The organism is Isoptericola sp. GX10416, assembly GCF_056590155.1.
The window spans coordinates 55,429-112,198 of sequence record NZ_JBWPVO010000009.1 but is presented as its reverse complement, the minus strand read 5'-3'; the positions used below and the strand labels follow the sequence as shown (position 1 = coordinate 112,198).

Below are 56,770 nucleotides of genomic sequence, written 5' to 3'. Positions count from 1 at the left end.
CGCGGCCGTGATCCTCGCCGAGGCGCGGGCCTGCCACGACGAGGGTGTCGCCGTGGCGGTCTTCCCGGAGCTGTCGGTGTCGGGCTACGCGCTGGACGACCTCCACCTGGCCGACACGCTGCTGGAGGCCGTGGCCGACGCGCTGGCACTGATCGTCGCCGCGAGCGCCGACCTGCGCCCGCTGCTCGTGGTGGGCGCGCCGGTGGAGGTCGACGGGCGCGTGCTGAACTGCGCCGTCGTCGTCCAGGGCGGCCGGGTGCTCGGCGTCGCGCCCAAGTCGTACCTGCCCACCTACCGCGAGTTCTACGAGTCGCGGTGGTTCGCGGCCGGGGCGGACCACCGCGGCGGCACCGTGCGGCTGCCGTTCGCCGACGACGACGTCCCGTTCGGCCCGGACCTGCTGTTCCGCGCCGCGGACGTCGCCGGCCTGACGGTGCACGTCGAGGTGTGCGAGGACATGTGGGTGCCCGTGCCGCCGTCCGCCGAGGCGGCCCTGGCCGGCGCCACGGTCCTGCTCAACCTGTCCGCCAGCCCCATCACGATCGCCCGCGCCGAGGACCGGCGGCTCATGGTCCGCTCGGCGTCGTCGCGGTGCCTGGCCGCGTACGTGTACGCCGCCGCGGCGCAGGGCGAGTCCACCACGGACCTGTCGTGGGACGGGCAGACGATGGTCTACGAGGCCGGCGACCTGCTGGCCGAGACCGAACGGTTCCCGGACGGGCCGCGGCGCGCCGTCGCGGACGTCGACCTCGACCGGCTGCGCCAGGACCGCCTGCGGCAGGGGACGTTCGACGACAACCGGCGAGGCCTGGGCGAGCGCGTCCAGGGCTTCCGCACCGTCGAGTGGGAGGTGGGTCCGCCGTCGGGCGACCTGGGCCTGCGGCGCAAGGTGGACCGTTTCCCGTTCGTGCCCGACGACGCCGCGCGCCTCGCGCTCGACTGCTACGAGGCGTACAATATCCAGGTCACGGGACTGGAGAAGCGGTTGCAGGCCATCGGGCGGCCGAAGATGATCGTCGGCGTCTCCGGCGGCCTGGACTCCACGCACGCCCTCGTCGTCGCCGCCAGGGCGATGGACCGGCTGGGCCGGCCCCGCACCGACGTGCACGCGATCACGATGCCGGGGTTCGCGACGTCGTCCGCGACGAAGGACCGCGCGACCCGGCTGGCACGCTCCCTCGGCGTGGGGTTCGAGGAGCTGGACATCCGGCCCGCGGCGACGCAGATGCTGCGCGACCTCGGCCACCCGGCGGGCGACGGCGAGCCGGTGTACGACGTGACGTTCGAGAACGTCCAGGCCGGGCTGCGCACCGACTACCTGTTCCGGATCGCGAACCACCGCGGCGGGATCGTGCTGGGCACGGGTGACCTGTCCGAGCTGGCGCTCGGCTGGTGCACGTACGGCGTGGGCGACCAGATGTCGCACTACGCGGTGAACACCGGGGTGCCGAAGACGCTGATCCAGCACCTCATCCGCTGGGTGGCCGACTCCGGCGACTTCCCCGCCGAGGTGGGTGACGTGCTGCGCGAGGTCGTGGTGCAGGAGATCAGCCCCGAGCTGGTCCCGGTCGGTGAGGGCGAGACGCCGCAGTCCACCGAGGCGATGGTGGGACCGTACGCGCTGCAGGACCTCACGCTGTACTGGACGCTGCGGCACGGCCTGCGACCGTCCAAGATCGCGTTCCTGGCCTGGCACGCGTGGCGCGACGCGTCCGTCGGCGACTGGCCGCCGAACTACCCGCACGACGAGCGCTCCGCCTACGACCTCGCGGACGTCCGGAGGTGGATGCTCGTGTTCTTCCGGCGGTTCTTCGCCTCGCAGTTCAAGCGCACCGCCCTGCCGAACGGACCGAAGGTCTCCCCGGGCGGCACGATGTCACCGCGCGGGGACTGGCGGATGCCCTCGGACGCGTCGCCCGCGGCATGGCTGCGCGAGATCGAGGAGAACGTCCCCGAGGCGTGACCTCGGAGCGGGCAGGATGGGGCGATGACCTCCACCACACGGCCCGGCTCCCTTGGCACCACCCGCAGCTCCGTCGCCCTCACCAACGCCTACGTGGTCCCGGTGGTCGGCGACCCGGTCGACGGCGGCACCGTGCTCGTCACCGACGGCACCATCACCGCCGTCGGCGCGGACGTCACCGTGCCCGACGGCGTGCGCACCCTCGACGTGGGCGGCCGCTGGGTGCTGCCCGGGTTCGTCGAGTCGCACGGCCACCTCGGCGTGCACGAGGAGTCCGAGGGCTGGGCCGGCGACGACACCAACGAGATGACCCACCCCGACGGTGCCGCGCTGCGTGCCCTCGACGCGATCAACATCGAGGACGAGGGATTCCGTGACGCGCTCGGGGGCGGGGTGACGTCCGTGGTCGTCAAGCCCGGCTCCGGCAACCCCATCGGTGGGCAGACCGTCGCGATCAAGACGTGGGGCGGGCGCACCGTCGACGAGCAGCTCCTCGCCGAGGCCGTCTCGGTGAAGTCCGCCCTCGGCGAGAACCCCAAGCGCGTGTACGGCGACCAGAAGAAGCTCCCGTCCACCCGGCTCGGGGTCGCCGCCGTCATCCGCCAGGCCTTCGTCGCGGCGCAGCACTATGCCGCCGCCCGCACCGCCGCCGAGACCAAGGGGGAACCGTTCGCCCGCGACCTCGCGAAGGAGGCGCTGGCCCGCGTGCTCGACGGCGAGCTCGTCTGGGACCAGCACGTGCACCGTGCCGACGACATCGCGACCGCCCTGCGGCTCGCCGACGAGTTCGGCTACCGCCTGGTCATCAATCACGGCACGGACGGCGCCGCGGTCGCCGACGTCCTGGCCGAGCGGGACGTCCCCGTCATCTTCGGCCCGATGTTCACCACGCGCACCAAGGTCGAGCTGCGCAACCGGGCGATCGCCGGCCTCGCCCGGCTGGCGGAGGCCGGCGTGCGGGTCGCCATCACCACGGACCACCCGGTGGTTCCGATCAACTTCCTGGTGCACCAGGCCTCGCTGGCCGTCAAGGAGGGGCTCGACCGGCAGGTGGCGCTCGAGGCGCTCACCGTCAACCCGGCGGCGTTCCTCGGCCTGGACGAGCGCGTCGGGTCGCTGCGCCCCGGCCTGGATGGCGACGTCGTCGTCTGGTCCGGCGATCCCCTGGACGTGACGTCCCGCGCCGAGCACGTCTTCGTGACCGGCACGGAGGTCTACACCTGGGACGCGGCGGCCGACGGCGGGAGGGGCGCGGGGCAGGTCGTCGAACGTGGCGCGCGGTTCGCCACGACGTGACCCTCGGCACAGTCGGGCACCGATTGTTGCCTGCCGGGGGTCCCGCGTAGTCGAATCCCTCCATGCGCTCACTCGCCGCCGCCGCCGCGGCCGTCACTGCCGCCCTGCTGCTCTCCTCGTGCGCCGGGCTGGCCGCCGACGGACCGGTCGCCGAGAACTCCCCCAGCGCGGAGGTCGCCGCGGAAGCCGCCGCGGGGCCCGAGAGCGTCGACCCTCTGACCACGTGCCGCAGCTTCTACGTCGGCGGCAAGCTGTCGATCAGCAAGCGCATCAAGCGGTGGGGCTCGGAGGTCGCCTACCCGGCGACCGCCGAGAACACCGTGGAGCTCACCACCATCCACGACCGCCTGGGCGGCCAGATCAGCGATGCCGAGCCCGGGCCGGCCATGCTCCTGAAGAGCGTCCAGAAGCCGTTCGGCGTCTCGCTCGACGGTGGGTCGGCGGACCCGGCGGACGTGGTCGAGGCCACCGAGGTCGTCGAGCGGATGTGCGTCGACGCCGGCTACCGGCCGTGAGCCCCTCGGGCGTCTGACCCGCGGGTCCGGGTGCGTGCGGGTGCGGGTCAGCGACCCTCGAGGAACTCCACCATCAGCGGCCCCGCCGTCGTCGACCCGTACTCGCCGTCCTCCACGAACACCGCCACCGCGAGGTCGTCCGCGACCGCCAGCATCCACACGTGCTGGCGCGACCCGTCGCCGTACTGCGCCGTACCGGTCTTGGCCCCCACGACGTCCTCGATGTCGGCCAGCACCGACGCGCTGCCGTCCGTGACCACGCCACCCATGAGCTCGAGCAGGTCGGCCGCCTCCGCCTCGGTCAGCCCGTCGCCCGCCGGCGCCTCCTCCTCGGACGTCTCCTCGGCGGCCTCCTCCGACGCCGTCGGCTCCCCGGCGGTGTCCACCTCGGTGCCGTCGGCGCCCGTCACCGACCGGACGATCCTCGGCTCGACCCGCTCCCCCGCGGCGACGCTCGCCGCCACGGTCGCCATGCCCAGCGGCGAGGCCAGCACCTCCCCCTGGCCGATGGCGGACTCCGCGTGCCCCGTCTGCGACGCCTCGTCCGGCACCGCACCGGTGAACACCGGCGCCTGGTCGAACCTCGTCGACGTGCCGAGACCCAGGTCCGCGCCCGCGGTCGCGAGATCGGCCTGCGTGACCTCCTCGGCCGACCCGATGAAGGCCGTGTTGCAGGAGTGCGCGAACGCCGTCGCGAACGGGACCTTGCCCGAGGCCGACGACGGGTAGCCCGGCACGTTCGAGTAGGTGCGGCCGTCCACGGTGATCTCCTCCGGGCACCGCACGGAGTCCGCCGGGGAGGTGCCGTTGCGCAGCAGCGCGAGCGCCGTGGCCACCTTGAACGTGGAGCCCGGCGGGTACTGGCCCAGCGTCGCCGTCGACCACCCCTCGCTGCCCGGGCCGCTCGCCGCGGCGAGCACGTCACCGGTGGAGGGCCGGATCGCGACGATCGCGCTGGCCGGCTCGACGCCGTTCAGGGTGCTCTCCGCGAGCATCTGCAGGTCGGGGTCGAGCGTGGTTGCGACGTCGGCGCCCGCCGTGGGCTCGACCCGGAAGAGCTCGCGGGCCTCCTCGCCGTCCTCGGCGTCACCCTCCGACGGCACGACGCTCACCACCAGACCCTCGGCCCCGCGGAGCTCCTCGTCGTAGTCCCGCTGCAGCCCGGACAGCCCGACGACGTCGCCCGCGGCGATCGCGCCGTCGGACTCCTCGACGATCTCGGCCGTCGCCTCGCCCGACCGTCCGAGGATCGGCAGCGCGAACGACGACGTGGGCGCGAGCTCCATCGTGTCCTCGACGACGTTGACGCCCTCGATGTCCCGGGCGTCCTGCACCGAGAAGTCGATGCCGGGGTCCTCCTGGCGGACCGTGATCGCCTCCACGAACGCCTTGTCGCCCGCGGCCTCCACCCGCGCCACGTAGTCGTCGGGCTCGCGCCAGATCAGCTCGCCCAGGCGGCGGGCCTGCGAGCTCCACTGCCCCGCACCGATGCGCGTCTTGTCGATGCCGACGCGCCAGACGTCCCGCTCGGTCACGAGCGGCTCACCGTCGATGTCCAGGATGTCGCCGCGCTCGGCCGGCACCTCCTCGACCGCGATCCGCTCACCCGCGCCCAGTCCCGGCACCACGAGGTCGGTGTCCCACTGCGCCTCCCAGGCGCCCGGTCCCTCGGATCCCTCGGGCGGCTCGACCCAGGCCAGCTCGGTCGTGGTCGTGTACTCCCAGGTCCGGTCGCCGTCGAGCGGCCAGGACCACGCCAGGGTGACCTCGGCAGCGGGCGGGGCGTCGTCGGACTCCTCCACCTCGGTGACCTCCGCGACCGTCACGGCGGGTTCGCCGCCGGCCGCCTCGGCGACCTCGACGAGCGGCTCCGTCACCTCGAGCAGGTGCGCCTGCGGGTCTGCCGACGTGTCCGTCGCGAGCGGCACGTCCGTCAGGTCGAGCCCGGCGAGCGCCGCGGCGAGCGTGCCGGCCGCGTCGGACGCCGGAGGTCGGTCCGCGCCGGTGCAGGCCACCAGCGCGATCACGACGGCAGGAGTCAGGAGGGCGGTCACGGTGATCGATGTCCGACGGCGCACGCACGGAGAGTAGCGCGGCACGGCGGTGCGGGGGGGGATCGTGCCGACGGGCGGGTCGTGACGTCCCGGGTGAAATGTCCCGGATTCCGGCGCGTCCGAACACCGGGCGACCGAGGGACGATACGGTCGTCGGTGGCCAGTGCCGGAGCACGACAGCGGAACGACATCGAGGACACGCATGGGATTCATCAAGGCCTTCGCCGGCGCTCTCGGCGGCACGTTCGCCGACCAGTGGAAGGACTTCCTGGTCCCGCCGCGCGGCCTGGCGCCGACAGCGGCCATCTTCCCCGCCGTCGCCCAGGGCCGTAACGCCGGGCGCGGATCCAACACCCAGGCCTCCGAGCACATCATCACCAACGGTTCGCGCATCGTCGTGCCCGAGGGCTACGCGCTCGTGACGTTCCAGGACGGCGGCCTCACCGGGTTCGTCGGTGAGCCGGGCGGGTACGTCTACACGTCCGAGGACCAGAACTCCGCCTCGGTGTTCGCCGGGGACGGCCTGCTCTCCTCGACGGTGAAGACCTCGTGGGAGCGTTTCAAGTTCGGCGGGCAGCCCGGGTCGCAGCAGCTCGCGTTCTACGTGAACCTCAAGGAGATCCCGAACAACCGGTTCGGCACCCAGTCCGAGATCTACTGGGACGACGCCTACCTGCGGGCCCAGGTCGGAGCGATCACCCGTGGCAGCTACACGCTGCGGATCGTGGACCCGATCCTGCTCATCAAGAACTTCGTGCCGCTGACCTACCTGGGCCACGACGCCAAGGTCTTCGACTTCAGCGACCTGGACAACGACGCCGCCAGCCAGCTCTTCAACGAGCTCGTCGGATCGTTGGCCGCGGCGTTCTCGCACTACACGAACGACCCCGGCAAGGGGAACCGCATCGCGCGCATCCAGGGCGACGCGGTCGGCTTCGCGCAGTCGCTGAGCCACGCCGTCGAGGAGGGCTACAGCTGGACCTCCGACCGCGGGCTGAGCATCGTCAAGGTCGCGCTGCAGGCGATCGAGTACGACGAGGACACGCGCAAGCTGCTCTCCGACGTCAAGAAGGCCGACGCCCTGGGCGGCGCACGGGGCAACTCGTTCATGCAGCAGGCCGCCGCCCGCGGGTTCCAGGCCGCCGGGGAAAACCCGGACGGCGGGGCGGCCGGCATGGCCTTCCTCGGCATGGGCATGAACGCCGCGGGAGGCGCCATGGGCGGTCTCCAGCAGCCGACCGAACCGGGCTTCCAGCAGCCGAGCGCGCAGCAGGCTCCGCCGGCGCCCCCCGCGCCGCCCACGGAGGACCCGATGGCGCAGCTCACCAAGTTCAAGGAGATGCTCGACGCAGGCCTCATCACCCAGGAGGACTACGACGCGGCCAAGAAGAAGGCGCTCGGTCTCTGACGGATGGCGGACATGACCGAACCCGCGACGGAGCGGCGGGACGAGAGCGACGACCGGCAGGCGGACGGTACCCCGCAGGTCCTGCGGACCGACGCTGACGCGGCCTCCGGGCTCAGCAAGTGCCCACGGTGCGGGGCGACCCAGATCGCCCTCAACATCGGCTCGGGGATGCTGCGCTGCAGCTTCTGCCGGGACGAGTGGTCGACGCCCAACGCGAACGAGGCGTTCGCCCTCGACCAGGGCGTCGACCAGCTCACGGGCGTCACCATGGGCTCCGGCTCGGCGGACATCGTGCCGTCCGCCGAGGTGGTGCTGACGTTCAAGTGCGGCGCGTGCGGTGCGGAGATCGTCATCGACACAGCGAGCAGCACCCAGGCGCGCTGCCACTGGTGCCGCAACAAGCTGTCGATGAACGAGCAGGTGCCCAACGGCGCCGTGCCGGACATGGTGCTGCCCTTCAGCCTGCCGAAGGAGCGCGCCGTCGAGCAGATCGCACAGTTCGTGCGCAAGCGGCGGTTCTTCGCGCACCCGCGGTTCCGTGAGGAGTTCAACCCGGAGAACGTGCTGGGCGCCTACCTGCCGTACATGGTCGTGGACGTCAACGCCCACGCGTCGTTCACCGGCCAGGGCGAGCACCAGACCCGTCGCTACTCCGTGAAGGTGAGCGACGACCGCTCCGAGACGCGCTACGACGCCGACCTGTACGACGTCGGCCGGGACTTCGACGTCGAGATCCACGACCTCGCCGTCGTCTCGTCGCGGGAGCGCCTCGACCAGCGGTCCAGCACCTCGAACAACGTCATCAACGCGATCCGGCCGTTCGACCTCGAGAACGCGGTGACCTACGACTCGAACTACCTCGCGGGGTTCACCTCGGAGCGTCGCGACACCAACGTCGCCGACCTGGCGCCGATCGTGGACGCGCAGTCGACGGACGTCGCCCGGCACGCCGCCCACAGCACCCTCGGCTTCTACGACCGCGGCGTGCGGTGGGACCACGAGCAGCTCACCGTGAAAGGTCAGCGCTGGGTGTCGGCCTACCTGCCGGTCTGGCTCTACAGCTATCACCAGGAGAAGAAGGACGGCCGGTCGATGGTGCACTACGTCGCGGTCAACGGCCGCACCGGCTCCGTGATGGGCAGCGTGCCGATCAACTATCCGCGCCTGCTCCTGACGTCCGCGGCGGTCGAGGTCGCCGGGATCGTGGTCGGCACGATCATCCTCGCGCTGGGGGCGATCCTGTGACCCGCCTCGCCGAGGTGACGGTCCTCGCCTCCACCGACTCCGGCGACTGGTCGAGCGTCGGCCTGCTGTTCTTCGCCGCCGGCTTCGTGTTCTACGCCGTCATGTACCTGCGGTACCGCAACACCGACAAGCGCTACCAGCACGAGTCGCGCACGCGGACCGTCACGAACGACATGCGGGCCCGCGACGAGAAGGTCCGGTCGCTCAAGGGCTTGAAGAACTCGCGGATGCGGGGGGCGAACCACCGGTCGGTGAAGGGCGCGCTGAACTCCGGGGGCGGCGCGGCGAAGCTGATGTCCGCGCTCGGCCGGCACGGCACGGGCAGGTAGATCGCTCGGGTCCGGTACTACCTCGCCGTACTACCTCGGGGTGAGGGCGGGGGCGAGGCGGCTCACGGCCTCGGTGAGCGTCTCAGCCGACGCCGCCAGGTTCAGCCGCAGCATGCCCTCGCCCCCGGAACCGAAGTGCCGGCCGTCCCCGAGAGCCACCCGCGCGGTGCGCAGCACGTGGTGGTGCGGGTCGGCGCCCTCGGGCACCGCGTCCCGCACGTCCAGCCACATCAGGTAGGTGCCGTCCGCCGGCCGGACCTGCACCGCCGGCGCCTGCTCGGCCAGCAGCCCCGTCACCAGCTCCCGGTTGCGCACGATCCCCGCCCGCAGCGCGTCGAGCCATTCGTCACCGTCGGTGTACGCCGCGGCGTGCGCGATCACCGCGAGGTGGTTGACGGCGTGCCCGGCGATCTCGGGGATGCGCCGCAGGTCGTCCGCCGCCGCGGTGCCGCCCACCGCTGTCGCGGCCCGCAGCCCCGCGAGGTTGAAAGCCTTCGACGCCGAGTGCACGGCGATCGCCCTCTCGCTCCCCGCGACGGAGAGCAGCGGCGTGAAGGGTGCGGCGCCGTCGACCAGGTCGGCGAAGGTGAAGGGTGCGTGGATCTCGTCGGCCACGACCCGGACGCCGTACCGGTCTGCGAGCGTCAGCACCGCCTCGAGCTCGGCGCGCGTGTGCACGGTGCCGGTCGGGTTGTGCGGGTTGCACAGCAGCAGCACCGCCCGGCGGCCCGAACCGGGTCGACCGTTCGACGGGTCGTGCCCCGAGTATCCGGTGGCCGCCTTGAACGCGGCCTCCAGCGTGCCGAGGTCGAGCCGACCGGCGGCGTCGAGCGGCGCCTCCACGACCTGGCGTCCCTCGTGGCGGCTGTACGCGTAGAACGGCTGGTAGACGGGCGGGGTCACCACGACGGCGTCACCCGGTGCGGTGAGCACGCGCAGGATCTCGACGACGGCGACCATGACGTCGGGCAGCGTGCGGCTGGTGTGCTCGTCGGGCGTCCAGCCCCAGCGCCGGTCGGCGAACGGCGCGAGCGCTTTGGCGTAGCCGGTGCCGACGTCGTAGCCGGTGTCACCGAGCTCGAGGGCGCGCCGCACCGCCTCGACGAGGAACGGCGGCTGCGGCACGTCCATCTCCGCGACGAAGAGCGGCAGCACGTCGTCGGGATAGGCGCGCCACTTGACCGAGGTGCGACGGCGCAGGTCCGTCAGGGAGAGCTGGTCCAGGGGGTTCGCGGTCACCCCCTCGGTCTACCAGACGTCCCGAGGTCGCGTGGCCCTCAGACCTCGGCGGGCCGCACGACGTCGACCCACTGCTCCGCCCGCAGCTCCTCCGAACGCTCGTCGAGACCCGACCAGCGCCGGGCGTCCTCGATGGTCGCCTGGAGGAGGTCACGCAGCCGCGCGTCGGAGTCGGGCACGTACGCCTCGCTGATGCCCTGGACCGCCGTCGACACGACCGACGGTGCGGCGTCGCGCACGAACCGCTTCGGCTTGACGTGGGTCCCCGCGCAGAAGCGGCGAGCCCACTCGGCCGTCTTCGGCGCGCTGGCCAGCGCGGCCAGGCTCTCGGGCGACAGCGTCCCCTCCAGCCGGCCGTCCAGCGTGTCGAGCATGCGCTCGGCACCGAAGATCGCCACGGCCAGGGTCTGCTGACGGTCGGCGGGAGCCACTGGCAGCGCCGTCCGAGCGGATCGCAGCGCGATGCGCACGTCCCAGTGCGGGTCGTCGCTCGTCAGGCCGATGACCGACGGGATCATGGCCGACAGCCGCGGCCGTGCCTGGTCCGAGGTCAGGTCGTTCACCGCTCGTGCCAGCATCGCCAGGAGCGGATGCGTGCACTGCGGATGGTCGCTCCAGCGCTCCCCGGCGAGGAACGACGCGAGCTCCATGAAGCACGCGCCCTTCTTCGGGTTGCGGTGCTTGCCACGGCCCAGCATGGGCAAGGCGTCGAACGTTCCAGCGGTTCCCACCACGAGTCCACCCCCGTATCGGTTCCTGCTCCCAGTGTGCGCGCGGTGTGACGTAGGTCGCAACGGGTAGCCGGGACGACTTGGGCGGCCACGACCCGGCGAGGTCCCGCGATAGCACGAGAAAGCGCCGACACACGCCATACTGGGTCCGTGCCCGAGGCCAAGGTCCTGGGTTCGCTGCTCCGTGGCGCACCGGACGAGTCCATCGCCGACGAGGTGTTCGACCGCATCGTGCGGCTCGTCCACCGGAACCTCGGCGTGCCCGCAGCCGTCTTCGTCGTCCTCTCGGACGGCATGCAGGTGCTGCCGGGTGCGGTCGGGATGCCGCCGGCGCTGCAGCGCGACCGGACCATCAACGTCGCCGACCCCGCGACCGCCCTCGTCGTCGCCGCCAGGGCACCGCTCGTCGTGGACGACATCCGGGCCGACGACCGCTTCGCCCACCGGTACATCTCGCGGGAGATGGGCACGCGCGCGGTCGCCGGCTTCCCCGTCGAGGACGGCCGCGGCAGGATCGTCGGCGCCCTCTGGGCCCTGGACACCGAGGTGCGGCACTGGACCTCCGACGACCTCGCCACCCTCGGTGACCTGGCGGCGTCGTGCTCGGGCGAGCTGCGGCTCCGGGCGGAGCGCGAACGTGCCCGGCGCGCCGAGCAGGTCGCGTTCCGTGCCCACCAGCGTGCACAGTTCCTGCTCGGCCTCTCGGAGCAGTTCGCCGGCGTGACCACGCTGGAGGAGGTCGAGGAGACCATCGCCCAGGTGGTGGGGACGGGCATGGGTGCGCGCTGGTGCTCGCTCGCCCTCGTCGACGCCGACCGCCGGCACCTGCGCTACGTGACGGTCGGCCACCAGGAGCCCGGGTTCCCCGACACCATGCGCTCGACCCGCCTCGACGCGGCCCGGCCGGACACCGCCGTCGTGCGCGAGCGCCGGACCCTCTTCTACCGCGACCAGCAGGAGATGGGCGAGGCCTACCCCGCCATGGTCGACGTCGGCCTGATGACCACCGGTGCCCGGTCGTTCCTGCCGGTCGTCGCGGACGACGACGTCATCGGCGTCGTCGTCTGCGTGTGGGAGGAGGCGCGCGAGCACGACGCCGGGACCGCCGCGCTGGAGACCACGCTCAGCCGGTACGTCGCGATGTCCCTCGAGCGCGTCGCGCTGCTGGAGGCCCGACGGCGGGTCGCGACGACGCTGCAGGAGTCGCTGCTCTCCGACGCGCCCGAGGTCGCCCACCTGGACATCGCCACGACGTACGCGCCCGCCGCCCGCACCGACCAGGTGGGCGGCGACTGGTACGACGCCGTCGTGCGGGACGACCGCACCGCGGTGCTGACCATCGGCGACGTCACCGGGCACGACGTGAGCGCCGCCGCCCAGATGGGCCAGCTCCGGTCGATGCTGCGCGCGCTCGCCTGGAGCCACGACGAGTCCCCGGCGGCGCTGCTCACCCGCCTCGACCAGGCGAACGCCATCCTGGGGCCGCACGCGCTGGCGACCGCCATCGTCGTGCGGCTCGACCACGACGAGCACCCGCAGGGCGACACGGGGCCGGACGGCACCCCCGAACGCGGGTACACCCTCACCTGGTCCGACGCCGGCCACCCGCACCCGCTGGTGCTGCGCCGTGACGGGACGGTCGAGCAGCTCGACGCCCGCACCGACATGCTGCTCGGCGTCGACCCGAGCACGGAGCGGCTCGACCACGTCACACGGCTCCTGCCCGGGGACACGCTCCTGCTGTACACCGACGGGCTCGTCGAACGCCGCGGCGTCATGATCACCGACCGCATGCACGACCTGCGCGAGGCGCTCGCCGACGTGCACGGCGAGGCGACGGCGGCGCTCCCGCGGGCGTTGGTCCGGCGGCTCGTGGGCCGCGCCCAGCGTGACGACGTCGCGGTGCTGGCGGCCCGCGCCCGCGTCCCCGCACCGTCCGGACCGCCCGGCGAGGACGGACCCGCCACCGCCGAGCGCAAGGTCGCCGAGATCCTCAGCGACCTCGGCCCCGCCCGGCGGTGGGTCGACGACGTGCTCGAGTCGTGCGACGTGGACGCCGAGCAGCGGCGCACGGCGATGCTGCTGGCCAGCGAGATCCTCACCAACGCGCTGGAGCACGGACGGGGCCCGATCGTGGCGACCGTCGAGGTCGACGACCGCCGGCTGCGGGTGGGTGTGCGCGACGGCTGCACGCGCCCGCCCGTCCTGCGCGCGCCGGAGCCGCAGGACCTCTCCGGGCGAGGGGTGCAGTTCCTGGAGCGGCTCGCGTCCCGGTGGGGCGTCCAGCAGCACCAGGAGGGCGACGTCGTCGGGCGGCACGCCGCCGTCGGCGCCGGCAAGACCGTGTGGTTCGAGATCGACCGCACGGCCCGCCCGCTGAGCGGCAACGTGCCGGTGGTGCGGCGGTCCTCGCCGGCCACCAGCTCGGTGCCGCTCGTGGAGCGGGTGCTGCCCTGGACGCGGGACGAGGCGCGCCGTCGTCGGACCTAGCCGTTCGGTGCGCGCCCCTCGCGGGTGTCGGAGCCTCGATCTACCGTGTGAAACATGACACAGACGGTGACGGACGTCGGCGGCACGCCCGACGTCGGAGCGCGCCTCGAGGAGCACCGGCGGGAGCTCACGGGCTACTGCTACCGGATGCTCGGCGGGGCCGGCGACGCGGACGACGCCGTCCAGGAGACGATGCTGCGCGCCTGGCGCGCCTACGACCGCTTCGAGGGGCGGTCGTCGTTGCGGTCCTGGCTCTACCGGATCGCGACCAACGTGTGCTTCGACGCCCTCGGCGCGACCAAGCGGCGTGAACGGCCGATGGGGCTCGGCGGCCCGCAGCCGGCCGAGATCGAGAACTTCGGCGACACGCTCCCCGAGGAGCGGTGGGTCGAGCCCGTGCCCGACGACGCCGTCCTGCCGCGTGAGGGCGACCCGGCGCAGATGGCCGTCGGGCGCGAGTCGGTCCGGCTCGCGTTCGTCGCCGCCCTGCAGCACCTCCCGCCCCGCCAGCGGGCGGTGCTGGTGCTGCGCGAGGTGCTGCGCTGGTCGGCGGCGGAGACGGCGACCCTGCTCGACACCACCGTGGCCTCGGTGAACTCCGCGCTGCAGCGGGCACGCGCCACGCTGGGCACGAAGGCGCTGGAACGCGACCAGGCCCGCTGGGGCACGGTCGACGACGAGCTGCTGGAGCGCTACCTCGACGCGTTCGAGCGCTACGACATGGACGCCCTCGTCGCCCTGCTGCGCGAGGACGCCGTGCTCAACATGCCGCCGTACACGTTGTGGGTGTCCGGTCCGCGGGAGATCGCCCGTTGGATGCTGGGACCGGGCCGCGAGTGCCGCGGCTCCCGCTGCCTGCGGGTACGGGCGAACGGCTCGATGGCGTTCGGGCAGTACCGCGCGTCCCCCGACGGCGGGTGGGAGCCGTGGGGTCTCGTGGTCCTGGAGGACGACGGCGTCGGCCACATCACCGGCATCACCACGTTCCTCGACACGTCGACGTGGTTCCCCCGGTTCGGGCTCCCCGACCACCTCCCCACCGAGCCCGCGAGGTAGTACCGCTCCCGCCCGTGACGGTGCCGCCTGAGAGGCTGACCCCATGCGCCTGCTGCTCCTCGACACCGCGAGCCTCTACTTCCGCGCCTACTTCGGCCTGCCCGGCTCCCTGCGCTCACCCGACGGCCGACCGGTCAACGCGGTGCGCGGCCTGCTCGACATGATCGCGTTCCTCGTCACCGAGCACCGCCCCGACCGCCTCGTCGCCTGCTGGGACGACGACTGGCGGCCCGCGTTCCGCGTCGACGCGATCGGTTCCTACAAGGAGCACCGGGTGGCCGAGCGACGCGACGACGGACCGGACGTCGAGGAGGTGCCGGACGACCTCGTGCCGCAGGTGCCCGTCATCGTCGACGTCCTGGCCGCGCTCGGCATCGCCCGCGTCGGGGCGCCGGGCTTCGAGGCGGACGACGTCATCGGGACGCTGGTGGCCCGCGAGCTCGCCGCGACAGGTACGGCACCACGTGGCGACGACGGCGGTCCTGGACCGCGGTCGGCCGGCCCGCGGATCGCTGTCGTCACCGGCGATCGCGACCTGTTCCAGCTCGTGGACGACGCCGCCGGGGTGGCGATCCTCTACCCGGCCCGCGGCGTGCGGGACCCGGACGTCGTGGACCAGGCGCTGCTCGCCGAGAAGTACGGGGTGCCGACGGGAGCCGCCTACGCCGAGATGGCGGTGCTGCGGGGCGACCCGTCGGACGGGCTTGCGGGGGTGCGCGGCATCGGGGAGAAGACGGCGGCCAAGCTGCTCCAGAGGTACGGCTCGCTGGAGCGCCTGCTCGAGGCCGCGACGGCCGGGGACAAGGGCGTCACACCGACCCAGCGGGCGAAGCTCGCCGAGGCCGCCGACTACCTCGCGGTGGCTCCCGCCGTCGTGCAGGTCGCGGCCGACGCTCCGGTGGGGACGTTCGACGACACCCTGCCGCGCGAGCCGTACGACCCCGAGACTCTCGACGCCCTGGCCGACCGCTGGGGCATCCGCTCCAGCGTCGAACGCGTGCTCAAGGCGCTCGACGCGCCGAGGTAGCCGACCGGTCAGCGTTGTGGGCGCGATTTCTGGGTCGAATACCAGCACTAAAGGGGCATATCAGGCCAGAAATCGCGCCCACAACACTCAGGGGGTGCGGAGGGCGGCGGCCGCTGCGGCCGCCACGTGCGGGTCGGTCACCTCGTAGCCGGAGCCGCCCCCGCCGCCGGGCCCGCCGTCGTCGGCCACCGTGCGCTTGGCGGACAGGTGGACAGCGTCGACACCGACGTCTCGCAGCGCGGGGACGTCCTCGACACGGACCCCGCCGCCGGCCATGATCTGGACGCCGCCGCCGAGCCGACCGCGGGCGTGCGTGACACAGGCGCGCAGCTGCTCGACACCGTCTGCGCAGCGTGCGGCCCCACCCGAGGTGAGCACGCGCGCGACGCCGACCGCCGCGAGCGCGTCCAGGCCGGCGACCGGGTCCGCGAGCTGGTCGAACGCGCGGTGGAACGTCACCTCGGCGCCGTCGGCGGCAGCCACGAGCTCCGCCACGGCGGGCAGGTCGACCTCGCCGGAGCGGGTGAGCACGCCGACGACGACGCCGCGCGCCCCCGCACGCAGGGCCGACTCGACCTCGCGCACCTGCACGTCCAGCTCGCCGTCCGTCAGGACGAAACCGCCCGGCCGCGGCCGCACCAGGACGTGCACCTCGACGACGCTGCCCGACGGCGGGGCCGCGGCGCGCTCGACGGCGGCGGCCAGCAGGCCGGGGCCCGGAGTGACACCACCGGTCGCTCCGAGGGCGGTGCACAGCTCGACCCGCCGGGCGCCCACGGACGCCGCGACGTCCACACCGGCGACGTCCTGCACCGCCAGCTCGAGCGCGACCGCCCCCGGTGTCATCAGCCGGTGTTCTGCAGGCCGGCGCTCACGCCGTTCACGGTGAGCAGCAGCAGGTGGCGCCAGCGGTCCTTGTAGCCGCCGTCGACCCAGTCGCCGTCGTCGACCGTCAGGCCCTCGCTGGCGCCCTGGGTACGCAGCGCACGCAGCGCGCGCACCTGCAGCAGGGACAACGCGTCCACGTACGGCGAGCGCAGCTGCACCGCCCGGCCGAGCACCCGGCGGCTGGCCAGCGGCCACTCGTTGCCGGTGATCTTCAGGACCCACTCGCGCGTGAGGCGCAGCTCCTCGAGGACCATCTCGGCGAGGTCGTCGCGGTCACCGAGAGCCAGGTACTTCGCGGCGATGCGCTCGTCCGTCTTGGCGAGCGACATCTCGATGTTGTCGAGCAGCGTGCCGAACAGCGGCCACTCGGTGTACGCCGCCCGGAGCTCGTCCAGGTCGCCGAACTCGCGCAGCGCCGTGCCCAGGCCGTACCAGCCGGCCAGGTTGATCCGCGCCTGCGACCAGGAGAAGACCCACGGGATGGCGCGCAGGTCGTCCAGGGAGTTCACCGAGAGGCCACGCTTGGCCGGGCGGGAGCCGATCGGCAGCAGGCCGACCTCCTCCAGGGGCGTGACCTCCGCGAACCACTGCGGGAAGCCCTCCGACTGGACCAGCTCGTGGAAGCGCGCGCGCGAGGACCCGTCGAGCGCGGTCGCCAGACCCGAGAAACGTTCGGCCGTGCTGGCGTTGCGCTTCTCCGTCGACGGCGCCGAGGCGAGCAGCGTGGCCGCGGCCACCTGCTCGATGTGCCGCGCCGCGATGGTCGGGTCGCCGTACCGGGCCAGGATGACCTCGCCCTGCTCGGTGAGCTTGAACCGGCCGTCCACCGAGTGCGGGGGCTGGGCGAGGACCGCGCGGTTCGCCGGGCCGCCGCCGCGTCCCAGCGCGCCGCCACGGCCGTGGAACTGGGTCAGCGTGAGGTCGTGGCGCTGCGCCCACTCGGCGATGCGCGACTGCGCGGAGTGCAGCGCGAGCGTCGCCGCGACGGGCCCGACGTCCTTCGACGAGTCGGAGTAGCCGAGCATGACCTCGACGCGGCGCCCGTTCGCCGCCAGGCGCCGCTGCACCTGCGGCATCTTGAGCATCGCCTCGAGGATGTCGACCGAGTTCTCGAGGTCCGCGAACGTCTCGAACAGCGGGATCGCGTCGATGATCGGCGCGTCGTCCGAGCCGTCGAACGCCAGCTCGGCGAGGTGGTACACGGCCGCCATGTGCTCCGGGGCCTGCGTGAACGAGACGATGTAGCGGCGGGCGGCCCGCTCGCCGAAGCGCTTCTGCACGGCGCCGAGGGCGCGGAAGGTGTCGAGCACCTCGCGCGTGCGGTCGCTCAGCTCGCCGTGGATCCCCTTCTCGGCGATCTCGTCGAGCGCGGCGGCGTGCACCTGCGAGTGCTGGCGCACCTCGATCTCGGCCAGGTGGAAGCCGAACGTCTGCACCTGCCACACGAGCTTCTGCAGGTCGCCGAACGCTGCCCGCTGCGCCCCCGCCTCGACCAGGGAGGACTGCACGACGCGCAGGTCCGCCTCCAGCTCCTCCGGACGGCGGTAGGCGAGGTCGGCGTCCCGCGTGCGGGTCGCGGCGATGCGGCCGGCGATCGCGAGGACCGCCGCGCGGTGCGGCTCGTTCGGCGAGTCCGCGGCGGCGGCCGTCGTCAGCTCGTCCGAGAGCTGACGGAACCGCTGCCACAGGGCCTTGAGCTCGGCCGACGCCGGGGTGGTCGCCTCCTCGAGGGTCAGCTTGCGGCCCGTGGTGCGGGCGGCCTGCTCGAGGGCGGTCAGAGCGTGCTCGGCGGCGAGCGTGGCCGCCTGCCGCGTGACCTCCGCGGTGACGTTCGGGTTGCCGTCCCGGTCGCCGCCGATCCACGACCCCAGGTAGACGAACGGCTTGGCGATCGGGGCGCGCGCCCCCGCCTCGCCGTTCAGCAGCCAGTCGTCCAGGCGGCGGTACACCTCGGGGAACGTGCTGAACATCGTCGCGTCGAAGACGCCCATGGCGGTCTTGACCTCGTCGAGCACGGTCGGCTTCGACGCCCGGATCGGGGAGGTGCGCCACATCGTGTCGATCTCGGCGAGCATGCGCCGCTCGTTCTCCGTACGGGAGGTGCCGCCCGGACGCATCGTGTCGCGCTCGGCGAGCAGCGTCGAGACGCGCCGCACCGCACCGGAGACCGCCCGACGGCGGGCCTCGGTCGGGTGGGCCGTCAGGACCGGGCGGAACTCCAGCTCACCCAGGCGCCGGACGGCCTCCTCACGGCCGACCTCCTCGGTGAGCTGCGTGAACGCCGCGGGGAGCGACTCCTCGATCGCGGCGCCCGACTCCGACTCGCGGTGGTGCAGCACCCGCACGCGGTGGTACTCCTCGGCGAGGTTCGCCAGGTGGAAGTAGCACGTGAAGGCGCGGGCCACCTGCTCGGCACGCTCGAGGCTGAACCCCGCGACGACCTCGGCGGCCTCCTCGAGGCTCGCTCCGCCGTCGTCCACGCCGTAGGCGCGGATGGTCAGCTCGCGCAGGCGCTCGACGTCGTCGAGCAGGTCCTGTCCGCCGGCCTCGCGCAGCACGGTGCCGAGCAGTCCGCCCAGCAGGCGGATGTCGTCGCGCAACGGGTCGGGCATCTCGTGCCGGGCGACGACGCGCTCAATCGCGCCGGTGCTCGGGCTCTGCTGTCCGTAGTTGTCGCTCACGCCCTAGAGACTAAGGGGATCACCGCTTGAGACATAGTTTGCGTCCGCCGTGCGGACCGTGCGGCCGCGCTGCCTCCTCAGGCCCGCTGCCGCGCGTAGGCCCCCTGCCACACCGTGTCGAACGGCGTGTGCGCGGCCACCCGCGCGCGGATCCCCTGGGTCACGACGTCCTTGGCGGTGCGGACCGCCGTCGCGACGTCGGCACCCTTCGCGAGCTCGGCCGTGATGGCCGCCGCGAACGTGCAGCCGGCGCCCGAGACGCGCTCCTCGCCCACCTTCGGCGTGCGCAGGACCGTGACGTGCTCACCGTCGTAGAGGACGTCGACGGCGTCCGGCCCGGGGAGCTCCACACCGCCCTTCGCCGCGACGTACCGCGGCCCGGTGGACGTGTCGAGCTGTTCGTGGATGCGGCGCGCCGCCTCGATCAGGTCGTCGACCGACTCGACGGCGTCCATGCCGGCGAGGATCTTCGCCTCGAACAGGTTCGGGGTGACCACCGTGGCGAGCGGCAGCACCTGCGCACGCAGCGCGGTGTCGGTGTCCAGGGCGGCGCCCGGCTCCTGGCCCTTGCAGATGAGCACCGGGTCGAGCACGACGTGCCGCCACGGCCGGGACGCCAGCGAGCGTGCGACGACGTCGATCGTGGCGGGCGTGCCGAGCATGCCGATCTTCACGACGTCGAGGTCGTGCGTGGCCGTGGCCGCCTCGAACTGGTCGGCGATCACCTCCGGCTCGACCGGGACGAACCGGTGGCTCCAGTCGTGCTGCGGGTCGAACGAGACGATGCACGTCAGGGTGCCGACGCCGTAGGCACCGAGCTGCTGGAACGTCTTGAGGTCCGCCTGGATCCCGGCGCCACCGGTGGCCTCGGACCCGGCGATGACGTAGGCGAGAGGTGGTGTGCTGGGCATGCCTTCCAGCCTACGACGAGCGGCTCAGAGCGTGCCGAGCAGCCGTGCCCGGGCTTCCGCACGCTCGGCGTCGGAGATCCGTCCGGACGCGTGCAGCCGGTCCAGGTGCTCCAGGCGGGCCTCGACGGCCTGCCCGACGACCGGAGCCGCGGAACGGCGACGCGCCACGACCACGCCCCGGGCGACCACCGCCGCGATCCCGGCCAGCGCCAGCAGGAGGACGGCCGTCCAGACGAGGTCGTAGGTGGCGGGGAGGAAGACGTCGATGCCGGGCGCGGACAGCTGTTCGACGGTCGCCGCACCGGCGAGCGTCAGCGCCAGCAGGGCTCGCAGCATCAGAGGCTCTCCCAGGTTCTTCGTCGTCGACCTCCAGAAACGTAGCAGCACCGCGACCCGGGCTGCCACACCTGGCTGGGCAGGCGCCGTCGGACCCTCCTCGTACCCTGGTGCCCATGAGCGTGCAGATCGGTGCCCACGTGAGCCTCGCCGACGCGGTGGCGGAGGCCGGCCGGATGGAGGCCGACGTCGTCCAGGTGTTCCTCTCCGACCCCCAGGCGTGGAAGGTGCCGCCGCTGGAGCACCCGGGTGGTGCCGAGGCGTTCCGCGCGGCGACGGCGGCGGCGGGTCTGGACGTGTACGTGCACGCCCCGTACGTCATCAACGTGGCCTCCACGAACAACCGCATCCGGATCCCGAGCCGCAAGCTGCTGCAGCAGATCATGACGGGCGCCGGGGAGGTCGGCGCGAAGGGAGTCGTCGTGCACGGCGGGCACGTCACCGCCACCGACGACCCGGCCAAGGGATTCGACAACTGGCGCAAGGCGATCGACGCGCTCGAGAGCGACGTCCCCGTCCTCATCGAGAACACCGCGGGCGGCGACCACTCCATGGCGCGACGGCTCGAGCGGATCGAACAGCTCTGGGCAGCGGTGCAGCAGGCCGACGGCGCCGACAACGTCGGGTTCACCCTCGACACGTGCCATGCCTGGGCCGGCGGGCTCGACCTGGCCTCCGTCGTCGCCGACGTCCGCGCGATCACCGGCCGGATCGACCTGGTGCACGCCAACGACTCGCGGGACGAGGCCGGGTCGGGCGCCGACCGGCACACCAACTTCGGCACGGGGAAGATCCCGGCCGAGCTCCTCGTCGGCGTCGTCGCCGAGGCCGGTGCGCCCGTGGTCTGCGAGACGAAGGGCGACATGGGCGCGGACATCGCCTGGCTCCGCGACCGGCTCTGACGGACTACCGGCTCATCGGTTCCGCCGGTTCAGCGCTCCCAGCACCACCGCGACCGCCACGAGGCCGCAGGCTGCGGAGGCGAGCACACCGCCGAGCCATCCGACGTCGGTCAGCGTCCGCAGCACCACCATGACCACCACCACCACCACGGCGAGGACGACCATCCCGATGGCGTCGTTCGACGGACGTGTCTTCATGACCCTCTCCTTGTGTTGTCAGGCACGGCGCCAGAGCTCCATGACAGCTCATCGACGGTGCTGGATCTCCGTGAACGTCGCCCGGCAGCGAGGAGTGCGGCCGGCAGGTCGTCAAGGGCTCTCCTGTCGTAGCGCAGGGCTGTCAGCGCACGCCGTCCACCACCGTAGTAATCGACCCGTGCGCAGATCGAACGGCCGATGAATCCGTACTCCGACACGCCCTGCACGGCGGCCAGGTCGATGCGCCGCTGGAACTCGGAGACCACACGCACCTCGAGCACCATCGCGCTGCCCGTCCTGTCGAGAGTCAGCCGCGCCGCCGCCCTCTCGACGAGGATGCCGAGCAGGACCGCCACGAGGATGCCACCGCCGACCGCCTGAGCCGTGTTCAGGCTCAGACCACCCATGGTCGTCGCAGCGAGGACGGCCGTCGCGAGGAGCATCGACGCCGCCGACAGCTTCACGACCAGCGCCCGACGCCAACCTGCCACGTACAGCGGCGAGCGAAGCCGCTCCCCGCCCAGGACCGTGTCCGCGATCTCGGCCACGATCCGGCGGGGCAGGGACGGCAGGACGAGGTTGGTTCCCAGTCCCGAAGAGCTGTCGACCGACACGAGGGTCAGGCGCACTCGATCGGCGGCAGTCTCCAGGAGATTGCGAGACAGGGTCAGCCCCACGATCCCGTCCGGCCCGACGACCCGCCGCTTCGTCGAGAGGAGCCCGTAGGACAGCACCAGATGCCCCCCGTCGGTCCGGAGCACGGTGAAGCTCGAGTACCGCAGCACGGTGAGCAGGAGGCCCACCACCGGGACGAGCACCGCGGCCAGCACCAGCAGTCCGAGCACGCTGCCCCCGGACAAGGCCAGCAGGCGGTCGGCCTGGCCCAGCTCGAGAACGGTTCCTACGCCGCCGACCACCGCGCCGAACCCCAGGCCGACGAAGCGCCCGTACATCAGCCCGGCGACGGCGAGGTCCCACACCGAAGCGCTGTACACCATCTGGGAGCCCGGGTCCTCGTCCCGGTGGCCGTGAGGACCGGGGCGGGCACGAGGGTCCGGCAGCCTGCCCGCCGTCCTCGATCGCCGCTCGATCGAGTCCCGTACCGAGACATCCACCGCCGGGATGACCAGCGTCGTGGCGTCGGCCGCCCCCTGGAGCAGCGTCACCTCCGTCAGCCCGAAGAAGCGCTGCGCCCACGAGGAGCCCAGCTCGACCGTGCCGATGCTGTCCCACGACATGCTTCGCGACCGGTGTCGCACCAGCCCTGTCACGACCGTGATGCCGTGCTCATCCACGAGAAGACGGCACGTGTACCAGGAATACACCGGGAGCAGCAGACGCAGCACCAGACCGAGGCCGACCGCGACGACGACCCACCGAGAGTCAAACGGAAGCTGGGCGAATCGAGCTGCGAACGCGATCAGTACGAGACCGGCCAAGCCAGGGAGGTCCTCAGCATAGGTAGCGACGATATGGCGTGCAGGAATTCGCTGAACGGCATGGAGGTCGCTCACACCTGCCCCCGTGCACGATCGTTCGCCGCGACGAGCAGCGACCTGATTCGGTGGAACTCCTCCTGCGACACAGGCCCGAGCTTCTCCACCTCGGAGAGGCACGTGAACTTGACGTAGACGTCCCCCTGCCGCCGAAGAAGAGGACCTTGCGTGGACTCGACATTGAGCACTTGTCGTGAGGGGACATACAGGCGCTTCTGGAAGAGGCGACCTCGATGGACCTCAACCATCTCTCCGTCCACGGAGTACCTCGTGTAGCGGATCTTCCAGCGATTCACGACCAGAATCTCGAGAGGTAGCCCTGCGACAAACATGGCGACCGCCACGAAGATCAGCCGATCGCGCCACGGACCGTCGACGCTCACCACCACCACTCCCAGTGCGACGAGGAAGACCAGCGTGGCGTCGATCACCGCGCGGGCACGAAGATAGCCTCCCGCACGAGGAGAGAGACGACGCATGCTCGAGACCGCCCGCCCGGCCACGATCTGGTCGGGGACCATCCACGCTCCCATCATTCGGCGGCGTTCCTGGGCCGGAGGCCCGGCCGTACCATCCGGCCCAGGAACACCAACTGTTGCAGGCCGGCGCCGGCCCTGCTCGGCGATCGCGTCAGGCGAGGCCGAGTGCTCGCAGGATCAGTTCCATGATCGTCGCGAAGCTCAGTCCCGCGTCCAGCCAGCGCTTCACCGTGCGCCAGTTCCTCCGAGCCCAGGCGATGGCCTTGGAGACCTTGCGGGCCCCCCAGCGCCACGCGACCACTCGATGGCGCGGCGTCTCGAACGGATCGAGCAGCTCTGGGCTGCCGTCCAGCAGGCCGGTGGCGCCGAGCACGTCGGGTTCACGCTCGACACGTGCCACGCCTGGGCGGGCGGGATCGACCTGGCCACCGCCGTCGCCGACGTCCGCGCGATCACGGGGCGCATCGACCTGGTCCACGCCAACGACTCCCGCGACCAGGCCGGCTCCGGCGCGGACCGGCACACCAACTTCGGCGCGGGCAACATCCCGCCGGAGCTGCTCGTGGGCGTGGTCCGCGAGGCCGGCGTGCCGGTGATCTGCGAGACCAAGGGCGACGTCGGCACCGACATCGCCTGGCTGCGCGGGCGGGTGTCGGGATGATCTCCGCGCGAGAACTCACACAGGCCGACGGACGAGGTACCGGCAGATGGCTGCGAGCGACGTGGCATCGCGGATGAGGCCCTCGTCGACGTAGCGCCGAAGATCGTCCGGTGTCACGATCACGGGAGTCCACGTCTCACCGTCATCCAGCCGCTGGGCTTCCGCGCGGTCGAGGGAGGCTTCGAAGACGTGGCAGCGAGCCGCGCTGATCGCCGGGACCGCGAAGAACGAACCCAGCGGAGCGATACGGGCCACCTCGAAGCCGCTCTCCTCGCCGAGCTCGCGCGCGGCGGCCTGCTGGCGGGGCTCCCCCCGGTCGGCCATCCCGCCCGGCAGCTCGAACGACTCCCCGTCATCGGCCGCGTCTCGGCGACCCCGAACGAGAAGCACGTGCACTCACAGCCAGCATCAAGGAGAAGACCGTGACCAGCTGCCCACCCTGGCCCGCTGTGACACCCACGTCGTCGGACATCTCGGGCAGCACACCCGCGATGATGTAGTCGTTGGTGTACATGACGAAGGCCGTGCCGGCGACCGCCCAGAGCCAGAGCGGCAGGTGCGTCCGGCGGGGGTGCCTCAGGCGCCGCTCGGCGAGGACCACGTTCCCGCCGACGGCCCGCGTCATCCCGAGGCGACGACGACAGCGGTCGACCACGCCAGCACTGCTACGACGGCCATGGCACCGAGCACCCACGGAATCCAGCGCGAGCGCGCCTTGAGAAACGCGGCGATCAGTGCGGCGACGAATCCGACCGCTCCGAAGAGCAGGAAGGCCCATCCGGCGAACGACTGCCACTCTGGCAGGCCGTCGGCGGCCTCATCAGCCGCGTAGCCCAAGACGTAGTTCACGACCATCGCCACGACGAGGATCGCCCCGAAGGCCGCGACCATCCACATATTGCGCCGGTTCGACTTTTCTTCGATCTCCACAGAATTCCCCTTCTCCTTGCCCTCTGTCGGGCGGGTCACGCCCGGCCAGACCGGGGACAACCCGCAGTTGCTGCCCCTGCTCGACCAGGTCAACGTACGCCGTGACGGTCCTGGCCGACCTCGCAGCCGTCCCGGCCGGGTGCTGGCTGACAAGGCATACTCGAGTCCTTCGACCCGCCGGGCGATGCGCGCCCGGGCCATCGCGTTCACCAGTCCGGAGACGAAGGACCACGCCGGCCACCGGCTTCGTCGCGGCAGCAGGGGCGGGCGCTCACCCGCGTTCGACGCCGAGATCTACAAGGGCCGCCACGTCGTCGAACGCTGCTTCAACAGGCTCAAGCAGTTCGGCGCCCTGGCCACCCGCTACACCAAACGCGCCGCCTACTACCGCTCCGAACTCACCATCGCCGCCATCGTGCTCTGGCTCCGCGAGTCACCGGACACGGCCTAGGGCGCGGAGAGCCCGGCGTCGTGCACCGCGATCGCCGCCTGCACCCGGTTGGCCGCACCCAGCTTGTCCAGGATCCGCGACACGTGCGTCTTGACCGTCGGCACGCTCATGTACAGCCGTGCCCCGATCTCGGCGTTCGACAGCCCCTCGGCCAATACCGCAGCGACCTCCCGCTCCCGGTCGGTCAAGGTCGCGAGGCGGCGTCGGGCCATCAGCCGGGCATCGCCCGAGCCGTCCTCCGGCGCGGTCGAGAACTGCGAGATCAGCTGGGTCATGACCGACGGCGACAGGGTCGGCTCGCCGTCCGCTGCCGCGCGCACCGCCGCGACCAGCCGGTCGGGCGGGGTGTCCTTCAGCAGGAAGCCCGCGGCCCCGGCCCGCAGGGCACGCAGCACCATGTCGTCCGTGTCGAACGTGGTCAGCACGATGACCCGCGACGCACCATCACCCTGCGCGACGATCTGCCGGGTCGCCTCGATCCCGTCCACACGTGGCATCCGGATGTCCATGAGGACGACGTCGGGACGCAGCCGGCGGACGAGGTCCACGCCGTCGTCCCCGTCGCCGGCGTCACCGACGACCCGCACCTCGGGGGCACCGCCGAGGATCAGGCCCAGCCCAGCGCGCACCAGCGCGTCGTCGTCCACCACGACGACGGAGATCGAGTCGGTCATGGTTCCCACGGTAGCCAGGCGTGCAACGTGAATCGGCCGTTCTCCGCACGAGCGGTCAGCGTGCCACCGGCCAGCTCGACCCGCTCGGTGAGACCCAGCAGGCCCAGGCCGGACCGCGGCACCGCCGTCGTGCCTCGGGTGTCCGGCTGCCGCACCGCGCCCGGCTGGAACTCCCGGTCCACCGCGAGGGCCGTCGGGTTGCTCACCGCGATCCACACGCCCTGACCCGTCGAGCCCAGCAGCTCCACCCTTGCCGGCAGCCCCGGAGCGTGCTTGCGCACGTTCGTCAGGCCCTCCTGGACGATGCGGTACGCGGTGCGCGACGTGGCCGTCGGCAGCCGTTCCGGGTCCGTCGTGCGATCGACGAGCCGCACGGGCGTCCCGGCATCCGTGGTGGTCCGCGTCAGCGCCGGCAGGTCGGCGAGCGTGGGCTGGGGACGCTCCGGCGCACCGGCCGCCGGACCACCGTCCGCGTCGGACGCCGGACCGTCCAGCCCGCGCAGGACCCCGAGGACCTCGCGGAGCTCACCGAGCGCCTCGTGGGCACTGTCCCGCACCAGCGCGGCCGTCTCGGCGACCTGCTCCCGCGGCAGGTCGATCCGGTACGCGAGCGCCCCGGCGTGCATGGCCACCAGCGACATGCGGTGCGCCAGCACGTCGTGCATCTCACGGGCGATCCGGGCACGCTCGTTGGACCGCGCCTGGGCGACCCGGCTCGCCTGCTCGCGCTCCGCCGTCGCGATCCGCTCGTGCAGGCCGGCGAGGTACTCGCGCCGCAGGCCGATGTACGCCCCGATCCACACCATCAACGAGTAGAGGACCACGCCACCGGCCAGCGCGAACGTCCATCCCATGCTGCTGTCCGTGGGATAGATCGACTCGTACGTCCAGCCGCCGGCGATGTACACCGCGCCGATCGCGACGATGCGCCACCACCGCCGGTGCGTCGCCAACGACACCACCGCCAGGGTCACCGGCCCGACCGCCACCACCGACACCGCGCTCGCCGCGCAGAGCAGCAGCGCGACCGTGGTGGGCCACCGCCGCCGCAGCAGCACCAGGCCGAAGCAGACGAGCCCGACCAGCACGTCCAGGACGAGCCGCGACTCCGTGGGCCCGACCTGCGCCGCGTCCATCTCGACGAGCATGCCGCCGAAGATGGTCGTGCTGATCAGCAGCGCCACCGCCAGCCGCCACGTCTCGCCCCACACCCGCTGCCACCGCTCCCGCGTTCGCGCCGGGTCCCGCGGGCGCGGCTCGGCACCGAGGACTTCGGGACCAGGACGGTACGGGTCCTCCAGCGAGGTGGGCACCCAGCGAGCGTAGAGCGAAGACCCCGGCCCGGCATCCGCCGTCGGACGCTGCGTGGCGGCCCCGACATCCGCCGAAGGGATGACCCGGACGAGCCCGACGGCGGAGACGAACCCTCCCTGCGGGCGATGCGGGCAGGCAGGCGTCCACGGAAGTCTGGACCCATGATCACCGTGGAGCACCTGACCAAGAGATACGGGCCGGTCCCGGCCGTGAGCGACGTGTCGTTCACCGCCGAGCCGGGCCTCGTGACCGGATTCCTCGGCCCGAACGGCGCCGGGAAGTCCACCGCCATGCGCATGATGACCGGGCTGACGCCGCCGACCAGCGGCACCGCCCGCATCCTCGGCAAGCCGTACGCGGCGCTCGCCAACCCGGGCCGCCGGGTCGGGGTGCTGCTCGACGCCGCAGCCCAGCACGCCGGCCGCACCGGCCGCGAGACGCTCGCCCTGTCCGCGCTCCTCACCGGCGTGGGACGGCACCGCGTCGACGAGGTGCTCGACGTCGTCGGCCTCACCTCCGCGGAGGCCGGCCGCCGCGTGCGTACCTACTCCCTCGGCATGCGCCAGCGCCTCGGCATCGCCGGCGCCCTGCTCGGCGAGCCCGACGTGCTCATCCTCGACGAGCCGGCCAACGGCCTCGACCCGGCCGGCATCCGCTGGATGCGTGACCTGCTGCGCGACTTCGCGGCCGGCGGCGGCACCGTGCTGCTGTCCTCCCACCTGCTGTCCGAGATCGAGCACGTCGCCGACCGGCTCGTCGTCATCGGGCGTGGGCGCGTCGTCGCCGAGGGCACCAAGGACGAGCTGCTGCGCGCCGCCGGGACCTTCGTGCGCTCCACCGACGACGCCGCGCTGGCGACCGCGTTCCGCGACGCCGGCATCGACGCGGAGCGCCAGGCCGGTGGTGGCTTCACCACCTCCGCCGACGCCGAGCAGGTGGCTCGCACGGCCGTCTCGGCCGGTGTGCTCGTCATCGAGCTGCGCGACACGTCCTCCCGCGGGCTCGAGGAGCTGTTCCTCGAGCTCACCGCCGACGACGCCCGAGAGGCGGTGTCCGCATGACCGCCGTCCAGCAGACCATGGCCCCCACCCGGGCCCGGAAGACCGACCTCAAGCCGGTCCCCTTCACCCGCCTGGCCGCGTACGAGTGGCGCAAGCAGCTCGACACCCGGGCCGTCCGGTGGCTGTTCGTCACCATCGCCGTGATCACGGCCGGGGTCCTGGCCGTCTCCGCGCTGGTGGGCGAGGGGAACGTGTCGTTCGAGGCGTTCGTCACCAACACCTCGACGCCCCTGGCGATGCTCCTGCCGATCGTCGCCATCCTCGCCACCACCGCCGAGTGGTCCCAGCGCACCGGGCTGACGACCTTCACCCTGGAGCCGCGCCGGCTGCGGGTCGTCTGGGCCAAGCTGGTGACCGCCGTCGGCTCCGGGCTGGCGTTCTTCCTGGTCGCCGTCGTGATCGCCGCGCTGGCGCACCTCGCGGTGATCACCTTCCGGGACGCTGACGCCGACTGGGGCCTGGGGGCGATGACGGCCGGCATGGTCCTCATGCTCGCGATCTGGATGGTGCAGGGCGTCGCGTTCGGTCTGGCGCTGCAGAGCACGCCGGGCGCGATCGTCGTCTACCTCGTGGTGCCGACGATCGTGGGCGCCCTCACGGCGCTGGTCCAGTCGTGGGAGAACGTCTGGCCGTGGATCGACCTGCAGACCTCCTCCATGCCGCTGATCATGGGCGACCCGATGGGCGGCGAGCAGTGGGCGCAGCTCGCGGTCACCGCCGCGATCTGGGTCGGGCTGCCTCTCCTGGTCGGGATCCTGCGGGTCCAGCGCGGCGAGATCAAGACCGCCTGACTCGCCACCCCGCGTGCTGCCGAACGTCGTGATCCGGACCGTTTTGCCCAGTCAAAGCGGTCCGGATCACGACGTTCGGCGCGGGGTGGGGGGTGGCAGCACCTCGGCCGGGTGGTGCAGCTCCGTCCAGCCCGACGGCGGACGGCGTGAGGTCGTCCTCGGCTCGACCCGCCGCTCGGGCGCCGGGCCGCGGACGTCGGCGTCCACCACCGGCCCGAGGTCCAGGCGGGTCAGCGAACCGACGTCCGCGACCGGCACCTGGAACGTGCGGAACGGGCCGAGCGGCGGCACCTGGCCGACGGCGAGCGCCCGTCCCGTCGCGGTGCTCAGCTCCGCGTCGGTCAGCAGCGGCGTCTGGTCGAGCACGAACGCCGCGGCCCGCAGCGCGGGCGAGGTGCCGCCGTCGGGCACCGTGGCCCACGCGACGACCTTCCAGAACTGCCGCGGTACCGCGACGCCGCGGTACACGGGGTCGGAGTCGAGGAACACGCACCCGGTGAGCACCACGATGCGGTGGTCGTGGGCGTCGGCGTACTCGAGCACGTGGTCCTCGAGCCCGTTCCACAGCTGCTTCGACTGGTTGAACCCGCCGACCTGCGGCGCGGCGTTGGTGTAGACGAACGTGGCCTCGCCGGCAGCCCGCGCCTCGTCGACGGTGCCCCACATCGGGTCGAGCCGACGCACGAGGTGCCCGCGGTCCAACGGGTTGTGGTGGTACAGCTCGTTGCCGGACTGCTCCGCGGGCGGCGCCTGGGGATCGAGCCGCCAGGACCCGGACCTCGGCAGCCGCTGGAGCCGCGCCCCGTCCACGGCGCACGCGGTGGCGGCGGCGAGCCGGCGCTCCGGGTCGAGCAGCACGCTGAAGTGGGGATGATCGAGCCGCCGCAGCGGCCGGTCAGCGGTGGGCAGCGGCACGCGGACGGTCCCGCCGGGCCCGAGGAACTGTGCGTCGTAGCCGGTCACAGAGCCGAGCCAACCATGCTTCTCCGCCGGCGGAGCACGGGCACGCTACGACGTCGTGAATCCCGCCAGCCCCGCGGGCCACCAGCGCAGCAGAAAGCCGTCCACGGCGACGTCGACGCCCCACCCCTCCTCGGGCAGGTCGGTGGACCACAGGTCCTCCCCCGTGGCGGCGTCGATCGCCCGCCACCGCGACACCACCTCCGTGTCGGTGTAGGTCGGGACGACGAGGGCCACCACCGTCCCGTCGGTGAACACCGACCGCACCTGGCCGTCGCGCCCGTCGGTGAGTGCCGCGTACTCCTGGAGCAGGTCGTCGCGCACCCACAGGACCTCGCCGGTCGCGAGGTCCAGCCCGGCCACCCGGTCGCGCTCGTCCAGCACGACCGCGGTACGCCCGGCCCGCGCGAGGTAGCTCGTGGCGGACAGCTGCACCGACCAGACCGTCCCGCCGTCGGGTCCGACGGCGCGGACCTCGTCCCGGCCCGCGACCAGCCAGCGCTGGTCCGAGCGCCCGTCCGTGGCACGCGGGTCCAGCAGCCGGCCCTCGACGTCGAAGCGGTGCGCGCCGTCGGAGTCCAGCACCTGGAACTCCCACGACGACTGACCCCACGGCCCGGCGGAGACGGCATAGCCGCCGTCGACCAGCGGCCGCACCCTGCGGACCACCTCGCCCCCGGCGTCCTCCAGGCCCGTCAGGTCGAGGCGCCGTCCGTCCGGCGTGAAGTACGCCAGCACGCCGCAGCCGGAGAACCCGACGAGGCGTCCGCTGACCATGTGCTCGACGTCGCCACGGCGGTCGAGCTGGGCGTTGCGGCCCCCGGTGGTCCAGCGCACGCACCGGGTGGAGTCGGTCACCTCGCCGAAGGGCACAACCTCCGCCCACCGCTCCGCGCCCGTGACGGCGTCCGTCGCGCGCACCTCGAGGTCGTACCCGTCGTCGATCTCCCCCACGACGGTCAGGTTCGTCATCGGGTCGCCGCGGAGCTGGACGTCCACGTCGCGGGCCTCGCCCACCCAGGTCGCGGTGAGCACCGTGCCCTGCGGCCCGGGCACCACGACGTCGTGCTCCTCGGTGACGGCCCGCCGCCCCAGCACCGTCCCGTCCGGGTCGACGGTGGTCACCATGGCCTCACCCGAGACGGCCTCCCCCACGCACACGACCTGGGCCGTCGAGGTCAGCTCGACCGTCTCTGCCCAGAACGCCAGGCCGGGTCCGCACACGGCGGCACGGTCCACGAGGTCGACGGTCCAGCGCCGCTGCCCCGTCAGCAGGTCGATGCCGAGCAGCTCGTCGTACCGGTGGACGCCCGCGACCCCGCCCGCCACGGCGACCAGGCCGCCCGGGGTCCGCACGCCGACCTCACCGTCCTCGACGCGCCACGCCTCGGTCGGCGGTGCCCCGAGGTCGACGAGGCCGCCCGCCGCGGCTCGCAGCTCGTCCGAGCGTCCCCGGTCGAGGACGCCGTCGACCACCACGACCGCGACCACCAGCATGGCCGCCACCATGACGGCACCGAACCGGGTGCGGCGGGACAGTCCGCGCCACCGCCGACCGGCGCGGGACAGGACGCCCGGACCGGCGGACGGCGACCCGGGTTCGGGGCCGACGGCGCAGACAGGGTCGGGTGGCTCGCCCGAGGCCGTGCCGGCCGCAGGAGATTCCGCGGCCTCCGTGCCGTCGTCGGGCACGAGGTCGAACGTGTAGGCCCTCTCAGGGGCTCGACGCCGTCGCCCCACTCCCCGACGTTAGCGCGGAGCGAGGATGCTCACCGAGGTGACGTCAGACCGGTAGACACCCATCGCGTCCGCGCGCCCCACCTCCTGCAGCACCACGTGGCCGTCGACGGCCGAGAGGTACGGGACGCGGCCGGCGTCGAGGCGTTCGCGGTCCGCCGCGCCGGTGGCGAGATCCATGGTGAGCAGCTCGCCCACCTCGACGTCATCCTCGTAGCCGATCAGCGCGACCATCACCCGCTCGCCGTCGGTCACGGCCGAGGTGGGCCAGCCGTACAGCTCCTGCGGGTCGTACAGGGCGACGCGCCACAGCTCGCTGCCGTCGGCCACGTCGAGCGCCACGACGTCCGACTGCCCGGCGACCACCAGCGCCTCGCCGACCTGCGCCAGGACGTGCGGGTCCATCAGGTCGTGGCGCCACAGCTCTTCGCCGTGGAGGTCCAGCCCCGCGATCGCCTGGTAGCCCGCCGTCGCGACGACGACGGGTCCGCGAGCGTCCACCGCCGCGTGCGGGACGCTGATCGTCGACCGCGAGGACTCGAGGCGCACGGTCCCGTCGGCGGCCAGCAGCACCGAGCCGTCAGGCCCGCTGGCGGTGGGCACGACGTGGCCCCCGCCCGGGTACGGGACGACCTCCCCGCCTCCGCGCTGGGCGCCGCCGCCGGCGTGCTCGGCGAACGACCTGCCGTCGGGCGTGGTGGCGCCGCCGACGTCGCACCAGCGGTAGCCGACGACGGCGGGTGACGAGTGCAGCCGACGTTCCGGCGAGACCTCCAGCCGGTACGGCGCCGACCGGTCGAACGTGTCGAGTCCGACCGCCTCCGACTCGTCCCAGACGAACGCGCACTCGTCCAGCAGGCGGCCGGCATGGGCGGTGGTCGGCACCTCGAACCGGAGGTCTCCCGTCACCGCGTCCTCCACCCGCACCGACGCCCTCCCCGGCTCGACGTCGCGGAGCGCTGCTCGGGCGTCCTCCTGGGTGGCGTACCGGCGATCGTCCGGCATGTCCGTGTCGTGGTTCGCCACCAGGAGACCGCCGTCGGCCGCGGGCGCGACGTCACGGTCCTCGCCGCCGTACTCCGCGGCCGGGAGCTCCCGGTGCCCGACCACGTCACCCGCCGCGTCGAGGACGGTCACGGTGCGCTCCTCGGCCGGACCGTGCAGGCACGTCACCAGGTCGCTCGGCATGCTCCACTCGACACCGCTCTCCAGCCGCGGCCGCGGACCGCAGACCGGATCCGCACCGAGGTTCGCGCGCCAGCGCTCCTGCCCGGACCCGGCGTCCCGCGCGACCACGTCCTCGTCCTCGTCCAGGACGACCCCGCCGCCCGGGAGCACCGCGAGGACACCGTTGCCCTCCGCACGCCAGACCTCGCCGACCTCCCCCGTCAGCGAGAGCACGCCGCCGGGCGCCGACCGCAGCCGCTCGTCGTGGGTGTGCGAGACCACGACCGCCGCGACGGCCGTGCCGCCGATCAGGACGAGCACCACCCCGCCGGCCGCACCCGCGAGCAGCCGACGCTGCCGACGGTCCGCGCGGCGCCACCGGTCGCCGGCGCGGGACCACCACCCGGCGCGGGCGTCCGCCGCGACGGGCGTGCCGCCGTCGTCCCCCTCGGCCTCGACGTCGGACGAGACGTCGAAGGAGACCATGCCGGGGTCACGTCGTCGGGCCACGGGTGCAACGTACCAACCAGGAACCGGTCATGGATGCCGACGATCACGCCTCGGCGCGCAGCGCCTGCTTCCACGAGACCCGGCCGCCGGTCTGCATGAGCGCACCACGGAACGCCCGCTCCGAGACCAGCAGCGCCAGCACCGCGAACGCCCCGAGGATCAGCAACGAGACCACCGGCTCCCACCACGTCGTCTCGCCCGAGAGCACGCGCGCCGGCATCGCCACCACGTTCGCGACCGGGATGTACGACAGCACCGTCTGGAACGTGCCCGAGGCCGAGAACGTCAGGAAGTAGACACCCATCACCAGCATCGTCATCGGCGTGGAGGTGTACTGCAGGTCCTCGGACCGGCTGGCCAGCGCCCCCGCCACCGCGTACAGCGCAGCCAGCGCCAGGAAGCCGACCGTGAAGAACACGACGAACCAGATCAGCGACGTCGACAGCGCGGGCAGCGCGATCGAGATCGGGCTCGCGGCCACGGCGACAAGACCCACGGCCGCGAACAGCAGGTTCTGCCCCACGGCGATCACCGAGCTGCCCAGGATCTTGCCCGCCAGGAGCTGGCGCAGCGGCACGGCCGTCGCGATGATCTCCACCAGTCGCGACTGCTTCTCCTCCACCACCGAGCTCGCGATCATCATTCCCGAGCCGATCGCGCCCGCGAAGAACAGGAACGACAGGGCGAAGGTCGCGAAGAACACCGTGTCCTCGCCCATCGCCTGCGGGTCCAGCGCCTCCGTGGTGAGCGCGGCCCCCTCCGACAACGCGTCCATGGAGGTCCCGGCGGCCTCCGCGTTCGCCGCCAGGACCTGCTGCTCGACGGCGGTGCCCACCAGCCGGGAGACGGTACCGTCCGGCTGGCCCTCGCCGGCCAGCACCCAGCCGCCGTCGCCCGGGTGCAGCCACACGTCCGCGTCGCCGGTGGACAGGGCGGCGCGCGCGGCGTCGTCGTCCGCAACCTCGAGGAGCTCGAGCTCGGTGCTGCCGTTCTCCGCCTCGGCGAGCTCGGCAGCCCCGGTCACCGACCCGACCGCCGTGGCGTCGGTGCCCGCCACCGCCACGGTGTAGGTGTCGACCCGGGACGACTGCCACGTGAAGAAGGCAGCGAGCAGACCGATCACCACGAGCGACACCAGCAGCCCGATGACGAACGCCTTGTTCATCACCCGGGTGACGATCTCGCGCTGGGCCACGAGCAGCCAGGCGCCCCGGGTGCCGTCGTCCGGCGGGTCCTGGACCGGCGCGTTCGAAGGGCTCTGCGTCAGGGTGGTCATGCCGTCACCTCACGGTAGATCTGGGCCAGGGAAGGCCGGACGGGGCTGAGCTCGTGGACCTGCCCGCGCTCCATGGCGGTGGCGAGCAGGCGCTGCGTGGTGGCGTCGTCGGCGAGCTCGACCAGCGCCGTCGGGCCGTCGACGTCGACGGCGTGCACGCCCGGGACGCCGCGTACCCAGCCGGCGTCGGAGTCGAGCACCAGGCGGTGCCGCACCGTGCCCGCCTGCTGGAGCTCGGTGGGCGTGCCGTCGGCGACGACGTTGCCCGCGCGCAGGATGACGAGGCGCTCGCAGAGGCGCTCGACCAGGTCGAGCTGGTGCGAGCTGAACAGCACGGGGACCCCGCGAGCGGTGTGCTCGCGCAGCAGGTCGACCATGCCGTCGACGGCCGCCGGGTCCAGGCCGGAGAACGGCTCGTCGAGGATGAGCGCCCGCGGCCGGCCCATGAGCGCCGCGGTGATCTGCACGCGCTGCTGGTTGCCCAGGCTGAGCTTCTCGACGTGGTCCTTGGCCCGCTCGGCGAGACCGAGCCGGTCGAGGTGCTCCATCGCCTCGGTCCGGGCGGTGGCGGCAGGGATGCCGCGCAGCCGTGCCAGGTAGACGAGCTGGTCGATGGCGGGCTGCTTCGGGTAGAGGCCGCGCTCCTCGGGCATGTACCCGAACGAGCGACGGTCCGCGCGGGTCACCGGTGCGCCGCCGAACCGCACCTCCCCGGACGTGATCGACAGGACGCCCATCATCATGCGCATGGTGGTGGTCTTGCCGGCGCCGTTGGAGCCGACGAACCCGGTGAGCATGCCTCCGGGCGCCTGGAAGGAGACGCCGTCGACGGCGCGGCGGTCTCCGAAGGTTCTGGTCAGGTCGTGGACCTCGAGCATGGTCATGGCACCGACGCTACGGCGAGCCGGGCGCGCGCGGATCCGTCGCGGGAGGGAATCTGCCGCCTCCCCCTCACGACGGACCAGCATCGTGGACCGGCATCGTGGACCGACATCAGCGGCCGACGGCGGAACGTCCGCTACGCCAGGCCGTGGCGGTGGACGTAGATCACCGCCTGGACCCGGTCCCGCAGGTGCAGCTTGGACAGCACGCTGGACACGTGCGTCTTGACCGTGGCCTCGCCGAGGAACAGCTCCGCCGCGATCTCCGCGTTCGACAGCCCCCGGCCCACGTGAACCAGGACCTCGCGCTCGCGGGGGGTCAGGAGCTCCGACCCCCGGGCCGACGGCGGCACACCGGCCCGGCTCGACACACCGGCCCCGCCCGCCGGGGAGTCCCCGGACGCCGCCGAGCCCATCGCGACCATCCGGTCCACCACCCTCCGGGTGACCTGCGGCGACAGGAGCGCCTGCCCCTCGGCGACGGTGCGCACCGCCTCCACGAGGTGCTCGGCGTCGGAGTTCTTCAGGAGGAACCCGGACGCCCCGGCGCTCAGGGCGTCGAACACGTAGGCGTCGTCGTCGAACGTGGTCAGGACCAGCACCCGCGACAGCTCGCTCCGCACGATCTCGCGGGTGGCCTCGATGCCGTCCATGACGGGCATCTGCACGTCCATCAGGACCACGTCGGGCCGCAGCTCCCGGGCCACCTCGACGGCCTGGGCGCCGTCGGCCGCCTCCCCGACCACCTCGAGGTCGTCCTCCACCGACAGGATGAGGCGGAACCCGGACCGGACCAGCGCCTGGTCGTCGACCAGCAGGATCGTCGTCATGAGCCCTCCACGGGCAGGGGCAGCCGCACGCGCACACGGTACCCACCGGTCACGCGCGGGCCGATCTCCGCCACCCCGTGGTGCGTGGCGACCCGCTCACGGATGCCTACCAGCCCCAGCCCGGACCCGGAGGAGCCCGGCCGGGCACGGCCCTCGTCGATCACCTCGACCTCGGCATACCCGCCGCGGAACCTGGCGTCGTCGTCGACCGGCCGCCGGTCGACCCGCACGGTGACGCTCGCCGCGCGGGCCGTGGAGTGCTTGCGGACGTTGGCCAGCGCCTCCTGCGCGGTCCGGAACAGGCTGAGGCCCACCGGCCCGGGCACCGCCGCCTCCACACCGGTCGGTTCGGCGACGAGCGTGTACGTCACGTCCAGGCCGCCGTCCGCACCGGCCAGCCGCTCGATGTCGGCGACCCCGGGCTCGGGCGAGCGGTCCCCGCCGTCCGCCGTGCCGCCGTCGTCGGCCCCGATGTCCCGGAGCGTGCCGACCAGGCCACGCATCTGCTCCACGGCGTCGCGCGAGGCCGTCTCGATCGTGGCGAGCGGTCCCTGCGCGTCCGGGGCGGCGTCCCCGCCCTTGGCGAGGAGCCGCCGCGCGGCCGCCGCCTGGATCCCGATGACGGAGACGTGGTGCGCGACGACGTCGTGCAGCTCGCGCGCGATGCGCAGCCGCTCGGTGACGACGGCGCGGCGACCGAGCTCGGTGGCCTGCCGCTCGATAGTGGCCGCCTGCGCCGTGAGCTGCGCCCGGCGCCGGGCGGCGTGCCACGTGACCTGCCCGAGCGCGATGGCGCCGAAGAAATAGGCGACGTTCGTCAACCAGGTCTGGGCGATCATGGCGTCGAGCGCCGCGATGGCCCCGGGCGGGTCGTCGAGCAGGCCTTCGTTCTCCGCGTAGTGCTGCAGGGCCGAGCTGATGGCCGTCTGCCAGAACAGCCAGCCGAACATGGCGGCCAGGCTGGCCGCGACCACGATGATCATCGCCCGGCGGTCCCGCGCCCAGGCCACCGCCGTGTACAGCGTCATGAAGTACACGACCTGCAGCACCTGGGTCATCGGGACGGCCGGCACGGTCAGCCCGACCAGCAGGAAGTGCGAGTAGACGAGCGCGAGCACCAGCAGCGGGTACCGGCGCCGGGCCACGAGCGGGAGCGCACCCGCCCCCGCCAGCACGTAGAGCAGCCAGGCCGGCCGGGTATCGTCGTAGAAGTAGCCCGCCGAGCGGGACAGCTCCATGCCCGCCACCGCGAGGACGGTCAGGGTCAGCCCGAGCCACACGTCACGCCGGTAGGCGGCGCGAGGATCGGCGGGGACACGTTCGAAGTCGTCGTCGACGCCGAACCACTCGGCGATCACGGCGGTCGGGCGGGGACGCGGCATCCCCTCAGCGTAGGCAGTCGGTGCCGCGGCGGGATCCGTCGCACGACGGAGACGGCGGGCCGACGGGTGGCGCTCCCGACGCCGTGCCAGCCTGTGGCCATGACGTCCTTCTGGATCTGCCGCACCTGCGCCGTCGAGCACGCGTCACGGCCGGAGGTCTGCGCGATCTGCGCGGACGAGCGCCAGTGGGTCCCGGCGTCGGGCCAGGCCTGGGCCACGCTCGACGAGCTCGCCGCCGAGGGCCAGGCGATCGTGGTCGACGAGCTGGAGCCGGACCTGTTCGCGCTGCAGACCGCCCCGGGGGTGGGTATCGGACAGCAGTCCAAGCTGCTGCGCACCCCGGCAGGGTCGCTGCTGTGGGACCCGCTGGGGTTCGTGGACGACGACGGCGTCGCGGCCGTGCGCGACCTGGCCGGCCCCGCGGGGGTCGTCGCGGTCGTGGCGAGCCATCCCCACATGTTCGGTGTCCAGGTCGAGTGGAGCCGGCGGCTCGCCGGGGACGGCGGACCGGTGCCGGTGCTGGTCTCCGCGGCGGACGCGGGATGGGTCGCCCGCCCGGACGCCGCGATCGAGACGTGGTCGGGCGAGCGGGAGGTGCTGCCCGGGGTGACGCTCAGCCAGCCGGGCGGGCACTTCCCGGGCTCCGCCGTCGTGCACTGGGACGCCGGGGCGGAGGGCCGCGGGGTGCTGCTGTCGGGCGACACGATCTTCGCCAACGCCGACCGCACCTCGGCGAGCTTCATGCGCAGCTACCCGAACCACGTCCCGCTCTCCGGGGCGGTGGCGCTGCGGGTCGCCGGGCATGTGGCCCGGCGACCCTTCGACCGGATGTACAACAACTTCGACGGCGTGATCCCCGCCGACGCGCGCGCCGTCGTGCTGCACTCGGCACGGCGGCACGCGGCGTGGGTGCGCGGGGACTTCGACCACCTCACGTGACCGCGGCCGGTGCACCGCCGCGCGTCAGTGGTCGTGGTCGTCGCCCTCGTGGTCGGAGGCCGGTTCGCCGAGGACGCCGGTGATCTCGTTCGGCGTGGCGCCCAGCTCGCCCGAGGCCCAGACCTCGCCGTCCACGACGTCGACCGCGTGGATCGAGTCGTTCGCCGGGTCGGTCACGTAGACGGAGCCGTCCAGGGTGAACACGGCCGGCCGGGGCTCCTGCCAGTCCATCGGCTCCTCCCACTCGTCGAGCACCGGGATCGTGGAGGTGATCTCGGCCGTCTCCGGGTCGATGACCTGCAGGTCGCCGTCGGTGGTGAGCACGAGCGCCTCGCCGTCGTCGCCGCGGGCCAGCGAGCGGAACGTGTACGACGCCGGGAGCTCCACGAGCTCCAGGCTCGCGTCGCGGGAGTCGATCAGGCTGACCGTGGTGGGCCGCTCGAGCTCGGCGTCCGGGTCGGTCTTGTAGTCGCCGAGCACGTTCGGCGACGCCTCGGTGCCGGCCTGGTTGCCGATGCGGGAGTAGTCGTCCGGCGTGGTCACCTCGGTGATCTCTCCGTCGGCGTAGAGCAGCGCGCCGTCCTCGCAGCCGACGACGACGGCCTCCTCCGCGGCGACGGCCTCGCCGTGGACGCCGGGGCACTCGTCGCTCGCGGCGATCTCCTCGCCGTCGGCGTCGAGCACGCGGATGCTGCTGCGCTCCTCCTCGGTGCCCGCGGTGACCAGCAGCGACCCGTCGCTCAGCGGGACGGCCACGCCGTGGTGCGCGTCCGGGAGCTGGACCTCCTCGACCCCGTCCTGGGTGGCGATCTCGGCGGAGTCGACGAGCTGCACCAGACCGGTGCCGTCGTCGAAGAGCGCCGTGACGCCGTCGTGCACCACGGCGTGGCCGGGCTTCTCGGCGGCGTAGGTGACGTCGCTGAGCTCCGGCGTGGAGGTGAAGTGGTGGAAGTGGTCGCCGTGCCCCTCGCCCCAGGTGCCGGTGTCGAGCACCTGGAACCCGCCGGTGGTCGAGACGAGGACGTGCCTGCCGTCTCCGGCCGGGTTGAGCCGGTTGAAGCCGTCGAGCTCGAGGTCGGCGACCTCCTCGAGGCTCTGGGCGTCGAGCACCTTGATGCCGCCGTCGTAGGTGACGGCGAGGCGCGGGCTGCGCCCCTGGACCTCGGTGGGTGCCGCGGTGCTGGTCTCCTCGGCGGTGGTGCCGGCCGGCTCGGCTCCGGCGACCGGCGCCTCGGTCTCGGTGCCGCAGGCCGCGACGAGCGCGATCGGCAGGGTCAGGGCGAGCGCCGTGGCGGCGCGGGAACGGGTGTTCATGGGGGGTGGCTTTCCGTCTCAGAGGCAGGACAACAAGATGCGAACGAGAACCATTCGCAGCAAGACGCCATGAGTCAACCACGCGTGAGAATCATTATCAAGAATGGGCTCTCAGTCGAGGGCGCGCTGCCAGCGACCGGCAGCCATGCTGACGATGAGCGCCACGAAGACCACCAGATACACCTGGCCGATGATCGCCTCGCTCGTCGCGAGCAGGCGCCCCAGCGGCGACACGGCGGCCAGGTCCCCGTAACCCAACGTCGTGATCGTCGTCAGGCTGAAGTACATGAACGACGTCGTCGACTCCTCGGCGCCGAAGAAGTGCTCCCCCGAGAGGCTGTCCACCGTGAGGAAGGCGTAGTAGTAGGCCAGCGCGATCAGCAGGTAGGCGGAGACGGCTCCGAGCAGCGTCGGCAGCGTGACCACGCGGTGCCGCACCAGCCGCCGCGCCACCACCACGGGTGCGAACGCCGCGATGACGAGGAGCAGCGGCGGTGCCGAGGTCACCGAGTCGGGGGTCTCCAGGACGAGCACCACCACGAGGGACAGCACGACCAGCAGCCCCAGCACCACGTCCGCCCGACGACGCCACCGCGCCCGCAGGCCCGCTGCCCGCAGCGCGAGCGCGAGCGTCGCCCCGACCGTGAGGGTGGTCACCAGACCGGCCACCTGGGCGCGCCCGGCGAGCGCCCCCGCGCGGATGTCGACCAGCGACAGCAGCGCGACCGTCAGCGCCACCAGGGCGAGCAGCAGCCCGAACCGGTCGATCCAGCGCGAGTGCGGGTCGATGAGGGGATCGGTCTCGTCCGGCGGCTGCCGGCGGCGGGCGAAGAAGCTGCGCGGCCCGTGCGGGGACGGGTCGTCCTGCGGGTCTGCGCTGCTCACGGCCGGTCCTGCACGGCATCCTCCAGGGGCGGGTTCGTCCCCATCGTGGACGAGCCCGGCCCGGGGCGCGCGTCGAGGGCCGGCTCGGTCGCCCCGCCCGCGACCCGGTCCGGGGCCGGCACCGTCACGGCCGCGATCGCCGTGGTGATCGGGATCGCCAGCACCAGGCCGATCGACCCGACGAGCGTGCGGACCACCTCCTCGGCGATCTCCCCCGAGGTGATCGTCATCAGCGGCGTCTGGTCCAGCATCCAGACCGTGAGGAGCAACGGCAGCGCCGCCCCCACGTAGGCGAACGCGATCGTGTACACGGTCGAGGCGATGTGGTCGCGCCCGATCCGCATCGCCCGCGCGAACAGCACCCGCCGCGGGGCCGTCGGCGCGAGCGAGCGCAGCTCCCACACCGCGGACGCCTGGGTGATCGTCACGTCGTTCAGGACACCCATGCCCGCGAGGACGAGGCCGCACAGGGCGATGCCCCGCAGGTCCACGGACGGGGCGATGATCGACAGGTTCTGCGCCAGCTCGTCCGACGCTCCGGTGATGTGCGCGGCGCCCGTCGCCCAGGTGCCGATGCCCGCCGTGAGCGCCAGCCCGGCCAGGGTGCCGAGCAGCGCCACGGTGGTCCGCGCCGTCAGACCGTGCGCCAAGTAGAGGACGGCGAGCATCACCGCCGACGACGTCACGAGGGCCACACCCATCGCGCTCTCGCCCGCCAGCAGCGCCGGGAACGTGAAGCCGACGAACACGGCGAACGCCACCGCCAGGCCTGCGATCGCCGCGAGCCCGCGCCACCGCGCCACGAGGAGCACCACGAGCGCGTAGACCGCCGCCAGGACACCGAAAGGGACGTCGCGCTGGTGGTCCATGAACACGTACGGCGTCACGGTGTCCGCGAAGTCCCCGATGTACAGCGCCGTCACGCGCTCGCCGGGCGACAGCTCGAACCGGGGGTCCGCCTGCATGCCGGACGTGCCGCCGTCGGGCAGCCGGATCGCGACGTCCCCGGCGGTCGCGTCCTCCATCGTGGGCCAGGACTCGTCGCTCGACTCCTCGAGCGGCCCGACGACCGTCACGACCACGAGCTCGCTGCCCTCGACGACGACGGGGATCCGCTCGGGCACGTCGGCCTCGGACGGCCACAGGGTCCACAGGCCGAACGCCGTGGCGACCAGGGCAGGCAGCACCAGCAACGCCAGGACCAGGCGGGTGCGCGTCGGGGCCGGCGGCACCGGTCCGCCGTGGGAGTGACCGTGCACCTGCTCGGCAGGGAGCGGCGGCTGCGCGGCGTGGCGGGCGGAGCGGCGGGTCGGGACGTCGGGCACGGGCCGATGGTCGCACCGTGCGACGGCCGAGCCGTGGAGACCGCGCCGACCGTAGACTCCCGTGGTGACCGCGCCAGCCCCCGCCTCGCCGCCGGGCGACTCTTCGGACAGCTCCTCGGCCGGCTCGACCGGCAGCCCAGGCGGTTCTCCGGGCAGCCCGGCCGGGACGGTGCTCGGCGTCGGCGCCGCCGTCGCGGGCGGGTTCGGCGCCGCGGGCCAGACCCGCATCAACGGCTCGCTGGCCGAGCACGTCGGCAGCGGTCTCGGCGCGGCGGTCGTCTCGTTCGGGTCCGGCCTGGTGCTGCTCCTCGTGGCCCTGGCCTGCTGGCCGGGCGCTCGCGCCGCCGTCGCGCGCGTCGTCGGCGCGCTGCGTTCGGGACGGCTGCGCTGGTGGGAGGTGCTGGGCGGGACCGCCGGTGGGTTCTACGTGGCGGCCCAGGGGCTGACCGCCGCCACGCTCGGGGTCGCCCTGTTCATGGTGGCGGTGGTGGCCGGGCAGTCGACCAGCTCGCTCTTCGTCGACCGGTTCGGTCTCGCGCCCGGCGGGGTGCGGCTCATCACGCTCGGGCGGGCGCTGGGACCGGTCCTGACCGTCACGGCCGTGGCGATCGCCGTGTCCGGGTCCGTGGGGACCGTGCCGTCCGTCGGGCTGGCCGTGATCCCGTTCTTCGCCGGCGCGTTCCAGTCGTGGCAGCAGGCGGTCAACGGCCGGGTGCGGGCCGTCGCGGAAGCCCCCCGCGACCCGTTCACCGGGGTGGCAGCGGCCACCTTCGGCAACTTCGTGGTGGGCACGACGGCGCTGCTGCTGGCGTTCGGCGTCTCGACCCTCGCCGTCGGGCCACCCACGGGGACGCTGCCCACGCAGTGGCCGCTCGACCTGGTGCTCTACTCCGGCGGGCTGCTCGGGATCACGTTCATCGCGATCCAGGCCGCCGTGGTGCACCGGATCGGCGTGCTGCTGCTGGCGCTCGGGATGATCGCCGGACAGATCGTCGCAGCGCTGGTGATCGACGTCGTCGTCCCCGGGGTGGCGGCGCCCGGCCCGGCCATGTACGCCGGTGCGGTGCTCACCCTGATGGCCGTCTCGGTGCCGGTGGCCGAGTCCTGGCTCCTGCGTCGGCGTGCGAGAACTCGACGTCCCGGGTGACGGTGGGTGGACCGACACGAAGGAGGACTGGCGTGGCGACGTGAGCTGACGCGACCACCCCTCGATCCCGCGAGCGCTGCGTCAGGGTCGCGCTGTCAGGGTCGCGCTGTCAGGGTCGTGGGGCCGTGACGAAGATGTCGAGCAGCTCGGGATGATGCCCGTGCACCAGCACCGCGAACACGACGGCGTCGAACAGCAGGTGCACCGCCACCACGTAGGACAACGACTTGTACCGGGCGAAGATCCACCCCTGCACCAGCGCGAACGGGATGGTCAGCAGCGGCCCCCACTCGCGGTAGCCGAGCTCCCACAGGAACGAGACGAACACCATCGCCTGCAGCACGTTGGCGGCCTGCACGGGAAAGTGCCGGCACAGCAGCGTGAACACGACGCAGATGAAGAACAGCTCGTCCCACAGCCCGACGGCGTTCACTCCCACGAACAGCCGGGCGATGTCCGTGTCACCCTCCAGGGACGGCCAGTTCCGGTACGCCCCGGACCCGAGGAAGTACGGCGGCAGCACCAGGTAGCCGATGACGACCACGGCCGCGAGATAGATCCACTGCCCGCGCGACCAGCGCCGGCCCGTGGCGACCGGGAAGCGCACCGCGCCCGCGCCGTCGTCGTCGGCCAGGACGAACCGCGAGAGCGCCCACGGCACGAGCACCGCCAGGGAGAGCGCGACGGTGAACCGGACCATCCCGGCGTCCGACAGGTCCGCCGCGAGGGGGATCGCCGAGACGATCCCCATGCCCGCCGCGATCAGCGCGAGGTGCTTGCCCAGCGCGCGGTCCACCAGCAGACCGAGGACGACGCCCGCCACCAGCGGCACGTAGCCGAGCGGACGCGCGTGCACGGCGAAGAGCAGGATGGCGGAACCGCAGACGAGCACGGCGGCGGCGTAGCGGGCGACCATGTGCGCACCCTACCGACGGCGGACGGTCAGGCAGGACCGGGGTGCGACTCGCCCAGCTCGGCGAACACGGCCCGGTTGAGGCGGAACGCCTCCTGCGCCTCGGCCACGGCGGTGGCGGTCTCCGCGTCGTCCAGGTCCAGCCCGTCGAGGCGCTCGCGGTAGAGGTCCTTGAACCGCTTGGCCTTCGGGATCTCGGGGAAGTCGTAGAACTCCAGGCCGGCCGCACCCATGCCGTAGTGACGCTGCATCATGCGCTGGACGATCTGCCCGCCCGAGAGGTCTCCCAGGTAGCGCGTGTAGGCGTGCGCGGCGTACTCGGCGAGTCGGGAGCCGACGTCGTGCAGACGTGCCACGTACGCCCGCGTGGCCGGCAGGACGCGGATCTCCGAGCGCCAGCCCGGCCCGTACAGGTGGGCGAGGTCGCGCTCGATGGCCGGGACGCGGGTCAGCTCGTCGAAGACGAGGGAGGCGCCGCGGGCGTCGTGCCGGACGACGGCGCTCGCCTCCTCCAGCGCGGTGTACACCGAGAGCTGCTGCGCCGCGAGGTCGGCGTAGGCCGCCACGTCGAGGTCTCCGGACATCAGCCGCGAGACGAACCCCTCGGACTCGGCCTCCTGGTGCTCGGCGCGCGTCCCCTCGCGCAGCAGCACGGAGAGGGGAGCCTCGGGAGCGAGGGTGGGCATGGCGGCCTCCGGAAGGTCGTGACGACCTGACAGAACGTCAGGATGTCAGCACGGTAGCAGTCAAAGTTAGGCATGCCTACCCTCTGCCGTCGCCGCCCGACCCGTCATCCCCGGACGACGGCGACCACGCCGAGCACCAGCCCCCAGAACGCCAGGCCGATCCCGGCGGCGATCAGCAGTCCGTGCGCCCCCGTCGCGCCGCGCCGCGCCGTCCAGATCGCCCTGCCGGCCAGCACGGCGCCAAGCACCATCAGGACGACCCCCCACCAGAACATGCGCCCCATCGTCCGCGATTTCGGTTGCCCGTGCATCCTGAGGCTTTTGCCCCGATTTCTGCCCGCCTTCGCTGTGCCCCGACACACGCCCGACACACGCTCGAATGTTGCCTGCATCACAGAAGGACTATCTTGCGAGGGACCTCCGGCGACGGGAGCCACGACGCAGTGGCCACGGGCCGGAAGTCTCGTTACGGACCGAGACGAAGGGTGCGCTCACATGCGCTTGCGGAAACACCAGTCCAGACTCCGGCTCGCCGCCATCACCTCCGGCGCCGCGCTGGTCATCACCTCTCTCACCGCCACGGGGGCCGGCGCCGCGCCGGAGGACCCGGACGACCTCAGCCTCACCGAGGCGCAACCGACCGCGACGTCGCGGGAGGACGGCCCCAAGGCGCCCACGAGCGCGCTCGTCGAGACGCCGAAGAAGCTGCTCTCGCTCAGCTCGAGCAAGAAGGTCCCCGTCATGGTCAAGTACGACTACGACGCCGTGGCCTCCTACGACGGCTCCGTGCCGGAGTACGACGCGACCAGCCCCGCCGTCACCGGCGAGCCCCTGACGAAGAACGCCCCCGCCGAGAAGCGCTACCGGGGGTACGTCGAGAAGCAGGAGCGTTCGATCACCGCGGACGTCCAGGACGCCGTCCCCGGCACCGAGGTCGTGACCAGCTTCGACGTCGTCTACGGCGGCGTCGCCGCGCTCGTCCCCGGCGACGAGATCCCGGCGCTGCTCGAGGTGCCCGGCGTGGTCGCCGTGCAGGAGAACACGCTCGAGAAGCCGCTGACCGACTCGAGCACCGACTTCATCGACGCCCCCGCGGCCTACGAGGAGCTGGGTACCGAGTCCGAGGCCGGCGACGGGCTCGTGCTCGGCAACATCGACACCGGACTCTGGCCGGAGCACCCCTCGTTCGCCGACGACGGCAACCTCAGCGCGTACGACGGCCCGGCGGTCGCCTGCAACTACGGCGACAACCCGCTGACGCCCGAGGACGACCCGTTCGAGTGCAACGACAAGCTCATCGGCGGCTACTCCTTCACCGCGATGTACGACCTGCTGAACCCGGGTGAGTACCTGTACGAGGGCACCGCACGGGACGCGGAGGGACACGGCTCCCACACCTCGGGCACGTCGGCGGGCAACGTAGTCGAGGACGTCCAGACCATCGGCCCGGAGCTCGAGAAGATCCAGGGCGTCGCACCCGGCGCGAAGATCATCGAGTACAAGGCGCTCGGCCCGGGCGGCGGCTACACCTCCGACCTGGTCGCCGCCGTGGAGCAGGCGATCGTCGACGACGTCGACGCGATCAACTACTCGATCTCGGGCGGCAGCACCGTCTCCGACCCGGTCGAGATCGCGTTCCTCAACGCCTACGACGCCGGGGTCTTCGTCGCGGCGTCGGCCGGCAACTCCGGTCCGGGCGCCGCGACGGCGAACCACGTGAGCCCGTGGGTGACCACGGTCGCCGCCTCGACGCAGACGCGCGAGTTCAGCTCGACGCTCACGCTGACGGCCGACGACGGCTCGACGTTCACCGCCGACGGCGCCTCCATCGTCGAGGGCGTGGAGGAGCCGCTGCCGGTCGTGCACGCCTCCGAGCCGCCCTACTCCGACCCGATGTGCCTCGAGCCGGCACCCGAGGGCACCTTCGAGGGCATGATCGTGCTCTGCGAGCGCGGCGAGAACGCCCGCGTCCTCAAGGGCTACCACGTGATGCAGGGCGACGCCGAGGGCATGATCCTCTACAACCCGACGCTCGCCGACGTGGCCACCGACAACCACTACCTGCCGGCCGTGCACCTCGCGGACGGCACCGAGATGATGGCGTGGTTCGAGGAGCGCTCGGGGGTGACGGGCACGTTCACCGACGGCGCGCCGTCCGAGGGTCAGGGTGACGTCATCGCGGCGTTCTCCTCCCGTGGCCCGGCGGGCCCGGTCATCAAGCCGGACATCACCGCGCCCGGCGTGCAGGTCCTCGCAGCTATGACGCCGACGCCGGCGGCCCCCGAGAGCGGTCCGTCCGGCCAGTACTACCAGGCGATCAACGGCACCTCGATGTCCTCCCCGCACATCGCCGGCGTGGGCCTGCTGCTCCGCGCGGCGAACCCCGACTGGACGCCGGGGCAGATCAAGTCGGCCATCATGACCCAGTCGACCACCGACGTCGTGAAGGAAGACCTGACCACCCCGGCCGACCCGTTCGACATGGGCGCGGGCCGCGTCGACGTCGGCGAGTCGCTGACGCCGCCGTTCACGATCAGCGACACCACGGCGAACTTCGCCACGCTGACCACGGACCCGGTGCACGCGGTCGACCTCAACATCCCGTCGATCAACGCACCGACCCTGCCCGGCAGGCTGACCACCACGCGCACGCTCGAGAACACGTCGGGCCGCCACCTGGTCGTGCGCCCGAAGGCCGACGCGCCCCGGGGCACGAAGATCTCGTTCAGCCCTCGGATCGCGACGGTCCGTCCCGGCAAGAGCGTGTCGTTCGACATCACGATCACCGACACCTCGGCCAGCGGCGAGCAGAAGTTCGCCGAGATCACGTTCCGCACCCAGCGCGGTCACGGCCACCTGCCGGTCGCCTTCGTGCCCACCCAGGGCAACGTGGCGCTGACCCAGTCCTGCGAGGAGGAGTCGATCCACTTCAAGGACCGGGTGGACTGCACCGTGACGGCGACCAACGAGTCTTTCAACGAGCAGTCGGTGTCGCTCACCACCACGGGCGAGCGGGCGCTGAAGGGCAAGCACTCGGAGTCGGGGGACCTCGCGGCCGCGGAGCTCGGCGTGCCGAGCGTCGACGCCCTCGACGGCTCCGGGTTCCTCGACCTCGAAGACTTCGGCATCTCGCCGGAGTCCTTCGGCGACGAGACGTTGACGAACTACGACGTGCCAGCCTACTCGTTCAACGGCCGGACGTACACGTCGCTCGGCGTCGACTCCAACGGCTACCTCGTGGCCGGCGGCGGGACGTCCGAGGACAACAACTGCTGCGACCTGCCGGACGGCGCGTCGTCGGCCCGTCCCAACTCGGTGCTCGCGCCGTTCTGGACCGACCTGAACAGCGAGGCCGGCGACGGCACCGCGGCCGAGGGTGTGCGCATCGGCAGCCTCACCGACGGGGTCGACAGCTGGCTGGTGGTCCAGTGGGACATGTACGTCTGGGGCACCCAGGACGCCCGGTCGTTCCAGGTGTGGATCGGCACCAACGGTGAGCAGGACGTCACGTTCGACTACGCGGACGCGATCACCGATCCCGGGATGCCGTTCCTGGTCGGGGCGGAGAACGCCGCCGGCGAGGGCGACATGGTCGCGGAGCTGCCGGACGGCAGCACCCAGGTGGTCACCTCGACCGAGCCGACCCCGGGCGGCAGCCTCACGTACGACGTGACGCTGAAGGCCAAGCGGCCCGGCAAGGGTGTGGTGCACACCGAGCTCGTGGCGGACGAGGTGCCCGGCACCACGATCGTCGAGACCCCGGTGAAGGTGACGGTGTTCAAGCACCGGCGCTGACCGCCTGCCCCCACCGTCTGGTCGGCAGTCCGTGACCTGATCGGCAGTTCAAGCTGCCGATCAGGTCACGAACTGCCGATCCGACCGGGCGACGAATCCTCATGACACGGGGCGCCGGCCGCCCTAGCCTCGCGACATGCCCTCCGTGCGCCTCCTCGACGTCCCCGGCCTCGCGCCGACCGCCCCCTACGCCTACGCGGCCACGACCACCGGCGACCACCGGCACGTGCAGCTCGCCGGTTCCTGCCCTCTCGACCTCGACGGCCGCACCGTCGCACCCGGCGACATCGCCGCCCAGACGGCGCAGTGCCTCGACAACCTCGTCACCGCGCTGGACGCCGCCGGGGCGACCCTCACCGACGTGCTCGGGAGCCGCGTGCTCGTCGCCACGACCGACCCCGGCGACCTGCACACCGCCTGGGACGTGGTGCACGCGCGGTTCGCCGACCATCCCGTGCCGAGCACGCTCGCCGGCGTCACCGTGCTCGGCTACCCGGACCAGCTCGTCGAGATCGAGGCCTGGGCCGTCGTCGCACCCCGCTGAGCTCGCTCCGCTGAGGCACCTCAGACCCCGTGAGCCGCCATGAGGCCCTCGTCTGAGGTACCCCCGGCCCCGAAGAACTGGGTGACCGGACGATCCGCAGACCCCCACCTCAGCACGAGCGTGGAGTCATGCCGGAACGACCGGTGGCACGGCGAGGGGACACATCATGAGCATGCAGGGACCCGCCTTCGAGGCGGAGCTGGCCTACCGACGCGAGCGCGCCGCCCGGTCCTACGGTGCGCCGTCCTTCTGGAGCCGTTGGCGGGCACGGCGCGCCGCACGGCGCCAGGCTCGCGAACGCGCGCTGGCCGTCCGGGCGCGTGACGCCGTCGACCGCCTGGCCGACACGATCGACACCGTGGCGGACCGCACCGACCCGGTCGCCTGGGACGCACGGATGGCTCGCCGGTCCGCCGAGATCGAGTCGGGCCTCGCCGCGCTCCACCCTGCGGCCGACCACGCCCGCCGCGCGGCGTGATCCCGCGCACGACGACGCGGCACCCCCCGGGCACGACGGCGGCCGGAATTCCCTCGGCCGTTGTCGGTACCGGGTGGGACGATGCGAAGGTGCGCCGCTCGTCACAGATCCCGCTCGTCGCTCGCGAGCACCAGGTCGCCGGGTTCCGCAGGTCCTTCGACCGCGCGGCCGCCGGCGAACCGGGCGTGCTCGTCGTGGGCGGCGACGCGGGCGTGGGCAAGACACGGCTCGTCACCCACCTCGCGGGCGCTGCCGAGGAGGCCGGCGGGCGCGTCGTCGTCGCCCACTGCGTCGACCTCGGCGAGATCGGCATCCCGTACCTGCCGTTCACCGAGGCGCTGGGACAGCTGCGCCGGCCGGCCGGGACGGGCAGCACGGACGACGACGTCGCGGCCTGCGTCACCGAGCTGGTCGCGGAGCGTCCGGCGCTCGCGCGGCTCCTCGACCCCGCCGGCTCTCGTGCCGCCCAGGACGACCAGCACGCGGAACGCCTGCCGCTGCTCGACGGGCTCGCGAGCGCGTTCGCGGCGGTCGGCCGGGCCGGCGCACCGCTCGTGCTGGTGATCGAGGACCTGCACTGGGCCGACCCCTCGACGCGTGACGTGCTGCGCTTCCTCATCACACGCCTGCGCACCGAGCACCTGCTGCTCGTGCTCACCTACCGCAGCGACGACGTCGACCGCCGGCACCCGCTGCGTCCCCTGCTGGCCGAGCTGCACCGCTCGGAGCGGGTGGACCACGTCGAGCTGAACCCGTTCACCGCCAGCGAGCTGCGCGACTTCACCACCGCGCTCAACGACGGCCCGCTGCCGGAACGCGACTTCGCCGACGTGCTGCGCCGGTCCGAGGGCAACGCGTTCTTCGCCGAGGAGCTGGTCGCCGCGGGCATGGCGACCGGGACGCTGCCCTGGTCGCTCGCCGACGTGCTGCACGCCCGGATGCAGAGCTTCGCGCCGGAGGTGCAGCAGCTCGTCCGCCTCGCCTCGGTCGCGGGGCGCCAGGTCCGCGAGGACCTGCTGCGTTCCGCGGCCGCCGGGACACCCGGGCTGGAGGACCCTGCCGTGGCCGCCGCCGCGCTGCGCGACGCCGTCACCCACCAGGTGCTCGCCGTCGAGGGTGCGCACCTGGCGTTCCGCCACGCCCTGCTCGCGGAGGCGCTCTACCTCGACCTGCTGCCCGGCGAGCGCGGCGCCATGCACCTGGCGTACCTCTCGGCGCTCGTGGCCTCGCCCGAGCTGGGGTCGGCGGCCGAGCGTGCGCACCACGCGCAGCAGGGCCACGACCTGCCGACGGCGCTCACGGCGTCCTTCGACGCGGCCGGCCGGGCGCGGGACCTGCTCGCTCCGACCGAGGAGCTCCGGCACCTCGAGCAGGTGCTCTCGCTGTGGGACTCGGTGCCCGACGCCGCCGCCCGCGTCGGCGTCGACCGGGTCGCCGTCGCGCTCGACGCGGCGGCCGCGGCGGCTCGCAACGGTCAGCCCACCCGCGCCGTCCAGCTCACCCGCCGCGCGATCGAGTCGCTCGACGGCGACCCGGCACGCCAGGCGAGCCTGCGGCACGTCCTGGCCCGCAACCTCCTCGACGTGGAGGAGGACATGAGCGAGGCGACCCGCCAGACCGACCTCGCGCTCGAGGTGCTGGCGACCGACCCGACGGAGGAGCTCGCCTCGACGCTCGCCGTCCGCGGGCGGATCGAGATGAACCGCGACGACGACGACGCGGCGCGCGACTTCCTGGAACGGGCGATCGACGTGGCACACCGGGCCGCGGCGCCGCAGGCGGAGGCCGACGCGCTCGCCTCCCTGGCCGTGATCGAGGTGGGCGACCCGGAGACGGCGGCCCGCCTCATCGAGTCCGCGATGCACCGCGCGATCGAGGCGGGCAGCCTCGGTGCCGAGCTGCGCTGCCGGTACAACCTCGCCACGACCTGGTACTACGCGGGTCGGCTGGACGTCGCGGAGCAGCTGCTGCGCGAGGGGCTGGCGCGCGCCAAGGAGACCGCCACGACGCGCAGCTCCACCGGCATCTCGATGCGGATGATCGCCGAGCTGTTGCGCTACGTGCGCGGCGACCTGACGGAGGCGGCCCCGCGGGACGGAGTCCCGGCGCTGGAGGCGATGGTGCTGGAGAGCGCCGGCCTGTACGCCGCGGTCGCGCGCGGTGACGACCGTGTCCTGGACACCACGCAGGCGCTGCAGAAGGAGTGGGACACCGACGGGTTCATCGCGCTCATCTCCGGCGGCTGCCGCATCGACGCCCTCACCTTCGCGGGCCGGTACGACGAGGCGCTCGACCTGGCCGGCACCGTCGTCGCGCACCTCGGCGCCGTGTGGAGCACCTACTTCCTGGGCCGCATCTGGATCTCGGCACTCGCCTTGGCGGCGTTGGCCGAGGCCGCTGAGGGCTCCGGCGGGCCCGGTGGTGGCACGGAGCCGATGACGACCCTGCGCGCACAGGGCGACGAGCTGCTCGCGGTCGCCCGCGAGACGGCCGAGCGAGGCCGCCCGCGCGGCGGCGTCCTCGGCCCGGAGGGTCGCGCCTGGTTGCGCCGCGCCGCGGCTGAGCACGCCCGGCTCGCCGCCGCCACCGACCAGACGCCCGCGGACCCGGCCGTCTGGGAGGCCACCGTGCGCGAGTTCTCCTACGGCTACCGGTACGAGACCGCACGGTCACGGTTCCGCTGGGCGCAGGCGCTGCGGGCCGCCGGGGACCGCGCCGCCGCCGAGCTCGAAGCCGTCGAGGCCCTGCACGAGGCCCAGGAGATGGGCGCCCGCCCGCTGGCCGACGCCGTGCTCGCCTGGACGAAGCGTGCCCGCCTCGCCGTCCCCGGGGCACGCCGGGAGACCTCCACCCTCACCGAGCGCGAGGAGCAGGTGCTCGGCCTCGTCGCCCAGGGCCTGTCGAACCGGCAGATCGGCGAGCGGCTCTACATCTCCACCAAGACGGTCAGCGTCCACGTGTCGAACGTCCTGGCCAAGCTCGGGGTCTCGGGACGCGCCGAGGCGGTCGCCGTGGCCACCCGCCGTGGGCTGCTCACCGTCTGACGCACCGACCATCCCGATCCGTACCTGGCGAAGGAGCCTCGTCCATGAACGTCTACCCCGACACCCGGCAGATGCTGCTGCACTACCTGCACGAGGTCCGCGAGTCGCTCCTGTGGAAGCTGGAAGGACTCTCGGAACGGGAGCTGCGGATGCCGCGCACGCCCACCGGGACCAACCTGCTGGGACTGATCAAGCATGCCGCCAGCATCGAGTCCGGCTACTTCGGCGAGGTCTTCGGGCGGCCCTGGCCGACGCCGCACGAGGTGCCGTCGGACGCCCAGCTCGAGGAGGACCCCAACGCGGACTTCTACGCGACGGCCGACGAGTCCGCGGAGCAGATCATCGACCTCTACCGCCGCGCCGCCGAGTTCGCCGACGCCACCATCACCGAGCTGCCGCTGGATGCACCGGGACGCGTGCCGTGGTGGGGCGAGCGCGGGGACGTCACGCTGGAGCGGATCATCGTGCACGTGATCTACGACCTGAGCCGGCACGCCGGGCACGCCGACATCGTGCGCGAGGAGATCGACGGTGCCGTCGGGCTCGTGCCGCGCGCGACGAACATCCCGGACATCGACCAGGAGGCGTACGTGACGAAGGTCCGGGCCATCGCCGAGCGGCTCCCCGCCTGACGGGCGGGACAATGGACCGGTGCAGTGCCCTCACTACGACGCCGGCCGGTGCCGTTCGTGCACCCTGATCCAGCTCGACCGCCCGGCGCAGGTGGCCGGCAAGGAGGCGCACGTCCGCGAGCTGCTCGCGGCGTACGACGGCGTCACCTGGTTGCCCGCGGTCACCGGCGCCGAGAGCGGCTTCCGGAACAAGGCCAAGATGGTGGTCACGGGCACGGTGGACGCGCCGGTGCTCGGGATCGTCGGCCCGCCCGGCCCGTACGCCGGGCGGAGCGTCGACCTCACGGACTGCGGCCTCTACCCGGCGCCGCTGCAGGCGGCGTTCGGCCCGCTGGCCGAGCTGGTCACGCGCGCCCGGCTCCAGCCCTACGACCTCTCGCCCGCCACCGGCCCGGACGGCGCTGCGCCCGACGGCGGCACCTCCCGCCGCCGCAAGGTCACCCCGCGCGACGCCGCCCGCCGCGGCGAGCTCAAGCACGTGCTGGTCACCCTCTCCCCCGACGGCGAGCTGATGGTCCGCCTGGTGCTGCGGTCCACCGAGGCGGTGGCCCGGATCCGCAAGCACCTGCCCTGGTTGCACTCCGCGCTGCCAGGGCTGGCCGTGCTCAGCGTCAACGTCCAGCCGGCGCACGCCGCGGTGCTGGAGGGTGAGCAGGAGATCGTGCTCACCGAGCGCGAGACGCTGCCGATGCGCGTCGACGGCATCACGCTGCACCTGCGCCCGCAGAGCTTCTTCCAGACCAACACCGAGGTCGCCGCGACGCTGTACCGGCAGGCCAGGCAGTGGGTCGACGAGGTGGACCCGGCGTCGCTGTGGGACCTGTACTGCGGGGTCGGCGGCTTCGCGCTGCACTGCGCGGCGCCGGGCCGGTCGGTGAGCGGCATCGAGCTCTCGGCGGAGGCCGTGGCATCGGCGACCACGACGGCGGGCGAGCTGGCCGCGCTGCCGCCGGACGCCGTCGTCGGCGGTCGGGACGCCTCGTGGTGGCGCGACGCGATGCGCGAGGTCCGGTTCTCCGCGGGCGACGCGACCGGGTTCGCGCTCGGCACCGACACGGACCCGGAGCTGGTGGTCGTCAACCCGCCGCGGCGCGGGATCGGGGCGGACCTGGCGCGGCGTCTGGAGACGTCGGACGTGGGCCGCGTGCTCTACTCGAGCTGCCGGGCCTCGACGCTCGCCCGGGACCTGGCCGAGATGCCGTCGCTGCGGCCTCGGCGGGCGGTGCTGCTCGACATGTTCCCGCAGACGGACCACTACGAGGTGCTCGTCCTCCTCGAACGCGAGGTCGCAGCGCTCCGGCCGAGGTAGGCCGTCAGCCGCGCTGCCAGAGCGCCAGCGACGCGCCGGGCGCCGAGCCCGGGTCGCCACGAACGGTCACCTGGACGGTGCCGCGCCTGGCGTTCGCCGTCCACACGCGCCAGGAGTCGTCCCACCCGAACTCCGCCTTGGTGTAGCCCTCGGCCGTCTCCACCGCGACGATCTCCGCACCATCGCTCGAGACCACCCGGAACCAGCCGATCCCGCCGACGGTCAGCGCGACGGTGCGCTCCTCCGGCACCTGCTCGGGCTCGGGTGACGTCGGGGGCGGGTCCTCGGGCGGCGCCGTCGTCGGCGGGCTCGTCGGCTCCGTGGCGGGCGGCTTGGTCGTCGGCTCCGGGTCGCGCGGAGGTGCGGTGTCCGACGGCGTCGGCTCGGGTTCCGCGCTCAGCGTGGGCTCCGGTTCCCTGACGGTCTGCGGCTGCGGCTCCACCGTGCCCGACGGCGTCGGTCCGGGCTCGCTCGGCGTCGGCTCCGGCGTGCCCGACGGCGAGGGGTCCGGCTCGCTCGGCGTCGCGGACGGCTCGGGTGTCTCGTCCACGGCCGGCTCGTCCGGCGCGGCGGGTGCCTGCGCGACCGGGGGCGGAGCCGGGGCCTCGGAGCTCCCGCCGGGGAGTCCGCTCACCATCGCCACCGCGGCGACGGCGACCGCGGCCAGCCCGACACCGGCGGCCACCGCGACGGGGCGTCCGAACACCTGACGCAGCCCTCGGACGACCCACTCCCAGCCGGCCGCGAGCGCTGTCCCGACGGGCCCCAGCGCGGCGAGCAAGCCGGTGTGCGTGGTGGCGGCTCCGGCCGCGCCGACCACGACCGGCGCGGCGGCGCCCGTGGCGGCGAGCCCACCCAGGAGCAGGGGTGCGGTGTCCCGCAGGGCCCACGCGGCGTGGCGCACGTCGATGAACGAGCGCATGCATCCGGCACAGCCGAACAGGTGGTCCTCGAGAGTCTGCCGACGCCCGGCGCCGAGCCGGTGGGTGACGTAGTCGTGGAGCGCGCCCCGCGTCTCCATGCACCTCTCGCGGCCCGGCGTGCGCGCGTGTGCGGCGGAGAGCGCGCGGCCGAGGCGGTCCTCCGCGGACCGCAGGCGCCGTGCCGCCGCCCGCGCATGGAGGCCCAGCTCGCGGGCGACCACCTCGATGCCCCGACCCAGCACGTGCTGGGACCACAGGAGCTGCTGGTCGTCGTGCGGCAGGGTCGCCAGCGCCGTGCGGACGACGTCCGGGTCGGCCGAGCCGGCGGCGCCGGGGCCGTCGGGGTGCCCGGCGGCCCGGGCCACGGCGCGCAGGCGCTGGACGGCGTCGTCGACGGCAGGGTCGCTCTGCGGGGCCGAACCGTCGTCGAGAGCCCGCTCCCGGCCCCTGCCTGACGCGCTCACGCGACCTCGCTCTCTGCCGGCCGCCCGGCGTGTTCCGTGCGGTCACTACCCCGCGCCGGCCCATGATCGCAGTGCGCGGCAGGGGTAGGGCAAGTCGGTCCCGCGGTGCAGGCGCCCGGTCGTGGACGACGTCACAGCCGTCAGAGCCGTCGCACCAGAGGCTGCAGCACCTCCGCGGAGATCAGCGACCACAGGTCCTTGGGGTCGGTCGGCTCGGCGATGAGGTCGACCTGCCGCAGGAGCCGGCGCGCGTCGGGGTCGGCGAGCACGGCCGCGTGCACGTAGCGCAGGGCGGTCCAGTCCTCGACGGCGAACCCGACGGAGTCGAACACGGTCACCTGGTCGGGGCTGGTGCGCCCGGGGGCGTCGCCGGTGAGGATCTGCCACAGCTCGGTCACCTCGGACGTGGCCGGGAGCTGCTGGATCTCGCCCTCGATCCGCGTCTGCGGCTCGTACTCGACGACGACGGCGGTGCCCGGCGCGGTGAGGATGCCGGCCTCGAG

50 protein-coding genes and 2 pseudogenes (1 of these 52 cut by a window edge) are annotated in these 56,770 nt (G+C 73.0%); 22 read left to right on the top strand and 30 right to left on the bottom strand.

What is annotated here, in order from left to right:
- From ACWAT2_RS13795 to ACWAT2_RS13785, 3 genes are all read left to right on the top strand, one after another.
- Positions 1-1,963: the 3' portion of an NAD(+) synthase gene (locus tag ACWAT2_RS13795; protein ID WP_402376505.1), read on the top strand. It extends 86 nt beyond the left edge of the window; the window shows 1,963 of its 2,049 coding nt (coding positions 87-2,049); its start codon lies off the left edge, out of view; the stop codon is at positions 1,961-1,963.
- A 24-nt stretch (positions 1,964-1,987) separates the two neighbouring features.
- The gene (locus ACWAT2_RS13790) at positions 1,988-3,259 is read left to right on the top strand and encodes an amidohydrolase (RefSeq protein ID WP_402376507.1); all 1,272 of its coding nucleotides are present in this window, start codon (positions 1,988-1,990) and stop codon (positions 3,257-3,259) included.
- Positions 3,260-3,321: 62 nt separating this feature from the next.
- Positions 3,322-3,774: a hypothetical protein gene (locus ACWAT2_RS13785; protein ID WP_402376508.1), complete on the top strand. Its 453-nt coding sequence runs from the start codon at positions 3,322-3,324 to the stop codon at positions 3,772-3,774.
- 47 nt (positions 3,775-3,821) lie between these two features.
- On the opposite strand, the gene ACWAT2_RS13780 is transcribed toward ACWAT2_RS13785, so the two are convergent.
- The gene (locus tag ACWAT2_RS13780) at positions 3,822-5,852 is read right to left on the bottom strand and encodes a penicillin-binding transpeptidase domain-containing protein (protein WP_402376511.1); all 2,031 of its coding nucleotides are present in this window, start codon (positions 5,850-5,852) and stop codon (positions 3,822-3,824) included.
- Positions 5,853-6,030: 178 nt separating this feature from the next.
- Here ACWAT2_RS13780 and ACWAT2_RS13775 point away from each other — a divergent pair, with 178 nt between their 5' ends.
- From ACWAT2_RS13775 to ACWAT2_RS13765, 3 genes are read left to right on the top strand one after another with little or no spacing between them, the layout of a single operon-like run.
- Positions 6,031-7,236: an SHOCT domain-containing protein gene (locus tag ACWAT2_RS13775; RefSeq protein WP_402376513.1), complete on the top strand. Its 1,206-nt coding sequence runs from the start codon at positions 6,031-6,033 to the stop codon at positions 7,234-7,236.
- 12 nt (positions 7,237-7,248) lie between these two features.
- On the top strand, positions 7,249-8,481 hold the full coding sequence (locus ACWAT2_RS13770) for a TFIIB-type zinc ribbon-containing protein (RefSeq protein ID WP_402376515.1): 1,233 nt from the start codon (positions 7,249-7,251) through the stop codon (positions 8,479-8,481).
- Positions 8,478-8,810, top strand: coding sequence for a hypothetical protein (locus ACWAT2_RS13765; RefSeq protein ID WP_402376517.1), 333 nt, complete (start codon positions 8,478-8,480; stop codon positions 8,808-8,810). The genes ACWAT2_RS13770 and ACWAT2_RS13765 overlap by 4 nt, the downstream gene beginning before the upstream one ends.
- Before the next feature lie 30 nt (positions 8,811-8,840).
- Here the strand turns inward: ACWAT2_RS13765 and ACWAT2_RS13760 are convergent, their stop codons facing one another.
- Both ACWAT2_RS13760 and ACWAT2_RS13755 read right to left on the bottom strand, forming a co-directional pair.
- On the bottom strand, positions 8,841-10,049 hold the full coding sequence (locus ACWAT2_RS13760) for a MalY/PatB family protein (RefSeq protein ID WP_402376520.1): 1,209 nt from the start codon (positions 10,047-10,049) through the stop codon (positions 8,841-8,843).
- Between the two features lie 38 nt (positions 10,050-10,087).
- Positions 10,088-10,780 (bottom strand): hypothetical protein, encoded by a 693-nt coding sequence (locus ACWAT2_RS13755; RefSeq protein WP_402376522.1) that lies wholly within the window; start codon positions 10,778-10,780, stop codon positions 10,088-10,090.
- Between the two features lie 150 nt (positions 10,781-10,930).
- Here ACWAT2_RS13755 and ACWAT2_RS13750 point away from each other — a divergent pair, with 150 nt between their 5' ends.
- From ACWAT2_RS13750 to ACWAT2_RS13740, 3 genes are read left to right on the top strand one after another with little or no spacing between them, the layout of a single operon-like run.
- Positions 10,931-13,270, top strand: a complete 2,340-nt coding sequence (locus ACWAT2_RS13750) for a SpoIIE family protein phosphatase (RefSeq protein ID WP_402376524.1) — start codon at positions 10,931-10,933, stop codon at positions 13,268-13,270.
- A 54-nt stretch (positions 13,271-13,324) separates the two neighbouring features.
- Positions 13,325-14,326, top strand: coding sequence for a sigma-70 family RNA polymerase sigma factor (locus ACWAT2_RS13745; protein ID WP_402376527.1), 1,002 nt, complete (start codon positions 13,325-13,327; stop codon positions 14,324-14,326).
- Between the two features lie 43 nt (positions 14,327-14,369).
- Positions 14,370-15,353 (top strand): 5'-3' exonuclease, encoded by a 984-nt coding sequence (locus ACWAT2_RS13740; RefSeq protein ID WP_402376530.1) that lies wholly within the window; start codon positions 14,370-14,372, stop codon positions 15,351-15,353.
- Positions 15,354-15,440: 87 nt separating this feature from the next.
- Here the strand turns inward: ACWAT2_RS13740 and ACWAT2_RS13735 are convergent, their stop codons facing one another.
- From ACWAT2_RS13735 to ACWAT2_RS13720, 4 genes are all read right to left on the bottom strand, one after another.
- The gene (locus ACWAT2_RS13735; RefSeq protein WP_402376531.1) at positions 15,441-16,199 is read right to left on the bottom strand and encodes a copper homeostasis protein CutC; all 759 of its coding nucleotides are present in this window, start codon (positions 16,197-16,199) and stop codon (positions 15,441-15,443) included.
- Positions 16,199-18,853 carry a phosphoenolpyruvate carboxylase gene (locus ACWAT2_RS13730; protein WP_402376765.1) on the bottom strand — a complete coding sequence of 885 codons (2,655 nt, stop codon included), beginning with the start codon at positions 18,851-18,853 and terminating at the stop codon, positions 16,199-16,201. Before ACWAT2_RS13730 ends, ACWAT2_RS13735 begins: the two co-directional genes overlap by 1 nt.
- Before the next feature lie 146 nt (positions 18,854-18,999).
- The gene (locus tag ACWAT2_RS13725; protein ID WP_402376534.1) at positions 19,000-19,833 is read right to left on the bottom strand and encodes a hydroxymethylpyrimidine/phosphomethylpyrimidine kinase; all 834 of its coding nucleotides are present in this window, start codon (positions 19,831-19,833) and stop codon (positions 19,000-19,002) included.
- Between the two features lie 24 nt (positions 19,834-19,857).
- Positions 19,858-20,169 carry a hypothetical protein gene (locus ACWAT2_RS13720; protein WP_402376536.1) on the bottom strand — a complete coding sequence of 104 codons (312 nt, stop codon included), beginning with the start codon at positions 20,167-20,169 and terminating at the stop codon, positions 19,858-19,860.
- 116 nt (positions 20,170-20,285) lie between these two features.
- Here ACWAT2_RS13720 and ACWAT2_RS13715 point away from each other — a divergent pair, with 116 nt between their 5' ends.
- On the top strand, positions 20,286-21,071 hold the full coding sequence (locus tag ACWAT2_RS13715; RefSeq protein ID WP_402376539.1) for a deoxyribonuclease IV: 786 nt from the start codon (positions 20,286-20,288) through the stop codon (positions 21,069-21,071).
- 12 nt (positions 21,072-21,083) lie between these two features.
- Here ACWAT2_RS13715 and ACWAT2_RS13710 read toward each other — a convergent pair whose 3' ends face one another.
- From ACWAT2_RS13710 to ACWAT2_RS13695, 4 genes are all read right to left on the bottom strand, one after another.
- Complete coding sequence (locus ACWAT2_RS13710) at positions 21,084-21,269, bottom strand: hypothetical protein (protein ID WP_402376541.1); 186 nt, start codon at positions 21,267-21,269, stop codon at positions 21,084-21,086.
- A complete protein-coding gene (locus tag ACWAT2_RS13705; protein ID WP_402376544.1) occupies positions 21,266-22,507 on the bottom strand; it encodes a YdbT family protein in 1,242 nt (413 codons plus the stop codon). The genes ACWAT2_RS13710 and ACWAT2_RS13705 overlap by 4 nt, the downstream gene beginning before the upstream one ends.
- A gap of 272 nt (positions 22,508-22,779) precedes the next feature.
- Positions 22,780-23,286, bottom strand: a complete 507-nt coding sequence (locus ACWAT2_RS13700) for a PH domain-containing protein (RefSeq protein ID WP_402376547.1) — start codon at positions 23,284-23,286, stop codon at positions 22,780-22,782.
- Positions 23,287-23,395: 109 nt separating this feature from the next.
- Positions 23,396-23,545, bottom strand: a complete 150-nt coding sequence (locus ACWAT2_RS13695) for an aureocin A53 family class IId bacteriocin (protein WP_480048919.1) — start codon at positions 23,543-23,545, stop codon at positions 23,396-23,398.
- Between ACWAT2_RS13695 and ACWAT2_RS13690 the strand changes: the two are divergent.
- Positions 23,540-23,905: pseudogene (locus ACWAT2_RS13690) on the top strand (TIM barrel protein); the annotation flags it as partial. The gene ACWAT2_RS13695 and the pseudogene ACWAT2_RS13690 sit on opposite strands and share 6 nt — an antisense overlap.
- Before the next feature lie 15 nt (positions 23,906-23,920).
- On the opposite strand, the gene ACWAT2_RS13685 reads toward ACWAT2_RS13690, so the two are convergent.
- Positions 23,921-24,295 (bottom strand): NUDIX hydrolase, encoded by a 375-nt coding sequence (locus ACWAT2_RS13685; RefSeq protein WP_480048917.1) that lies wholly within the window; start codon positions 24,293-24,295, stop codon positions 23,921-23,923.
- A gap of 231 nt (positions 24,296-24,526) precedes the next feature.
- Positions 24,527-24,835: a hypothetical protein gene (locus tag ACWAT2_RS13680; protein ID WP_402376553.1), complete on the bottom strand. Its 309-nt coding sequence runs from the start codon at positions 24,833-24,835 to the stop codon at positions 24,527-24,529.
- Between ACWAT2_RS13680 and ACWAT2_RS13675 the strand changes: the two genes are divergently transcribed.
- Positions 24,804-25,286, top strand: coding sequence for a transposase (locus ACWAT2_RS13675; protein WP_480048916.1), 483 nt, complete (start codon positions 24,804-24,806; stop codon positions 25,284-25,286). The two genes, ACWAT2_RS13680 and ACWAT2_RS13675, sit on opposite strands and share 32 nt — an antisense overlap.
- Here the strand turns inward: ACWAT2_RS13675 and ACWAT2_RS13670 are convergent.
- Together ACWAT2_RS13670 and ACWAT2_RS13665 are read right to left on the bottom strand one after the other, a co-directional pair.
- Positions 25,283-25,960, bottom strand: a complete 678-nt coding sequence (locus ACWAT2_RS13670) for a response regulator (RefSeq protein WP_402376558.1) — start codon at positions 25,958-25,960, stop codon at positions 25,283-25,285. The genes ACWAT2_RS13675 and ACWAT2_RS13670 overlap by 4 nt on opposite strands.
- Positions 25,957-27,273, bottom strand: a complete 1,317-nt coding sequence (locus ACWAT2_RS13665; RefSeq protein ID WP_402376561.1) for a sensor histidine kinase — start codon at positions 27,271-27,273, stop codon at positions 25,957-25,959. The genes ACWAT2_RS13670 and ACWAT2_RS13665 overlap by 4 nt, the downstream gene beginning before the upstream one ends.
- A 162-nt stretch (positions 27,274-27,435) precedes the next feature.
- Between ACWAT2_RS13665 and ACWAT2_RS13660 the strand changes: the two genes are divergently transcribed.
- Complete coding sequence (locus tag ACWAT2_RS13660) at positions 27,436-28,335, top strand: ABC transporter ATP-binding protein (protein WP_402376564.1); 900 nt, start codon at positions 27,436-27,438, stop codon at positions 28,333-28,335.
- Complete coding sequence (locus ACWAT2_RS13655; protein WP_402376567.1) at positions 28,332-29,126, top strand: ABC transporter permease; 795 nt, start codon at positions 28,332-28,334, stop codon at positions 29,124-29,126. Before ACWAT2_RS13660 ends, ACWAT2_RS13655 begins: the two co-directional genes overlap by 4 nt.
- A gap of 66 nt (positions 29,127-29,192) precedes the next feature.
- On the opposite strand, the gene ACWAT2_RS13650 is transcribed toward ACWAT2_RS13655, so the two are convergent.
- From ACWAT2_RS13650 to ACWAT2_RS13620, 7 genes are all read right to left on the bottom strand, one after another.
- On the bottom strand, positions 29,193-30,089 hold the full coding sequence (locus ACWAT2_RS13650) for a DNA/RNA non-specific endonuclease (RefSeq protein WP_402376569.1): 897 nt from the start codon (positions 30,087-30,089) through the stop codon (positions 29,193-29,195).
- 45 nt (positions 30,090-30,134) lie between these two features.
- Entirely contained in the window at positions 30,135-31,778 is a 1,644-nt protein-coding gene (locus tag ACWAT2_RS13645; protein ID WP_402376572.1) for an outer membrane protein assembly factor BamB family protein, read from the bottom strand.
- Between the two features lie 57 nt (positions 31,779-31,835).
- Positions 31,836-33,500, bottom strand: coding sequence for an outer membrane protein assembly factor BamB family protein (locus ACWAT2_RS13640; RefSeq protein ID WP_402376575.1), 1,665 nt, complete (start codon positions 33,498-33,500; stop codon positions 31,836-31,838).
- A gap of 43 nt (positions 33,501-33,543) precedes the next feature.
- Positions 33,544-34,776: an ABC transporter permease gene (locus tag ACWAT2_RS13635; RefSeq protein ID WP_402376578.1), complete on the bottom strand. Its 1,233-nt coding sequence runs from the start codon at positions 34,774-34,776 to the stop codon at positions 33,544-33,546.
- Positions 34,773-35,654: an ABC transporter ATP-binding protein gene (locus ACWAT2_RS13630; protein ID WP_402376770.1), complete on the bottom strand. Its 882-nt coding sequence runs from the start codon at positions 35,652-35,654 to the stop codon at positions 34,773-34,775. The genes ACWAT2_RS13635 and ACWAT2_RS13630 overlap by 4 nt, the downstream gene beginning before the upstream one ends.
- Before the next feature lie 140 nt (positions 35,655-35,794).
- Complete coding sequence (locus ACWAT2_RS13625; protein WP_402376580.1) at positions 35,795-36,487, bottom strand: response regulator; 693 nt, start codon at positions 36,485-36,487, stop codon at positions 35,795-35,797.
- On the bottom strand, positions 36,484-37,869 hold the full coding sequence (locus tag ACWAT2_RS13620; RefSeq protein WP_402376583.1) for a sensor histidine kinase: 1,386 nt from the start codon (positions 37,867-37,869) through the stop codon (positions 36,484-36,486). The genes ACWAT2_RS13625 and ACWAT2_RS13620 overlap by 4 nt, the downstream gene beginning before the upstream one ends.
- A gap of 99 nt (positions 37,870-37,968) precedes the next feature.
- On the opposite strand from ACWAT2_RS13620, the gene ACWAT2_RS13615 reads away from it, so the two are divergent.
- Complete coding sequence (locus tag ACWAT2_RS13615; RefSeq protein WP_402376586.1) at positions 37,969-38,808, top strand: MBL fold metallo-hydrolase; 840 nt, start codon at positions 37,969-37,971, stop codon at positions 38,806-38,808.
- Between the two features lie 24 nt (positions 38,809-38,832).
- Here the strand turns inward: ACWAT2_RS13615 and aztD are convergent, their stop codons facing one another.
- The 3 genes from aztD to ACWAT2_RS13600 form a co-directional block, all read right to left on the bottom strand.
- Positions 38,833-40,122, bottom strand: coding sequence for a zinc metallochaperone AztD (aztD, locus tag ACWAT2_RS13610; protein ID WP_402376589.1), 1,290 nt, complete (start codon positions 40,120-40,122; stop codon positions 38,833-38,835).
- Between the two features lie 111 nt (positions 40,123-40,233).
- The gene (locus ACWAT2_RS13605; RefSeq protein ID WP_402376592.1) at positions 40,234-41,007 is read right to left on the bottom strand and encodes a potassium channel family protein; all 774 of its coding nucleotides are present in this window, start codon (positions 41,005-41,007) and stop codon (positions 40,234-40,236) included.
- Positions 41,004-42,332, bottom strand: coding sequence for a YibE/F family protein (locus ACWAT2_RS13600; RefSeq protein WP_402376595.1), 1,329 nt, complete (start codon positions 42,330-42,332; stop codon positions 41,004-41,006). Before ACWAT2_RS13600 ends, ACWAT2_RS13605 begins: the two co-directional genes overlap by 4 nt.
- Positions 42,333-42,396: 64 nt before the next feature.
- On the opposite strand from ACWAT2_RS13600, the gene ACWAT2_RS13595 reads away from it, so the two are divergent.
- Positions 42,397-43,479, top strand: coding sequence for a DMT family transporter (locus ACWAT2_RS13595; RefSeq protein WP_402376598.1), 1,083 nt, complete (start codon positions 42,397-42,399; stop codon positions 43,477-43,479).
- A 109-nt stretch (positions 43,480-43,588) separates the two neighbouring features.
- Here the strand turns inward: ACWAT2_RS13595 and ACWAT2_RS13590 are convergent, their stop codons facing one another.
- The 3 genes from ACWAT2_RS13590 to ACWAT2_RS13580 all read right to left on the bottom strand — a co-directional run bounded on the left by ACWAT2_RS13590 (position 43,589) and on the right by ACWAT2_RS13580 (position 45,353).
- Positions 43,589-44,395, bottom strand: coding sequence for a CPBP family glutamic-type intramembrane protease (locus ACWAT2_RS13590; protein ID WP_402376600.1), 807 nt, complete (start codon positions 44,393-44,395; stop codon positions 43,589-43,591).
- A 26-nt stretch (positions 44,396-44,421) separates the two neighbouring features.
- Positions 44,422-45,078, bottom strand: coding sequence for a biliverdin-producing heme oxygenase (locus tag ACWAT2_RS13585; protein ID WP_402376603.1), 657 nt, complete (start codon positions 45,076-45,078; stop codon positions 44,422-44,424).
- 104 nt (positions 45,079-45,182) lie between these two features.
- On the bottom strand, positions 45,183-45,353 hold the full coding sequence (locus ACWAT2_RS13580) for a hypothetical protein (RefSeq protein WP_402376606.1): 171 nt from the start codon (positions 45,351-45,353) through the stop codon (positions 45,183-45,185).
- 220 nt (positions 45,354-45,573) lie between these two features.
- Here ACWAT2_RS13580 and ACWAT2_RS13575 point away from each other — a divergent pair, with 220 nt between their 5' ends.
- The 6 genes from ACWAT2_RS13575 to rlmC all read left to right on the top strand — a co-directional run bounded on the left by ACWAT2_RS13575 (position 45,574) and on the right by rlmC (position 54,880).
- On the top strand, positions 45,574-48,873 hold the full coding sequence (locus tag ACWAT2_RS13575) for a S8 family serine peptidase (protein ID WP_402376608.1): 3,300 nt from the start codon (positions 45,574-45,576) through the stop codon (positions 48,871-48,873).
- Between the two features lie 136 nt (positions 48,874-49,009).
- Positions 49,010-49,417, top strand: a complete 408-nt coding sequence (locus ACWAT2_RS13570; RefSeq protein WP_402376611.1) for a RidA family protein — start codon at positions 49,010-49,012, stop codon at positions 49,415-49,417.
- 166 nt (positions 49,418-49,583) lie between these two features.
- Positions 49,584-49,895 (top strand): hypothetical protein, encoded by a 312-nt coding sequence (locus tag ACWAT2_RS13565; RefSeq protein ID WP_402376613.1) that lies wholly within the window; start codon positions 49,584-49,586, stop codon positions 49,893-49,895.
- A gap of 89 nt (positions 49,896-49,984) precedes the next feature.
- Positions 49,985-52,939: an ATP-binding protein gene (locus ACWAT2_RS13560; RefSeq protein WP_402376616.1), complete on the top strand. Its 2,955-nt coding sequence runs from the start codon at positions 49,985-49,987 to the stop codon at positions 52,937-52,939.
- Positions 52,940-52,983: 44 nt separating this feature from the next.
- Positions 52,984-53,571, top strand: coding sequence for a DinB family protein (locus tag ACWAT2_RS13555; RefSeq protein WP_402376618.1), 588 nt, complete (start codon positions 52,984-52,986; stop codon positions 53,569-53,571).
- Between the two features lie 19 nt (positions 53,572-53,590).
- Complete coding sequence (gene rlmC / locus ACWAT2_RS13550) at positions 53,591-54,880, top strand: 23S rRNA (uracil(747)-C(5))-methyltransferase RlmC (RefSeq protein WP_402376621.1); 1,290 nt, start codon at positions 53,591-53,593, stop codon at positions 54,878-54,880.
- Between the two features lie 4 nt (positions 54,881-54,884).
- Here rlmC and ACWAT2_RS13545 read toward each other — a convergent pair whose 3' ends face one another.
- Together ACWAT2_RS13545 and ACWAT2_RS13540 are read right to left on the bottom strand one after the other, a co-directional pair.
- Positions 54,885-56,267: a zf-HC2 domain-containing protein gene (locus ACWAT2_RS13545; RefSeq protein WP_402376624.1), complete on the bottom strand. Its 1,383-nt coding sequence runs from the start codon at positions 56,265-56,267 to the stop codon at positions 54,885-54,887.
- 140 nt (positions 56,268-56,407) lie between these two features.
- Positions 56,408-56,770 (bottom strand): annotated as a pseudogene (locus ACWAT2_RS13540) (hypothetical protein); the annotation flags it as partial.

What these genes read in the sequence shown, in the direction of transcription:
- ACWAT2_RS13790 (WP_402376507.1), top strand. Translation starts at nt 1,988, where the DNA reads ATGACCTCCACCACACGGCCCGGCTCCCTTGGCACCACCCGCAGCTCC.
- ACWAT2_RS13785 (WP_402376508.1), top strand. Translation starts at nt 3,322, where the DNA reads ATGCGCTCACTCGCCGCCGCCGCCGCGGCCGTCACTGCCGCCCTGCTG.
- ACWAT2_RS13775 (WP_402376513.1), top strand. Translation starts at nt 6,031, where the DNA reads ATGGGATTCATCAAGGCCTTCGCCGGCGCTCTCGGCGGCACGTTCGCC.
- ACWAT2_RS13770 (WP_402376515.1), top strand. Translation starts at nt 7,249, where the DNA reads ATGACCGAACCCGCGACGGAGCGGCGGGACGAGAGCGACGACCGGCAG.
- ACWAT2_RS13745 (WP_402376527.1), top strand. Translation starts at nt 13,325, where the DNA reads ATGACACAGACGGTGACGGACGTCGGCGGCACGCCCGACGTCGGAGCG.
- ACWAT2_RS13740 (WP_402376530.1), top strand. Translation starts at nt 14,370, where the DNA reads ATGCGCCTGCTGCTCCTCGACACCGCGAGCCTCTACTTCCGCGCCTAC.
- ACWAT2_RS13735 (WP_402376531.1), bottom strand. Translation starts at nt 16,199, where the DNA reads ATGACACCGGGGGCGGTCGCGCTCGAGCTGGCGGTGCAGGACGTCGCC.
- ACWAT2_RS13730 (WP_402376765.1), bottom strand. Translation starts at nt 18,853, where the DNA reads ATGCCCGACCCGTTGCGCGACGACATCCGCCTGCTGGGCGGACTGCTC.
- ACWAT2_RS13725 (WP_402376534.1), bottom strand. Translation starts at nt 19,833, where the DNA reads ATGCCCAGCACACCACCTCTCGCCTACGTCATCGCCGGGTCCGAGGCC.
- ACWAT2_RS13720 (WP_402376536.1), bottom strand. Translation starts at nt 20,169, where the DNA reads ATGCTGCGAGCCCTGCTGGCGCTGACGCTCGCCGGTGCGGCGACCGTC.
- ACWAT2_RS13715 (WP_402376539.1), top strand. Translation starts at nt 20,286, where the DNA reads ATGAGCGTGCAGATCGGTGCCCACGTGAGCCTCGCCGACGCGGTGGCG.
- ACWAT2_RS13710 (WP_402376541.1), bottom strand. Translation starts at nt 21,269, where the DNA reads ATGAAGACACGTCCGTCGAACGACGCCATCGGGATGGTCGTCCTCGCC.
- ACWAT2_RS13705 (WP_402376544.1), bottom strand. Translation starts at nt 22,507, where the DNA reads ATGTCGTGGGACAGCATCGGCACGGTCGAGCTGGGCTCCTCGTGGGCG.
- ACWAT2_RS13700 (WP_402376547.1), bottom strand. Translation starts at nt 23,286, where the DNA reads ATGGTCCCCGACCAGATCGTGGCCGGGCGGGCGGTCTCGAGCATGCGT.
- ACWAT2_RS13670 (WP_402376558.1), bottom strand. Translation starts at nt 25,960, where the DNA reads ATGACCGACTCGATCTCCGTCGTCGTGGTGGACGACGACGCGCTGGTG.
- ACWAT2_RS13660 (WP_402376564.1), top strand. Translation starts at nt 27,436, where the DNA reads ATGATCACCGTGGAGCACCTGACCAAGAGATACGGGCCGGTCCCGGCC.
- ACWAT2_RS13655 (WP_402376567.1), top strand. Translation starts at nt 28,332, where the DNA reads ATGACCGCCGTCCAGCAGACCATGGCCCCCACCCGGGCCCGGAAGACC.
- ACWAT2_RS13635 (WP_402376578.1), bottom strand. Translation starts at nt 34,776, where the DNA reads ATGACCACCCTGACGCAGAGCCCTTCGAACGCGCCGGTCCAGGACCCG.
- ACWAT2_RS13630 (WP_402376770.1), bottom strand. Translation starts at nt 35,654, where the DNA reads ATGCTCGAGGTCCACGACCTGACCAGAACCTTCGGAGACCGCCGCGCC.
- ACWAT2_RS13625 (WP_402376580.1), bottom strand. Translation starts at nt 36,487, where the DNA reads ATGACGACGATCCTGCTGGTCGACGACCAGGCGCTGGTCCGGTCCGGG.
- ACWAT2_RS13620 (WP_402376583.1), bottom strand. Translation starts at nt 37,869, where the DNA reads ATGCCGCGTCCCCGCCCGACCGCCGTGATCGCCGAGTGGTTCGGCGTC.
- ACWAT2_RS13615 (WP_402376586.1), top strand. Translation starts at nt 37,969, where the DNA reads ATGACGTCCTTCTGGATCTGCCGCACCTGCGCCGTCGAGCACGCGTCA.
- aztD (WP_402376589.1), bottom strand. Translation starts at nt 40,122, where the DNA reads ATGAACACCCGTTCCCGCGCCGCCACGGCGCTCGCCCTGACCCTGCCG.
- ACWAT2_RS13590 (WP_402376600.1), bottom strand. Translation starts at nt 44,395, where the DNA reads ATGGTCGCCCGCTACGCCGCCGCCGTGCTCGTCTGCGGTTCCGCCATC.
- ACWAT2_RS13585 (WP_402376603.1), bottom strand. Translation starts at nt 45,078, where the DNA reads ATGCCCACCCTCGCTCCCGAGGCTCCCCTCTCCGTGCTGCTGCGCGAG.
- ACWAT2_RS13580 (WP_402376606.1), bottom strand. Translation starts at nt 45,353, where the DNA reads ATGTTCTGGTGGGGGGTCGTCCTGATGGTGCTTGGCGCCGTGCTGGCC.
- ACWAT2_RS13575 (WP_402376608.1), top strand. Translation starts at nt 45,574, where the DNA reads ATGCGCTTGCGGAAACACCAGTCCAGACTCCGGCTCGCCGCCATCACC.
- ACWAT2_RS13570 (WP_402376611.1), top strand. Translation starts at nt 49,010, where the DNA reads ATGCCCTCCGTGCGCCTCCTCGACGTCCCCGGCCTCGCGCCGACCGCC.
- ACWAT2_RS13565 (WP_402376613.1), top strand. Translation starts at nt 49,584, where the DNA reads ATGAGCATGCAGGGACCCGCCTTCGAGGCGGAGCTGGCCTACCGACGC.
- ACWAT2_RS13555 (WP_402376618.1), top strand. Translation starts at nt 52,984, where the DNA reads ATGAACGTCTACCCCGACACCCGGCAGATGCTGCTGCACTACCTGCAC.